Origin of the sequence: Streptococcus oralis ATCC 35037, from assembly GCF_900637025.1 — a bacterium.
GTDB classification, from domain to species: domain Bacteria; phylum Bacillota; class Bacilli; order Lactobacillales; family Streptococcaceae; genus Streptococcus; species Streptococcus oralis.
Map to the genome: position 1 here is coordinate 1,637,844 of NZ_LR134336.1, position 57,671 is coordinate 1,695,514.

Genomic DNA, 57,671 nt, shown 5'->3' on the forward strand with positions numbered 1-57,671 from the left:
TTCGAATGTCACGCTTCTTAGCTTCTGCGATGAGTTGGTCCATGTCCTCCATAGTCCCGAAAATAGCTGCAATTGCTTGATAATCAGCAATATCGTAGCCATTATCATCCATAGGGCTATCATAAACAGGAGAAAGCCAAATCGCTGTGATTCCTAACTTGGCTAGATAGTCCAACTTACTAGTAATTCCTGGCAAATCGCCAATTCCATCTCCGTTGCTATCCATAAAACTCTTGGGATAGACTTGATAGACTACGGCATTGTGCCACCATTTTTCTTGCATCTTCTTACCTCATTATTTTCATAATCTATAGTCTATGATAGCGCTTTTTAAAACTTAGTGCAAGCGTTTGCCTAATCTTTTTGATTTCTTTTTTGACTCCGTAGTTTCCTATCTTCCAATTTTTTATTATAATAGAGATCAGAGGTAAAAAAATGAAAAAACAAGCTTTTAGTTCTGAACAATATTTGAATCTACAGCGCGACCACATTTTGGAGCGCATCAACCAATTTGACGGCAAACTCTATTTGGAGTTTGGTGGCAAAATGTTAGAAGATTTCCACGCTGCTCGTGTCCTTCCTGGTTATGAGCCTGACAATAAAATCAAGCTCTTGCAAGAATTGAAAGAGCAGGTTGAAGTTGTGATTGCCATTAACGCAAGCAACATCGAGCATTCTAAAGCGCGTGGCGACCTAGGCATTTCTTATGACCAAGAAGTTCTTCGTTTGATTGATAAATTCAATGAATTAGGAATTTTTGTTGGTTCCGTTGTCATCACACAATACGCTGGCCAACCCGCTGCAGATGCCTTCCGCAACCAGTTAGATAAAAACGGGATTGATTCCTATCTTCATTATCCAATTAAAGGATACCCGACGGATATGGACCACATCATTTCTTCTGAAGGTATGGGGAAAAACGACTATATCAAAACCAGTCGCAACTTGATCGTCGTGACGGCTCCTGGACCTGGTTCTGGAAAATTAGCAACTTGTATGTCCAATATGTACCACGACCAACTTAATGGCATCAAGTCTGGTTACGCTAAGTTTGAAACCTTCCCAGTTTGGAACCTGCCCCTTCATCATCCAGTCAATTTGGCCTACGAGGCTGCAACCGCAGACCTTGATGATGTCAATATGATTGACCCTTTCCATCTCCAAACCTACGGAGAAACCACTGTCAACTACAACCGTGATATTGAAATCTTCCCAGTACTTAAACGTATGTTGGAACGTATACTTGGTGAATCTCCATACGCTTCACCAACAGACATGGGTGTCAACATGGTTGGTTTCGCTATTACAGATGATGAAGCTGCTATCGAAGCTTCAAAACAAGAAATCATTCGCCGTTACTATCAAACAGTTCTTGACTTCAAGGCTGAAAAAGTTGGCGAATCTGCTGTCAAGAAAATCGAGTTGCTCATGAACGACCTCGGTATCACACCTGCAGACCGTAAGGTTGCTGTCGCTGCACGTCAAAAAGCAGAAGAAACTGGTGGCCCTGCCCTAGCCCTTGAATTACCAAATGGGGAAATCGTAACTGGTAAAAACTCAGAGCTCTTTGGCCCTACAGCCGCTGCCTTGATCAATGCGATTAAGAAATCTGCTGACATTGCTAAGGAAGTGAAATTGATTGAGCCTGAAGTTGTCAAACCAATTCAAGGCCTCAAGATTAACCATCTAGGCAGTCGCAATCCTCGCCTCCACTCAAATGAGATTTTGATTGCACTTGCAATCACGGCTATGGAAAACCCTGATGCTGCGCGTGCCATGGAAGAACTTGGGAATCTCAAAGGAAGCGAAGCTCATTCAACCATCATCCTGACCGATGAAGACAAGAATGTCCTACGAAAATTGGGTATCAACGTAACCTTTGACCCATTCTACCAATACGATCGCTTGTATCGCAAATAAATAAACAAGGCTGGACAAAAACTCAATTCGAGATAAAAATCCAGTAAATCTTTACATAATAAAAAAATCAAACGCATAATATCAAGTCTTTTGGACACTTGGTATTATGCGTTTTTATGATTTTCCATTCTCATTTATTTCAATGAAATTGTCAACTCGACACAGGCTCCTACTTGGTCTGGATTGAGCAGAGTCAGACGACCACCGTGCAAGAGAGCTACTTGCTTAGAAAAGGCTAAGCCGATTCCATGATGGAGATTAGCTGAATTGCGGCTTTGGTCACTCTGATAAAAGAGCCGTTCCGCTCCCAGCAGCATCTCCTCTGAAAATGCAGGGCCATTGTTCCAGATAGCAAAAACCAACTGGTCCTGCTGCACTGATACCATCAGCTTCACTTCCTTTTGATTCTGGCCTGCATGTTCAAGCGCATTCAGTAAAATATTGAGCAAAGCTCGCTTGAGATAGTCCAAATGAATTGACAAAATCAGACTAAGCTCACAATCTTCTTGGAGGTAGAAACGATGGCTTTCCTGTTTGCTGAACAGTGCCCAATCATCCTGTAGATAAGCCAAAAAGTCCCCTAAGGAAAGCTGAATGAACTGATTAGAATCAATCTGAAAAGTCTTAGCGTAATCAATCAAAGAGCCACAATACTCTTCCATCTTGTGACTAGCCTGCAAAATCTCAGCAGCATAGTCTGCCTGTGGATGGCCCAACTGCGCCAATTCCAAGAGCTCAGCGTTCCCTTTAATCACAGTTAGGGGCGTCTTCAAATCGTGCGATGTCGCTGACAGCTGTAAAATCAACTCCTGATTATGCTGCTGCTCTCTTTCTAGAAGACGAGCATTTTCTTGGTGGCTGCTCCGTAAATCGCTATAGACTTCTAGCATTTCCTCAATCCGAAAAAGCTGACTTTGATTTTCTTCTAAAAGCTTCTCGCTCTTTAGCATTTTTATTTCCCTGTCGATTTTTCGGAGCAATTTCAAAATATGATAAAAAGTAATCAGCAGCAAGCTCCCTGCCCAGAAGAACAAGGTGAAAAGAACGTAATCACTTCCTTGCGTAAATTCATAGCCTATAAGCACAAAAATCAAAACATGGAAAAAGACGATTTTTAAACTGGTTGTCCAAACTAGGCTTTTGAAATTTCGGGTTCTAATTGCCATCTATAGCCTACTCCTCTCACTGTTGCGATTGCTTGCAGCCCTTCTTGTTTGCATTTTTGGCGAATCTGATATACGTATTCTGAGATGGAGCGAAGCTGTGTTTCTGAGCTTTCTGGGTAAAGCAAGGTATGCAGGCGTTCAGCTGAAAAGGTCTGCTTGGGATTGCTAGCTAGTAAATGCAGCAACTTAAACTCTCGCTCTGAAAATTTCAAGACTTTACCAAAATAGGCAACTTCATAGCGCTCTGGATAAAATTGACAAGAAGCAATTTCAGAATATCGCTCCTCCCGTCTTTCCTCCCGCCGAAGATGAGCTCTGACACGCGCCAGCAATTCTTTGGTCCCAAAAGGCTTGACAATATAGTCATCTGCTCCGCGAAAGAGCCCTTCCACCTTGTCCGCCTCTAACTCCTTAGCTGTCAGAAAGATAATTGGACACGAAAGATGAGGACGAATGTAGGAACACAGCTCAAAACCATTAACAGGCTCCATCATCACATCTAGCAGAATCAAATCATATCCTACAAAATCCGTCAGCTCGAGCTCTTCTATCCGATCAAGCGTCGTCACGTCATAAGCATCTAGCTCTAGGACGTTTTTCACCAGCTTTAAAATGCTCCGGTCGTCATCAACCACCAAAATACGATACTGTCTCATGATTTCCATTATAGCATACCTCTAGCGAACATCTCGTTTCAAGGTCAAGAATATAGCAGAGCTCCAAATCAAAGCTAGCCAGAACAGCTGTATTCCCAACCCTGATAGATCTATTGAATGCTGAAGCCCTTCATACTCAAAAAGATTTAGCGTAGCCAGATCGGGCAGGTACTTTGCTTCTTTGATAAAAGTTGTCAATAAACGGCTAAGACCAATCAAGAGAGGAAATAGCACCGACACCGGCACAACCCAAGATTGAAAGAGCAAAGCGAGACCAGCAGCTAAAAGAGCCAGAAAAAGATTGCTGAGAAGACCAAAAGAGCTGTAATAGAGGAATTTCCCCAGTAAGGGCCAGCTAAAGTCTAGGTCAAATCGAGCCAGCATAACAAAGAAACAGCTGCCTATCATGACACTGTAGAGAACCAAGAGCAGAACGGCCAGAAAAAGGAATTTCCCAGCCAACCAAGCCTTTCTATTTGATACGGTTAGAAAATTCGTTCGCATCCCAGACTTGACAAACTCCTGGGCAAAATAGAGGGAAGTAAAGATGACGATGACAGGCTGCGCCAGATAGAGAGCATGCAAAGCTTCACTCAGAGCCTTTGTCTGGCCAACTGCTGTCTGACTGTAGTCAAGATTCATCAGAAAAAAAGGAACGACTACCAGAGCCACCAAGGCGACACCAAGAACGAGATAGTAAGAACGAAACTTAATCCATTCACTTTTAAGCAGAGCTTTTATCATCAGTAGCGTCCTCCTAAATCCGTCTTCAAAAAGCGCAGAGAGGCCATGACGCCGATGACTAGCAACCATACGCTTAGTATCAAGAGTCCTTGCAAGGGATTGTTGGCATATTGGGAAGTCGGCGTTGCAACAAATAACTCTCCTGCGGGCTGTGGCAGATAAGCACCCCAACTCGTATGAGCTGCCAGGTAGTTTCCCAGATTATAGAGCTGGGGCACAAGAAAGAGTAAGGGAAGCAACATCGTCCGCCCAAGCAATCCCAATAAAAAGGACAAGAGACCTAGCAATGCAGTAGCTAGTGCCTTCCATAAAAGATGACTCCAGGCAGCTTGATTAAGTAAAATTGGATGTAGCCCTTCTTTTCCTAAAGCCAAGTGCATGACAATATAGCTCAAATAAATGGATAACAAGCTAATGATGAGTGAAAACAAACCAAAGGTCAATATTTTCCCCATAAGTAGCTTCAAGCGGTTATTACAAGCCAATAGACTGGTTCGCAAGCTATGAGACTGAAATTCCGTTGCTCCCAAAATTCCAGATAAGATGACTAAAACCATACCACCCATAGAAGCGCCATTAAGACCTAGATATTCAAGCGGATCAATAGCTTCTGCCAGACCGGGAACCGTCTCAGGGGTCGCATCTAAACCGATAGACAGATACTGACGTCCCTCTAGCCATGACACAACAGGTACCAATAACAGCATAAAGACCACACTTACCCTGAAAGCCTTGGTTGATTGGATTTTCAACCACTCTGAATGCAATAAGGACATCGTTTCTTTCATCTTAAACCTCCTCTGTTAAGTCGAAGAAGAGCTCTTCTAAACTATCTGTTCCTTGTAATACATCTTCTAGCGTTCCCTGTTCGATAATTTGCCCATGATGAATCAAGACTACATCATCTGTTACCATTTGTACCTCAGACAGAATATGAGAGGATAGAAGGACGGTTTTCCCTAAATCAGCCTGCTGGCGAATAAACCTTCTAAACCACTTAATCCCACTTGGATCCAGTCCATTGGTCGGCTCATCTAATATTAAAAACTGGGGATCACCTAGTAAAGCTACTGCCAACCCCAGGCGCTGCCCCTCTCCTAGAGACAGGCTTGATAAGAAATCCTTTTTCTTATGAGCGATCCCAGTCATATCCAATACCTCATCAATCCGAAACTTCGGAATAGCATTACTTGCAGCAATAATATGCAGATGGTCGTAAACCTTTCTATTTGGCAGACCTCCAATACCGTCAAAAGCTGCACCTACTGTTTTGAGAGGATAAATCATTGACTGATAGGTTTGCCCATCAAAAGTCGCAGTTCCTGCTGTCGCCCGATCTAAGCCCAAGAGAATCCTCAAGGTCGAGCTTTTTCCTGCACCATTATGTCCTAGAAAAGCCGTAATGCGACCACTCCTAGCTGTAAAAGAAATATCCTTTAAAATTTGCTTGTCTCCATATTTTTTAGAAACACGATCAATTTTTACAATATGTTCCATACTGAACTCCTTTGTCTTTATTTTCTCCAGTATACCCAATCTAGTTCAGAATTAGTTCAGAGATTAAACAGAAATTTCAGAAAAAGTTGATCCAATTTTCAAAATTCACCTTAGTTCCACTAGAAAAACTAAACTTTTCTTTCACAAGGTATTCTTCTCTCCATTCTTTCTTTATAATTCTGAGGTTTATGTATAGAGACTTTATTATCATTCTAGTACCAAAAAGTCATTTATCAAACTCCATCAACAGCACCCTTTATGTTATAATGAAAGAAGAAAACTGAAAGGAACTACCATGTCAAAAGAAGTTATTGTTGAAAGTTTTGAACTTGACCACACCATTGTTAAAGCCCCCTATGTTCGCTTGATTGGGGAAGAAACCGGACCAAAGGGAGATGTCATCTCCAACTTTGATATTCGCTTGGTACAGCCAAATGAGGACTCTATCCCTACTGCTGGGCTTCACACTATCGAACACCTCTTGGCAAAACTCATCCGTACCCGCATTGACGGCATGATTGACTGTTCGCCATTTGGCTGCCGTACAGGTTTTCACATGATTATGTGGGGACGTCATACCAGTGCTGAAATTGCTGCTGTTATCAAGGATTCACTCAAGGAAATCGCTGAAACCACTACTTGGGAAGATGTTCCTGGAACAACCATCGAATCTTGCGGAAACTACAAGGACCACAGCCTCTTTTCTGCTAAAGAATGGGCGAAACTCATCCTAGAACAAGGAATTTCAGATGATGCCTTTGAGCGCCATGTCATCTAAACACAAAAAGGAACCAGCTTTTTAGCTAGTTCCTTCTTTTTTTATTCTCAAAATCTTGAGTTAGGCTTTTTCACGAATAACCAAAACGCCATCTTCCATATCTGCTTCCAAATGTTTGGCATCTAGATGATCCAAGTGGAAATCTGTTACCTTATCACGAATTTGTTGTTCCACCACGCGACGGAGAGGGCGAACACCCATAACTTCGTCATAACCTTCTTCTGTGATAAAGTCTTTAGCTGCTTGGCTGACTTCCAAATCAATGTCTTTCTTAGCCAAGGTTTGGTTGACTTCCGCCAACATCAAGTCCACAATCTTAGAAAGGTCTTCCTTATTCAAGTGTGAGAATTCGATAACTGCGTTAAAGCGGTTAAGGAACTCTGGGCGGAAGAATGGTTTCAAACGATCCATCAATTCTGGCTTATCCGCATCTTCTGTCAAGTTGGCTTCATAGCCAAATCCAGCATTTGATGTCGCGATAATGACTGTGTTCTTGAAGTTCACTGTATTTCCTTGACCATCAGTCAAACGACCATCATCCAAGACTTGGAGGAGAAGGGTAATGACTTGAGGATCAGCCTTTTCAATTTCGTCCAAGAGAATGATAGAGTATGGATTGCGACGAACACGTTCTGTCAAGGTATTGCTATTGTCATCATAACCCACATAACCTGCTGTTGTACCGATCAATTTAGAAACGGCTGTGCGGTCACTGTATTCAGACATATCCAAGCGGATAATCGCATCCTTGGTACCAAACATATCGAGCGCCAATTGCTTAGCAAGCTCCGTCTTACCAACTCCAGTAGGCCCTACAAAGAGGAAGCTACCGATTGGGCGATTGCCTTCATCAAAACCAGCGCGGTTACGACGGATAGCACGAGCCACTGCTTCTACTGCCTTATCTTGGCCGATTACCTTGTGTTCCAAGCGATGAGCCATATCTTTCAAACGTTCGATGTCTGACGCTCCCATTTGTGACACTGGAATACCTGTCATTCGTTCCACAGACTCAGCCACATCGTTGATGCTTGCAGTCACTTTCATGTCTTCTGTGTGGTTTGCGACTTTTTTCTCTAATTCAGCAATGCGTGTCTTAGCATTAAGAGCTGCTTCAAAGTCTTCTGCCTCAACTGCTTTTTCTTGCTTGTCTTTTTCTGCCTCAATCTCCCGTTCAACAGCATGCACATCTGTTACAGGATGTTGAGCTGCCAAGTGAGCAGCCGTTACGTCCACAAGGTCAATAGCCTTATCTGGCAAGCTACGTTGAGGAATGTATTGGATAGAATAATCCACCGCTGCTTTCAAGACTTCGTCTGGCAAGATGACATTGTGGTGTTGTTGATAGAGGTCACGAATCCCTTGAAGGATTTTAAAGGTATCCTCTGCTGAAGGAGCATTGACCTTAACTTCGTTGAAACGACGAGCAAGTGCTGCATTTTTCAAGATGGTATTACGGTATTCGTCTTGAGTCGTTGCCCCAATAACAGTCAACTCACCACGAGAGAGAGCTGGCTTGAGAATGTCCGCAAGCCCTTTAGATCCACTGTCTCCACCAGTGCTACCAGCACCGAGAATTTGGTGAATTTCATCAAAGAAGAGGATAATATTCCCTGCTTCTTTCACTTCATTGACTAGATTTTGAACGTTTTCTTCAAAGCTGCCACGGTATTGAGTACCAGCTTCAAGACCTGAGATATCAATAGAAATAATTTCCTTATTCTTGATGGCAGCTGGAACATCTCCATTCACAATAGCTTGTGCCAAGCCTTCGACAACGGCTGTCTTACCAACACCTGCATCTCCGACCAGAACAGGATTATTTTTCGTACGACGTGAGAGGATTTCAGATGTTTCTTGAATTTCCTTGTTTCGTCCGATAACAGGATCCAACTTGCCCTCACGAGCTTCCGCTGTCAAGTTACGACCTAGTTTAGCAAGGACACCGTCTTGTTTCATACCTGAAGCCTGTTGTTGCATTTGTCCATCAACTTCTGCATTACCTGGCAATTGACCAGTTGCACGATAGTGAGCAAATTCCTCAGGTGTCACTTCACGTCCATTAATCAGGTAGCGACGATTTTCAGAACTATATCCTCGCATACCACCCATCAATTGGTTAAATAAATCATCCATGTTGTTAAAGTTATTAAAGTTGTTGTTCATATTCTTTACCTCGTTTATTCTTAATTATATGCGATCTCTGATATTGACTATCTTTGACCTTTGTTTTAAAAATTTTAGACTAGCTAACTAGCTACCCTACGTATAATTTCTGGTTTTTCTTTCTTAAATAAGCCTTTTATCATCTTTTTTTCAAAGTCTGTTAGATTTAACATAGGCCTCACCCCTTTCTAGGGTATCTATCGTACATTTTCAAGAAATAGAATCATTGAAAATGAAGTTTTCTAAGGAATTCATTTTCCTTATGTTCCTACTATACCACTTTGGTCAGTAAAAGTCAATAGCATTTTGACCAAATTTGACTATTTTTTAAAAAAATTTTTTGAAGTACAAAAAAGCCCCTAGAAAACGAATTTTCTAGAGACTTTCTCTATCAAGTTTAAGAGAGAAGAAATATTCTCACTTACCAAGTTTCATGTTTCTTCTACAAAAGCTTAAGCTTTGCGTTTTACGAAGAATACCAATCCACTCAATGCCAAGACTACAAATCCAAGCGCAGAAAGGATAGAGGTTGCTTCCCCTGTGTTTGGAAGTTCAGCTTTACCTTTAGTCTCAGTAGCTGGAGGTGCTGGTTTTGGATCCTCTTTTTGTCCTGGATCAGTTGGTTCTGTTCCTGGAGTTGGATTTGTTCCTGGATTATTTGGCGTTGGATCTGGTGTTGGTGCTGGATCTGGCGTTGTTCCTGGATTATTTGGAGCTGGATTTGGATTTGGTTCTGGTATTGGTGTTGGAACAGTGTATTTATTTGTAAATACAACTTCTTTACCATCGGTATACGAAACCTTTGCAGTCAAGAGACCTTGATCATCCGCAACTACAGTGACTGTTACGGTATGCTCAGTCTTATCGTATTCAATACCCTCTTCAGTACCAACTTTTTCAACCAAGGTATAAGTATGAGTACCTGCTTCTTCGAATGAACGAACAAAGGCTACTTTACCTTCGGCAGTATTCTTAGCTTCTGCTACAACTGCGCCTTTCTCTTTCAATTCGAAAGTATAAGCATCAGCCGCAAGTTCTTTACCTTCAAGTTTCTTAGTTGCTTCAATCGTAGCTTCTACCGCTGGTGCTTTGAAGCTATTCTTGAAGACACTACCTGCTGGATATTCAACAGCTGCCTTCAAGGCATTTGTTGCTGCATCTTTGGTTACTGTTACCTTTGCAGTCTTTTCTGTATCGTAAGTAATACCAGTTGCTCCAGCATTCACTTCTTTTACAGTATAAGTATGAACACCTTCTGCATCATAGTTGATTGTATTAAATGTTACTCTTCCACCTTGGTTTGTTTTTGTATCAATTTTTTGTCCATCTTTGTACAATTCAAATTGGAACTCACCATCAACCAAAGTACGACCAGTCAATTCTTTCGTAAACTCAAGTGTTGCTGATGTAGCTGTTGGAGCTGGTGCTGTATAAATATTTGTGAAGACCCGTTCTGTATCCGCATCTTCTACAGTCGCAACCAATTGGCCTTTACCATCATCCGCAACAGTGACGAACACTTCATACGCAGTTTGATCATAAGTGATTGTTTTATCGTCACCAGCTTTTTCAGTAATAGTGTAAGCGTAATCGCCTGCTGCTGAGAAAGTGACGTTGAAGACAACTTCTCCTGAGGCAGTATTCTTAGCCGTAGCTACAAGGTCTGAACCTTCTTTCAGTTCGAAAGTATAAGCATCAGCTTCAAGCGCTTTTCCTTTCAAGACTTTCTTAGCTTTGATTGTAGCCTGCGCAGGTTCCGCTTTATAGTCATTAACGAAAACTGGTGTTTCACTTGTAACTGTCGCGACAAGTTGACCTGAGCCATTATCTTTCACTTCTACAGTTGCTGGATGTTCTGTTTTATCATAAGTTACACCAAGTTTATTGCCAACCTTTTCTGTAATAGTATAGTTATATACTCCTGCTTTTGAATAGCTAATTTCAGAAAAACGAATCAATCCACCAGCAGCATTCTTTGCTGTCGCAACAACCTTATCACCCTCTTTCAGTTCAAACTCAAACTCATCTATCTCTAGCTCTTTACCGTTCAAAACTTTTTTAGCTTCAATAGCAATTTTTGCTGGAGCTGCTTTATAAGTGTTGGTGAAGGTTGGGTTGTTACCTGCAACAGCCGCCTCAAGTTGACCTTGACCGTTATCTGTAACGTTTACTGTCACTTCATGTGTAGCAGTGTCGTATGTCACACCTGCTTCGCTACCTGCTTTTTCTGAGATAGTGTAAGTGTGGTCGCCTGCTTCATTGTATTCGATTTCTTTGAAAGTAACAGTACCGTCTGCAGCGTTTTTAGCTGTCGCAACGACTTTGTCACTTTCTTTTTCTTTAAGTTCAAACTCGTATTTATCAGCTTCAAGTTTTTTACCATCCAAAACTTTAGTAGCTTTGATAATTTCTTTTGCTGGAGCTGCTTTATAGGTATTGGTGAAGGTTGGGTTGTTACCTGTAACAGCTGCAACAAGTTTTCCTTCCCCGTTATCTGTAACTTTTACCTTAACTTCGTGTTTAGCAGTATCGTATGTCACACCTTTTTCACTACCCGCTTTTTCAGTGATAGTGTAAGTGTAATCACCTGCTGTTTCGAACTCAATTTCTTTGAAAGTAACGGTGCCGTCTGCAGCGTTTTTAGCTGTCGCAACGACTTCTTCACCTTTTTTAAGTTCGAATTCGTATTTATCAGCTTCAAGTTCTTTACCGTTCAAGACTTTCTTAGCTGTGATAGTTTCTTTAGCTGGAGTTGCTTTATAAGTGTTAGTGAAAGTTGGTTCTGCAGATGTGACAGTTGCTGTTAAAACTCCACTTTGGAAAGTTGCTGCTACAGTAACTTTCTTGGCTTCTGTATCAAATGTAACGCCTGCAACTGCTGTTGAAGTGTCCTCTTTGATGATGTAGTGATAAGTTCCCGCACCTTTTACTTGGAGATTCTCAAAGGTAATAGTTCCATCAGCTTTTGATTTTGCTGTGGCTACAGGGTCCTTCAAGTTCTCTGCAGAAAATAGGTTAAAGGTAAACTCATCCGCTTTTGGAAGTTTATCTGTACGTCCTTCTACTACTTTCTTAGCCGTCACATTGAATACAGCTGGAACAGGTTCATCTTTAAGATGAATAGTAGAACCCGCAGCACCGAGTTTAACTGTATACTCTTTTTCATCTAGTTTATAACCTGCTGGGGCAGTCTTCTCTTTGATCTTAAACGTTTTACCTTCCCATTTCTGATCATAAGTTTTCGTAAGCGCTACTCCTTTTTCATTCGTAGTCACTTCTGTTGTTTCACTTGCATCATCTGCTGCTGTCACAGTATATACCGCACCCGAAACCGGAGCAAGAGTGAAGGCATCAGTCTTATGAATCTTAATTTGGTAAGCAGTAGATGCTACAATCGTTCCAGAAATCAAAGACGTCGCCTCAGCTGTCATATCAAGTGCTCCCGGACGACTTGTATTCTGTGCTAATTTAGTCCCGTCAGCCAATGACAGAGCAACCCTATTTCCTACTTTACTTCCATCATTAGGAGTTGTTGTGTTATAAGATACTATATAAGAGGTCGTTCCATCTTTAAAAATGATATCGAATGAAGTATAGTTTTCGTTCCACGAAACGGTATAGTCTTGTCCCTCCGTTAACAATACTGCATCATCTGGAACAGCAGAAGTCCCAACAGTGATATTTGCCTTATACACTTTTAGAGTCTCAGGAATATACTGTGCAGGAGTGTAACTAGTATCATCATTTGGTATAGTATCATGTAATACAATATTTTGTCCTAAGTCTTGTTTCTCTGTATTTACACGTACGCGCCAGGTAGACCATGCATCTCCCTTGCTAACCGAACCAATCTCAGCCAGTTTTGGAGAGTTCCAATTTTCAAGGGCAGCACGACCCCCAATTTTAGCATAATTTTCAGTACCAACTTTGGGACCATCGATTGTTTTTGATGAATAAATGTGAGTCACTTCTTGCTTCAATGAGGATGAATTAAAGTTAATACGGGTTTTATTCTGATCCTTTAAGAATCTAAAAGTAACAGAAAAATTCCCTGACACATCCTTTACCTTATCTCCACCAGTTTTCTCTAGATATTTATCCAAGTTTTTTAAGGTGATTTTTGCTTTCCCACCTTGATCAGTACCATTTGAAGTCACTTCTGCTTCTCCAATAGTAACTTTTGTTGTCGGATCAATTAAATCCTGACTCCCTTCATAAACTGCCATAGGAGCAGGTATATCAAAGGTAAAATAATCTCCATTATTCAGATGTTCATTATACTGTTTGAGATCAAAGGTCACGCGAAGCTTATATGCTAAATTCGTACGAAGCGAGAAATCTCCTTCTGAACTCACATTTTGCTTAGTGTCTGAAGCATCTAATAGATCGATGCCTGTAATTACTTGTGTCAATTCTTTTGAAACAGGATTATCTGCTTTAACAATCCCTACCAAAACAGATGCTAGAGCTAAAATAGCAAAAGTTAACGCAGAAAATTTAGAAAGCATGTTTAACGCTTTGCTTTTCGACATTTCTTCTCCTCTTTTCTATATGAAATTTTTATTTCTAATCTCCCTAAGAGATTACATCATACCATTTTGACAACCCCTATCACTAACTAGAGTTTATCTGATATATTATAACATTTCAATACAATCTATTCAAGTATATTAACTTAAAAATACACGTATTTGCACCATTCTATAACCTAGCCATTCAATTTTGAACTATTTATATCGGTAAACTGATATAAATAGCTTAATATATATTATATCTACAATTAGGCCAATCTTTGATATTATAGTAAAAAGCCAGTCATTTTGACTGGCTTTCTTTTCATTCTAATTGAATCTTAGCTCAATGCGTCATCCATTGAAAGAACTTCGTGGAAGACACGTTGTGTCAATTCAGTTTTTTGTTCTGGAGTGAGGTATTTAGTGTTTACACAGTATCCAGAGATACGTACGATAACGTCTTCACCTGACATGATCTTTTCGTAAACATCGTTCAAGTCCATAACGTTCAAGTTAACGTGTTGTCCACCGTTTTCGAAGTAACCATCAAGGATTGTTACCAAGTTATCAACTTGTTCGTCACGAGTCTTACCAAGAGCACGTGGAGAAACTTGAGTTGTCAATGAGATACCGTCAGCTGCGTAACCAAAGTCAAGGCTAGCAAGTGAGTTCAAGTTTTGCAACCATCCACCTTTAGCTTTGTTAGATGGGTTCGCACCTGGTGAGAAGAATTCAAGTTTAGACAAGTTCACAGAACCATCTTCGTTGAGGTATACACCTTTGTGGACTGGTGAGTTACCAGTTTGTTTAGAGTAAGCAACGTTAGATGTGATTGTCAATAGTGATACTGTAGCTTCTGCGTCTTTGTAAAGTTTGTGGCTACGTAGACGAGTTGTATAAGCTTCGATCAACCATTCTGCCAATTCGTTTGAACGTGGGTCATCTTCACCCCAACGTGGGTATTCACCGATTGTTTCGTAATCGTAGATGTATCCATTTTCGTCACGGATTGGTTTAACGGTAGCGTATTTGATAGCTGACAATGTATCAACAGTGTTAGCAAATCCACAGATACCGAATCCCATGTTGGCACGTTGTTTAGTTGGCAAGAAGGCCATTTGAACAGCTTCGTAGTTGTACTTGTCAGTCATGTAGTGGATGATGTTCAAAGCATCTACATAAGTGTCAGTCAACCAGTCAAGAGATTTTTCAAAGTTCGCTTTAACTGATTCGAATTCAAGAACTTCGTCACGGATAGGATCGATGTCAAATACTTTGTAGTCTTTGTGAACATCGTCGTAACCACCGTTCAAACCAGTAAGAAGGGCTTTCAAAACGTTTACACGAGCACCGAAGTACTGGATGTTGTGGCGTTGATCTTCGTTTTCTGGGTCAAGTGGTGACACACAGCATGAGATACAGCTCATTTCTCCGTATCCGTCTTTAGCCATTGTTGTTACACCTTCGTATTGGATAGAAGAGTGTTTGTGGCTCATATGCATACAGTAGCGACGGAAGTTGTATGGCAATTTATCAGTCCAAAGAACTGTCAAGTTTGGCTCTGGAGAGTTACCGATGTTGTCAAGAGTGTTCAAGAAACGGTAGTCCATCTTAGTAACACGGTGACGACCATCGTTACCCATACCAGCCATAGAAGTTGTGATGAAGGTTGGGTCACCTGAGTACAATTGGTCATAAGCTTTTGTACGAGCAAATTTAACTGTACGAAGTTTCATAACGAAATCATCAACGAACTCTTGGATTTCTGATTCAGTAAATGTACCACGAGCAAGGTCACGTTCTGCAAAGATATCCAATACGATTGGCACACGTCCTAGAGATGTAGCAGCACCATTGATAACACGGCAGACAGCCATGAAGGCGATGTTAACCCATTGGATGGCTTCTTTCGTGTTCATCGCTGGTTTGCGGACATCAACTCCGTAAAGATCACCCAAGCGAACAACTTGTTGCAATGCTTGGTACTGAAGGTTTACTTCTTCACGAAGACGGATTGTTTCTTCATCGATTTCTTTGATCGCATTCCAGTCGTTTACTTTTTCTTGCATCAAGTAGTCTGCACCGTAAAGAGCAAGACGTGCGTAAACACCGATGATACGTCCACGTGAGTAGGCATCTGGAAGACCAGTTACAGTGTGAGCGTGACGAGCGCGACGAATGTTTGAAGTGTAGGCACGGAAGATACCGTCGTTAACTGTTGTTACGTATTTAGTGAAGATTTCGTGAACAGCTGGATCTGGTTCGTATCCATTTTCTTTCAAAGTAGTTTCAGCCATACGGATACCACCTTTTGGCATGAAGTTCAATTTGAAGAGTTCATCGTTTTGGATACCGAAGATAACTTCATTTTCTTTGTCGATAAATCCAGCAGGAATATCAGCAATAGATGTTGGACGAGTGTCCATTGGGAAACGAGTTTCTTCGTAGTGTGCTTTTGTTTCTTCTACGATTTTTTTGATGTGAAGTGAACGTTCTGTTGGTCCAGCAAGGAAACTTTCATCTCCATCGTAAGGTGTGTAGTTAGCTTGAACGAAGCGAGAAATACTTGCTTTTTCTTTCCAATCTATGCCTTTGAAGCCTTCCCAAGCTTTATCAAAAATATCTTGTGCTTCAACAACTGTCTTAACAACCATGTTAATGTCCTCTTTTTTCTAGTAACAGTCATCTGTTACATTCTTGAGTCAAGTATACCATACAGTAACCGATTTCAACAAGAGAAAATCGGCATTTTAGACGCTTTCTTTTATAATACAGTCTCTTTTTTATTCTCATCTGTATTATATTTTTGAAAGTAGGGTTGAACTTTCCCATTTTTTCAGAAAAAAGGGTATAATAAATAGAAAATGACACTAGAAAGGGATTGGAATGCTCATATTTCCATTGATAAATGATTTGTCCAGAAAAATCATCCATATCGACATGGATGCCTTTTTTGCTGCGGTGGAAATCAGAGATAATCCTAAGTTAAAGGGCAAACCTGTTATCATTGGAAGCGACCCCAGACAAACAGGTGGGCGTGGTGTCGTTTCTACCTGTAGCTACGAGGCACGAGCTTTTGGTGTTCATTCGGCCATGAGCTCTAAAGAAGCTTATGAGCGCTGTCCCCAAGCTGTCTTTATCTCTGGAAATTATGAAAAGTATAAGGCAGTGGGGCTTGAGATTCGAGCTATTTTTAAACGCTACACTGATTTGATTGAACCTATGAGTATTGACGAGGCATACTTGGATGTGACGGAAAATAAACTCGGTATCAAGTCAGCCGTCAAAATAGCTCGTCTCATCCAACAGGATATCTGGCAGGAGCTACACCTGACTGCTTCTGCAGGCGTCTCTTATAACAAATTCTTAGCTAAAATGGCTAGTGACTATCAAAAACCACATGGTTTAACAGTCATCCTCCCAGATCAGGCTGAGGATTTTCTCAAACAAATGGACATTGCAAAATTTCACGGTGTGGGCAAAAAAACAGTTGAACGCCTTCATGAAATGGGCATTTATACTGGCGCAGACTTATTGGATGTCTCAGAAGTCACTTTAATCGATCGATTTGGCAGACTCGGTTTTGATCTTTATCGAAAGGCTCGTGGTATTCATAACTCACCAGTCAAGTCCGATCGCATTCGTAAGTCCATTGGCAAGGAAAAAACCTATGGAAAGATTCTGCAAGTAGAAGAAGACATCAAAAAAGAGCTGACTCTACTCTCTGAAAAGGTAGCTCTCAATCTCAGCACGCAGGACAAAGCTGGAAAAATCATTATCCTAAAAATACGATATGCTGACTTCTCTACTCTAACTAGACGAAAAAGCCTCCCACAAGCAACACAGGACGCTAGTCAGATTTCTCAAACTGCCCTTCAACTCTACGAAGAACTAGCTGACAAAGAAAAAGGTATCCGTTTACTAGGAATTACAGTGACAGGATTTTAAAAAGCTTGAAGGAAAATTCCCTCAAGCTTTTTTCTTATACAAACAAACGCACAAAACTATAAAGCAACAAAACACTACCAAGTACGATACGGTATTTACCAAAGAGTGTAAAGTCGTGTTTCTTCACATAGCTGGTCAAGAAACGAATGGCAACCATGCTGACTGCGAAGGCAACACCCATAGCAACCAAGAGCAAGAACAGTTGTCCAAAACTCAAGAGTTGACCTGCTTTGATAAATTTGAAAATCTTTAAAGCACTAGCTCCGAACATAACAGGAATTCCGAGATAGAAGGTAAACTCTGTTACGACAGAGCGGCTCGTTCCATTTAACAAACCACCAACGATAGTCGCACCAGAACGGCTCGTTCCTGGGAAGAGAGCGAGGACTTGGAAGAGCCCAATGTAAAGGGCTGTTTTATAAGGCAATTTGTCTAGCTCTGTTACTGTTGGTTCAATAGCTTGGGCCTTATTTCGTTTTTCAAGATAGATAAAGGCAACCCCATAGATAATCAACATGATCGCAACCGAAACCATGTTATGGAAGTTGGCATCAAACCAATCATCCAATTTAAAGACCAATAGTAAAGGCAAGGTCGCAACGAAAACTTTCGACCACAATTGCCAAGTTCTACGAACTTCTACCTTAGTTTTACCATGTTTGAAGGGATTGAGCTTATTAAAGTAAATGACCATAACTGCTAAAATGGCACCAAGCTGAATGACAACATTAAACATAGACATGAAGGCTTCATTCTGGTCCTTGTATTGTACAAATTCTTCAACCAAGATCAAGTGGCCAGTACTTGAAATGGGCAACCATTCAGTAATTCCTTCAACAATCCCAAAAAAGATTGACTTCAAAATTTCAATAAAATACATACATTACTCCTTTTTCTGTCCTCTATTATAACATAATTTCAGATGTTGCGATAGATTTTTTAGAAGGCGCCGATGCTACCACCGCCTCCGCCTCCTGAGAATCCTCCACCTGAAGAACCACTTCCAGAAGATACAGAGTAATTGCTAGCTGTATTTGCGACAGCAGTATATTGCTTGATTTGTGCAGTTGAGGTGTAGAACTGTGAGTGCCAACCATAGGCTACATAAAGATTCAAATCTGGATTTTCAAGCTGAATATGGCGAACTTTCATTAACTTGCTTACCTTCTTGGCATAACCAAAGAGAGTCGCATAGACCAGTAGACGGTTCCAAAGGACGATGCTCTCTAGCTCGGCCTGATCCAGATGAGCGATGTCGCGAAGCATATTTTCAAAACTCGTCCAGAGATAGAAGATCTCCGCTCCTTCCTCTGTTAGAACTCCATCGCGATAGGCTCCTCGCGTGGCAAGGTAAACCCAGAAACTAGTCCCTAATCCTGTCAATCCTAAGAGTAGAAATGGGATTGAAAAGAAGCCATGTGTTTGCCAGCTATAGTAAAAGAATAGCAATCCACCTAGAGCTGTTATGGCTGAACAAACTCGCATCCCGAGAGCAAGGCGGCGTTCCTCGCTTGTCAAGGGACGATAGTAGCTTGGGATACGAAGTACATGGACCTTATCCTTGACACAAGACTGAATGCGTTGAAGTCTTCCTTCAAAGGAGCGTTTGAGACGCGAGCCTGTTTCTCGGATATGTTTTTCATCTGACTCTTTGGCACCACGGTAAAGGGAAGATGAAACTTGGTAATCAGGGAAGAGCTCTGAAATAGCCAATTCTTTCTTATTTGACAAGGTCATGCGCAGACATTCTTTCTCAAAATTGGACAAACCCTTTTCACTGATAATGCGCACATAAGGTTCCTCATCACCTTGGAAAATAGATAAATGGCCTCGATCTACTAAATCCAACAAGGTTGCCTGAATCAAACGTTCAAAAGTAAATTTACCAAACCCTGATTTGTTTAGGGGATTGACTTCCTCTAAGGAAGTTGAATACACTGCTTCTGCTAAAACCATTGGAGGCAAATCCATCGGTGGTTCGTAGAGTCGATGATCTTTTGGAAAGACCTTTTTAATGCTTGTACTCTGACGAAACATCCTATAGAAGATAGGAACTAGAAGTAAGAGGCTCATAAAAATGACGGGAAATACCCATTTCATCAAAATCTCACTTTGCGCTTTTTCTGTCGCTATATTGCTTTCAATCCGGTTAAAATCGGTTAAACGTTCTTCCTCTAATCCTTGATCTGGAGCTCCTGCAAAAGCACTTCTCGGCCAGTAAGCATGTAATTCGATTTGACTCTTTCTAGGAAGGTCTTTCATTTTGACATGATAGAGATTATTTACTTTTTCAACACTAGAGTCCCTTAGGAGTTGGCCTGCATGAAAATAGAGTTTCTCTGCTGGGGTATCAGAGCTAACCTTAAACTCAATCTCTTTGATATCTCCAGTACTATCTGTCAAGGGTTGCCAATTTAGCTCTGCGATATCCTTATATAAGAAGAGAAGGTTTGTTAGTTTCCAGGTAACCGTTACACGAACAGTATCTCCAGCATATCCAGCATTGTAAATTTTTACCTTGTAACCGTCCTCTTCCTCCATAGTATAGAAGGAAGCATTTTGAACAATTCTGCCATTTTTAGAGACCTGAACGGTCGGATCGGGATCAATGTCAAATCCTTCTGGCATTTTCCCAGCTTTCCCGAGTCCAACTAACTGACCATTATAATCATCTCCAAAGCGGTAGGTAATTGTTTCCTTAAAAATTGCAGTATTATCTGCATGAATATTCAAATCACCCTGATAGGATAAGATATCAAAGTCTACTGCAAAAACTAGGCTCGGTATAAATAATAAATAAGCAAATACCAAAGCCAACAGCCATCTTTTTTTCATAATCGGTTCCCTTTCAATCTTTTTACCATTATATCATTTTTTATAAGTAAAGGCTTACTTGTATTGAAAATCTCACTATTTTTAGATACAATAGAGGGAGTCATTTTTAGACTAGAAATAGGAGAAAACATGAAAAAATTATGCTTATCTATCCTTGCTAGCTTAGCCCTTACCTTAGGACTAGTTAGCCAAGTCCAAGCCGACGAATATTTACGCATCGGGATGGAGGCTGCTTACGCCCCCTTCAACTGGACCCAAGACGACGATAGTAACGGCGCCGTCAAAATCGACGGTACCAACCAATATGCCAACGGCTACGATGTTCAAATCGCTAAAAAGATTGCCAAAGACTTAGGCAAGGAACCTTTGGTTGTGAAAACCAAATGGGAAGGACTTGTTCCAGCACTTACTTCTGGCAAAATTGATATGATCATTGCCGGTATGAGCCCAACCGCTGAACGCAAACAAGAAATTGCTTTTTCAAGCAGTTACTATACTAGCGAACCGGTTCTATTAGTCAAAAAGGACTCTGCCTATGCCAATGCCAAATCTTTAGAGGACTTTAGCGGAGCAAAAATCACGTCTCAACAAGGTGTTTACCTTTATGACCTGATTTCCCAAATTCCAGGTGCCAAAAAAGAAACAGCTATGGGTGACTTCGCCCAAATGCGTCAAGCTCTGGAGGCCGGTGTTATTGATGCCTATGTTTCTGAACGACCTGAAGCAATGACCGCTGAGTCTGCTAACGCTAAGTTCAAAATGATCCAACCTCAACCAGGTTTCAAAACTGGAGAAGAAGATACAGCTATTGCCATTGGACTTCGTAAAGATGACAGCCGCATCAGCCAAATCAATGCGAGCATCGAAACCATCTCTAAGGATGAACAAGTAGCCCTCATGGATCGTATGATCAAAGAGCAACCTGTGGAGTCTACAACAACGGAGGAAGAAAGTAGTTTCTTTAGCCAAGTCACTAAGATCCTTTCTGAAAACTGGCAACAACTCTTGCGTGGTGCTGGTATCACACTCCTAATCTCCATTATCGGAACCATCACAGGTCTCCTTATCGGACTTGCAATCGGGGTCTTCCGTACCGCTCCACTATCTGAGAACAAGGCAATGTACGCCCTACAGAAATTAGTCGGTTGGATTCTCAATGTCTATATCGAGATCTTCCGTGGTACACCGATGATTGTTCAATCCATGGTTATCTACTATGGAACTGCCCAAGCTTTTGGTATCAACCTTGACCGCACACTAGCTGCTATCTTCATCGTCTCAATCAATACGGGTGCCTACATGACAGAGATCGTCCGTGGTGGTATCCTAGCAGTAGACAAGGGACAGTTTGAAGCTGCAACTGCTCTCGGTATGACCCACAATCAAACCATGCGTAAGATTGTCCTACCTCAGGTTGTCCGTAATATTCTACCCGCTACTGGTAATGAGTTTGTCATCAACATTAAAGATACCTCTGTATTGAACGTTATTTCAGTTGTTGAGCTTTATTTCTCAGGAAATACTGTAGCAACACAAACTTATCAATACTTCCAGACCTTTACCATCATCGCCGTGATTTACTTTGTCCTCACCTTTACTGTGACCCGTATCCTACGCTTCATCGAACGTCGTATGGACATGGATACTTACACTACAGGTGCTAACCAAATGCAAACGGAGGATTTGAAAAAATGACACAAGCAATCCTTGAAATCAAACACCTCAAAAAATCCTATGGGCAAAACGAAGTGCTAAAAGACATTTCTCTCACCGTCCATAAAGGAGAGGTTATTTCCATCATCGGGAGCTCTGGAAGCGGAAAATCAACCTTCCTTCGTTCAATTAATTTACTCGAAACACCTACAGAGGGAGAGATTCTCTATCGAGGAGAAAATGTCTTAGAAAAAGGCTATAACCTCACCCATTATCGTGAAAAACTCGGTATGGTTTTCCAATCTTTCAATCTCTTTGAAAATCTGAATGTCCTTGAAAATACGATCGTCGCCCAAACGACTGTACTCAAACGCGACCACTCTGAAGCTGAAAAAATTGCCAAAGAGAATCTCGAAAAAGTCGGTATGGGAGAACGTTACTGGCAAGCTAAGCCCAAACAACTCTCAGGGGGACAAAAACAACGCGTGGCTATCGCCCGCGCTCTCTCCATGAATCCTGATGCCATTCTCTTCGACGAACCAACATCTGCCCTTGACCCAGAAATGGTCGGAGAAGTTCTCAAAATTATGCAGGATTTGGCTCAAGAAGGCTTGACCATGATCGTCGTAACCCACGAGATGGAGTTCGCTCGCGATGTCTCTCACCGTGTCATCTTTATGGATAAGGGTGTCATTGCTGAAGAAGGCAAACCAGAAGAACTCTTCACGAACCCTAAAGAAGAACGGACAAAAGAATTTCTTCAACGCTATCTCAGCTAATAAACAAAGACTGCATAAAGAATGCAGTCTTTTTAGTTTGTAATTGTAAAGAAAAGGCAGACTCGAATCAGGAATCTGCCTGTGACCACAGTTTAATCTTCAAATTTTTCATGATTTTTTTCATAGAAATCGATTAAACCAAGAGCTGTTTCAAATGAAATATTTTTAACTTTTGCGCGTCCTTGTGCTAGAGCAATGATAGACATTTCACGCGCATTCGTTTCTTTAGAGATACGGTAGCCTGTGATTTTCTTATCACGAACCCAGCCAACAACTGCTTCTACTTTTTCAAAGTTCGACTTAGCCATGTTCTTCTCCTAAATTATTCTTTACAATACTTAATTGTATACGTTTTTATTTCGTTTGTCAATAAAAAAACATATATTCGTCGTAACTATATTATTCTGCATATTTTTATTTGGCTTTTAAAGCCGATAATATATGAGTTCTTATGTCCTCAACTCCATTAGGATTTGCTGGTAGGAAGATTGTATTATTACCCTCTTTATCTGCAAAATTATTCAACGTATCTAAATACTGGTTCGTTAATAGGATAGACATGATTTGTTCTTCAGTTAGCTCAACATTGGCTCCTTTTAACTCTTGGATAGAATCAGCTAGTCCGTCAACAATTGCTTTACGCTGCTCTGCAATCCCTACACCATGTAGGCGATCTTTTTCTGCTTCAGCTTCTGCTGCGGTCACGATTTTAATCTTATCTGCTTCAGCAAGCTCTTGCGCCGCAACTCTCTTACGTTGAGCCGCGTTAATTTCATTCATTGATTGTTTTACTTCAGCATCAGGTTCAACCTTAGTAATCAGCGTTTTGACAATGATATACCCATACGTAGACATTTCTTCAGCCACCTGTTTTTGAACTTCTAAGGCGATTTCATCCTTCTTCTCAAACAACTCATCTAGGGTTAGCTTTGGTACAGATGAACGCAAAGCATCTTCAATATAGGATTTAATTTGGGCTTCTGGACGCATCAATTTATAATAGGCATCTGTGACATTGTTTTCATTTACTCGATACTGAGTTGCCACATTCATCGTTACAAATACATTATCTTGCGTCTTTGTCTCTACAACAATCTCACTTTGCAACAAGCGTAGTTGAACTCTTGCCGCAATCCTATCAATTCCAAAAGGAGCTCGTAAATGAATACCACTATTGCTCAACTTTTGGTATTTACCAAAGCGTTCTATGATAGCGACAGATTGTTGTCGAACCACATACACAGAACTAACCATAATCACTGATGCAATCACCACTAAAAACAATAAAACAAGTAAAATTTGTAAAACCATGGGAATCTCCCCCTTTCGTCACCCTCATTATAGCACCATCATCATTATTACGCAAATAATATGATAATAATTTTATTTTAGCTTAAACTAACATATTATACAACGTTTCGTTCCCATTCAAATTAATATAAGATGGGTCAAACTTTTCCATTCGATGAATCAATCCAGCATAGTCATGCTTATTGGCAAGAGCTACCCCAATCAAGACAGGGCCTGTCCCCTTGCTTGCTCGTTTGATATATTCAAAACGAGTGATGTCATCATTTGGCCCCAAAATGTCATTTACAAACTCTCGTAGAGCTCCTGGACGTTGTGGGAAATTCACTACAAAGTAATGCTTGATTCCATCGTAAATCAAGGCACGTTCTTCCATCTCTGGCATACGGTTGATATCGTTATTTCCTCCAGAAATGATACAACAAATCGTCTTGCCTTTGATATAGTCTGATAAAACTTCCAAGGCTGCAACGCTGGCAGCTCCGGCTGGTTCTGCTACAATACCTTGCTTAGAATAAAGATCAATCAAGGTTTCAGAAATCAATCCCTCGTCCACCCCAATCAGCGTTTCAACATTCTTTCGGGTTGCTTCATAGGTTAATTGCCCAACCTTCTGTACGGCTATCCCATCAGCAAACTTATCAATTTCTTTGAGCTTAACTGGTCCCCCAGCTTCAAAGGCTGCCTTCATAGAGCGAGCTCCATTGGCTTCTACCCCGATCACTTCAATAGTCGGGTTGGTTTCCTTAATATAAGTAGAAACACCGGCAATCAATCCGCCACCACCTACTGGTACAAGTACTGTATCAAAATCAATAGACTCTTTACGGGCTTCTTCAAGAATTTCATAGGCTACAGTCCCTTGACCAGCCTGAACATGCGCATCATCAAAAGGATCGATGAAGGTGCGGTTTTCTGTTAATGTAAATTCTTGTGCTGCCTTAGCAGAAGCATCAAAGGTATCCCCAACCAACTTGATCGTCACAAACTCTCCACCGAAAAAGCGAACCTGCCCAATCTTTTGTTGCGGTGTTGTGATGGGCATAAAGATCGTTGCAGGAATCTTCATCTCATTACAAGTATAGGCGACACCTTGGGCATGATTTCCCGCAGAGGCACAGACTACACCACGCTCGCGTTCTTCTTTTGATAGTTGAGAAATGGCATAATAGGCTCCACGAATTTTAAAAGAGCGAACTCGTTGCGCATTCTCCTTTTTGAGATAAATCTTTGCTTGGTATTTTTCTGATAAATAATGATCATATTCTAGTGGTGTATCAACTACTACACCACTCAAAACTTTGTGGGCTTTCACCACATCTTTTGCACTTAGCATTGTCTCCTCCTCAAGTACTTTTCAAGATAAAAAACGAGTTAGGTACCCCCAACTCGCCTTCTGTCTCTCTTTACAAGAATTAATTGTAGATTTTGAATGCGTCGTCGTCGTTTTTACCAACGAAAGGCATTGCTTTACGCAATTCTGCACCAACTTTTTCAATTTCAAGGTTAGCTGCTTGTTCACGGTAAGCAGTTAATTTTGGACGACCAGCCTTGTAGTCATTCACAAAGTCATTTGCAAATTTACCATTTTGGATATCTGCCAAAACAGCTTTCATGTTTTCTTTAACTTGCTCAGTAATCACACGTGGACCTGATACATAGTCACCGTATTCAGCAGTGTTTGAAATAGATTGACGCATTTTCTTGAATCCACCTTCATAGATCAAGTCAACGATCAATTTCATTTCGTGAAGAACTTCAAAGTAAGCCAATTCTGGGGCATAGCCTGCTTCTGTCAAGACTTCAAAACCTGCTTCGATAAGGGCGGTCAAACCACCACAAAGTACAGCTTGTTCACCAAAGAGATCTTCTTCAGTTTCTTCTTTGTAAGTTGTTTCAAGCAAACCAACACGAGCTGCCCCAACACCTTTACACCAGTCCATAGCAATGTTTTTAGCATTTCCTGTTGCATCTTGGTAAACTGCGTAAAGAGCTGGAACACCAAATCCTTCTTCGTAAGTACGACGTACCAAGTGTCCTGGTCCTTTAGGAGCACACATGAAGACATCTACATCTGCAGGAACTTTGATAAATTCAAAGTGGATATTGAAACCATGAGCAAATCCAACTGCATTTCCAGCTTCCAAGTTTGGAGCGATTTCTGCTTCGTACAATTCTTGTTGGATTTCGTCTGGTGCCAAGATCATGATAACGTCAGCCAATTTAGTTGCTTCTGCTACTGTGTAAGTGTCAAAACCATCTTCTTTTGCTTTGTCAAAAGATTTACCTGGACGCACACCGATGATGACATCACGACCTGAATCACGCAAGTTTTGCGCATGCGCATGTCCTTGTGAACCATAACCGATTACGGCGATTTTTTTACCGTCAAGCGCTGCTACTTTAACATCTTTTTCGTATTCCATTTGAACTGCCATAGTTTTTCTCTCTTTTCTATTTTTTATTGCCTTATAGGCTGGTTTAACAAATTTATGCTGGATTTTATACTCAATGAAAATCAAAGAGTATTAGTCGCGGGTAAATCCAGTTGCACCCGTACGAGCGATATTTTTAATACCATATGGTCGAATCACTCGCAATAAAGCTTCACTCTTTTCAGCATTTCCCGTCATCTGGATGGTGATTGAGCTTGGAGCCACATCTACTACCGTTGCTCGGAAAGGTTGGATAATGGCCAAGATTTCTGCACGCTTCTCAGCAGGAGCAGATACTTTTACCAAGATAACTTCTCTTTCCAAGTGTGGTTTATCTGTGATATCACGAATGCGAATTACATCAATCTGACGATTGAGTTGTTTAATGATTTGCTCTACTTCATCATGAGAAGCTACATCAATAATAATGGTGATGCGAGATACATTGGGATTCTCTGTCGCACCAACTGAGATACTCTCAATATTGACTTGACGACGAGAAAGGACACCTGTAAAACGATTCAAAACTCCTGAACGGTTTTGCAATCTAGCTGTTAACATTCTACGCATGGAACTTCACCCCCAACATCTCATGATTGCTCTTACCAGCTGGTACCATCGGTAAGACCTGTTCCTTACGAGAAATATCCACCTCGATAAACATGGGCACATCCTCCAGAATGACTTCTAGATCCTTCTCTATCGTCTCTGGATTATCAAATTTATAGTTTTTGATGCCATAAGCCTGTGCCATCAACTGGAAGTCAGGAAGTGTATCAAAGACTGACTCGGAAGTTCTACCCTCATAGAAGGATTCCTGCCACTGACGAACCATTCCTAGTGAGTGGTTATTCAACATGACAACCTTAATCGGCACCTTGTAGATGTTTAGGATTGCTAGCTCTTGGTTGGTCATTTGGAAACCACCATCACCGACAAAAAGGATGACCTCTTTTTCTGGATTGGCAATCTTGGCTCCAATAGCTGCAGGAACTCCGAAGCCCATGGTACCCAAACCACCTGAAGTGACTAACTGACGCTCATTTTGGTAAGGATAATACTGAGCTGTCCACATTTGGTGTTGCCCGACGTCTGTGACAACAATGGCATCCCCATTCGTCAACTCACCGATGCGTTCAATAACGGCCTGCGGTTGAACCACACGTTCTTTCTTATCATAAGAACGAACTCGATTCTTGTCCTTGGTGACTTTTTCAATCCACTTTTCAGTATTGTTATGAACAGTTGGTTCTGCCAGTAGCATCTGCAAGGCTTTCTTAGCATCCCCCACTACAGGAATATCTGCACTGATAATCTTACCAATCTCAGCTGGGTCAACATCGATATGGGCAACCTTAGCATTCTTCGCGAAGGTCTTAGGGTTCCCAGTCAAGCGGTCATCGAAACGGCAACCAATACTAATCATAAAGTCCGCTTCCGTCATTGCAATGTTGGCTGCGAAAGAACCGTGCATGCCTCCCATCCCTAGGAAGAGCGGATGACTCGTTGCAATGGTACCTTGCCCCAGAAGACTAGTGACTACTGGAATCTGGTAACGTTCAGCAAATTCATTCAGTTCTTTAGAAGCTTCCGCATAGCTGATACCACCGCCTGCTAACAAAACAGGTTTCTTGGCTTTTGACAATTGCTTCAAGATTTTCTTGATTTGCATGTCATTCGGATCAAGCGTCGGTTGGTAACTTGGTAAATTCACCTCTGGTGAATAAATGAAATCTGTCTCTAGAGCTGATACATCCTTTGGCAAGTCAATCACAACAGGACCTGGACGACCTGTCGTTGCAATATGAACAGCTTCCGTAATGATACGAGGAATGTCTGCTGTCTCACGAACTTGGTAATTGTACTTGGTAATGGGCATGGTAATACCCACGATGTCTGCTTCCTGAAAGGCATCTTTCCCAATCCCAGCTCGCGCAACCTGACCTGTAAAGACCAAAAGGGGAACGCTATCGCTCATGGCATCTGCAATCCCTGTAATGGCATTTGTTGCTCCCGGCCCACTCGTGACGACGGCAACGCCCAACTTTCCAGTTGATTTGGCATATCCTTCAGCTTCGTGCAAACAACCTTGCTCATGGCGTCCTAAGATGTGGCGAATACCTTTAAAATTGTATATCGCATCATACAAAGGTAAGACTGCACCACCAGGATAACCAAAAATGGTATCAATCCCTAAGTCCCGAAGTGTTTCCAAAACTAGGTCCGACCCCGTCTTAGGAGATTCTAAACTGATTTTCTCCATTGTTCCCCTTTCTCTTCTCTTAAAAAAATAGCTTGTTACTATCATACCATTTTTTCAAAAATTTTCAAGGCAAAAGAGTCAATTTTCTGAATTTTCTATCTAAAAGTGTATTTATGAATCTTTTCCTCATTTTTATTAACTTTTCTACGGAATTAGGAACCTTTATTTACTTTAATTTATCAAATTAGATTATTTTCTTTCTGGATAGAATTAGTATTTTTCTCACTTAACGACCAAATTTGTATACTATATTCAGCAAAAATGAATAGTTAAAGACAAAAAAGGAAGCCACTAAGTGACTTCCTTCTAGAGTGAGGACTGATTAGTCTTCACCTTTGTTTTTCTTAATGATTTCTTCTTGTACTGACTTAGGTACATCTTCGTAGTGGTCAAATACCATCATGAATGTACCACGTCCTTGAGATGCAGAACGAAGAACTGTTGCGTAACCGAACATTTCAGCAAGCGGAACGTAAGCACGAACGATTTGGCTGTTACCGTGTGCTTCCATACCATCTACACGTCCACGACGAGCAGTTACGTGACCCATAACATCACCAAGGTTTTCTTCTGGAACAGTGATGGTTACAAGCATCATTGGCTCAAGGATAGCTGGTTGTGCTGACTTAGCAGCTTCTTTAAGGGCAAGTGAAGCCGCGATCTTGAAGGCAGTTTCAGATGAGTCGACATCGTGGTATGAACCATCGTAAAGCTTAGCTTTAACGTCAACCATTGGGTAACCTGCAAGAACACCGTTAGCCATAGATTCTACCAAACCTTTTTCAACCGCTGGGATAAATTCACGAGGAACCACACCACCGACGATTGCGTTTTCGAATTCGAATCCTTTACCTTCTTCGTTTGGAGTAAATTCAATCCATACATCACCGAATTGACCTTTACCACCAGACTGACGTTTGAAGAATCCACGTGCTTGAGTAGAAGCGCGGAATGTTTCACGGTAAGATACTTGAGGAGCACCTACGTTCGCTTCCACTTTGAACTCACGACGCATACGGTCAACAAGGACGTCCAAGTGAAGCTCACCCATACCTGAGATAACTGTTTCACCAGTTTCAACGTTTGTTTCAACGCGGAATGTTGGATCTTCTTCAGCCAATTTTTGAAGGGCGATACCCATCTTATCTTGGTCAGCTTTAGATTTTGGCTCAACCATCAATTGGATAACTGGTTCTGGAACGTTGATTGACTCAAGGATGATTTTAGCTTTTTCATCTGTCAATGAGTCACCAGTTGTAGTATCTTTCAAACCAACGGCAGCAGCGATATCACCTGAGTAAACAGTGTCAATTTCTTGACGGCTGTTAGCGTGCATTTGAAGGATACGTCCGATACGTTCACGTTTACCTTTAGATGTGTTCAATACGTAAGAACCTGATTGGAGAACACCTGAGTATACACGGAAGAATGTCAAACGACCTACAAATGGGTCCGTCATGATCTTGAAGGCAAGAGCTGCGAATGGCTCTTCGTCAGATGCTGGACGAGTTTCTTCTTCATCTGTATCTGGGTTGATACCTTTGATCGCTGGGATATCAAGTGGGCTTGGAAGGTAGTCGATAACCGCATCAAGCATCAATTGAACACCCTTGTTCTTGAAGGCAGAACCACACAATACTGGGAAGAATTCAACGTTGATAGTTGCTTTACGGATAGCAGCTTTCAATTCTTCGTTAGTGATTTCTTCACCTTCAAGGTATTTCATCATCAAGTCTTCATCAGTTTCAGCGACTGCTTCAACCAATTTTTCACGGTATTCTTGAGCTTGGTCAAGGTATTCAGCTGGAATATCTTCTTCAAGGATATCTGTACCAAGGTCGTTAGTATAGATTTCAGCTTTCATCTTGATCAAGTCGATGATACCACGGAAGTCATCTTCAGCACCGATTGGCAATTGGATTGGGTGTGCGTTTGCTTGAAGACGGTCGTGAAGTGTGCTTACTGAGTAAAGGAAGTCAGCACCGATTTTGTCCATTTTGTTAGCAAATACGATACGTGGAACTCCGTACTCAGTTGCTTGACGCCAAACTGTTTCAGTTTGAGGCTCAACACCTGATTGTGAGTCAAGAACAGTAACCGCACCGTCCAATACACGAAGAGAACGTTGTACTTCGATTGTGAAGTCCACGTGTCCTGGTGTGTCGATGATGTTTACGCGGTGGTTGTTCCATTGAGCTGTTGTCGCAGCAGATGTGATTGTGATACCACGTTCTTGCTCTTGCTCCATCCAGTCCATTTGTGACGCACCTTCGTGAGTTTCACCGATTTTGTGGATTTTACCAGTGTAGTAAAGAATACGCTCAGTAGTTGTTGTTTTACCGGCATCGACGTGAGCCATGATACCGATATTACGAGTTTTTTCAAGTGAAAATTCGCGTGCCATGAGGTTTGTTTCTCCTATTTATTTTTAATTTCTATTCTATTATAACACGATTTTAATAAAAACGGATAGGCAGGACCTACCCGTTCTCAATGTTTATCTTGTTTTTGTTGGTTTCAACTTGTAGACAAGTTGAATTGAACTCGGGCTAAAAGCTCAAGTTAACTGATTTGAACCCGAGCGAGGCCCGGTGCAAAAAAGATAAACTGCTTTGTGTTCACGGAACACTGCACCAGTTTCCTATTTTTGCCTTGGGCCTTTGCCGCTCTTAGTATCATTTTATTACCAACGGAAGTGTGCGAAGGCACGGTTAGCTTCAGCCATACGGTGAGTGTCTTCACGTTTCTTAACAGCTGCACCAGTGTTGTTCGCAGCATCCAAGATTTCTTTTGCAAGACGGTCTTGCATTGTGTGTTCACCACGAAGGCGAGCGATGGTTACCAACCAACGAAGTCCAAGTGTTGTACGACGTTCTGGACGAACTTCAACTGGGACTTGGTAGTTAGATCCACCAACACGACGTGCACGTACTTCAAGTACAGGCATGATGTTTTCCATAGCTGTTTCAAATACTTCAAGTGCATCGTTACCAGTAGCTTCTTTGATTTGCTCAAAAGCACCGTAAACGATTGAAGCAGCTGTACCACGTTTACCATCAAGCATAACGCGGTTGATAAGACGAGTAACTAGTTGTGAATTGTAAAGCGGATCTGGCAATACGTCACGTTTTGGAGCTCTATTTTTACGACTCATTTCTCTTTATCCCCTTTCCTTATGCTTTTGGACGTTTAGTACCGTATTTAGAACGGCCTTGTTTACGATCGTTAACACCTGCAGTATCAAGTGCACCACGGACGATATGGTAACGTACCCCTGGAAGGTCTTTTACACGTCCACCACGAAGAAGCACCACGCTGTGCTCTTGCAAGTTGTGTCCGATACCTGGGATGTAGGCAGTAACTTCGATAAGGTTGCTCAAACGTACACGAGCGAATTTACGAAGGGCAGAGTTAGGTTTTTTAGGTGTCATTGTTCCCACACGAGTTGCAACACCACGTTTTTGTGGTGAAGAAACGTTTGTTTGAACTTTTTTATGACTGTTGTAACCAACGTTCAAAGCTGGTGATTTAGATTTTTCTACTTTTGATTTACGCGGTTTGCGAACCAATTGGTTAATTGTAGGCATCTACATTCTCCTGTGTTTTTTTATTTTTGGTGATGATACACTTGGTGACAGCTACCATCTGTGTGTACTTTTGCAACATTTGTCAGCACGTCCCTGTACACTTTTGAGAGACCAAAAGTAAAAAGTACCGTCTATTATTGTAACACAATTTTTCCTTCATTGTCAAGATATTTTTCATTTTTATTCTGACCTTTTAACTCTTTGACACTAGCTTTCACCGCTTTTCTAAACCAGAAAAGGAGGCAATTTGCCTCCTCCTTTCTAGTATGGTTTTCCTTTGATTCAAGTTGTCATTTCGGAATTTTTTAACCCTTCTTATCAAAGCCAACCAGATTCTTTTGCAATGTTGGCTGCCTCTGTTCGATTACCAGCATCTAGTTTCGAAAGAATATTGGTGACATAGTTTCGGACGGTTCCATTTGATAGATAAAGCTGATCTGCGATTTCTTGATTAGACAAGCCCTGAGCGATTCCCTTTAAAACAGCGATTTCTTGCTCTGTTAACGGATTGGGGTGTGTCATCACCACTTCCATCAATTCAGGCGAGTATTCCTTACGTCCTTCAAGAACAGTGTGCAAGGTTTGCATGAGGTCTGCAATGCTTCTTTCTTTCAAGACATAAGCATCCACTCCAGCCTTGACCGCACGTTCAAAATAGCCGGGGCGTTTGAAGGTCGTTACTACAACTACCTTTGTTTCTAGCTTTTCTGCTCGTATCCACTCCAAGACTTCGAGGCCTGTCTTAACAGGCATTTCTACGTCAAGAATGGCGATATCTACGGGCTCCTTTTCTAAAAGTTGGATTGCTTCTTGGCCATCCTTGGCTTGTAGTACAGACTCTACATCTGTTTGAAAGGTAAGCAACTGGCACATAGCATCTCGCAACATACTTTGATCTTCTGCAACAAGTAGTTTCATCTTAGTTTCTCTCCTTGTAAGGTAGTCGAACCTGCACTTCAGTCGGATGTTTCTGACTGATCACTTTTACTTCTCCTGAAAAAGGAAGGACACGGTCTCGAACGGTATGGAGCTCATCCCCTTTTAGAGAAGCAAAGCCACAGCCATCGTCTCTCACTGTTAGAATGAGCTCTTTCTCTGTGCGTTCTAATTTCAAGTAAGCTTTCGATGCTTTGGCATGTTTGATGATGTTGGTCACCAATTCAAGCAAAATCATGGAGGCCGTTGATTCTAATTCCTGAGTTAGGCTAGCTGTATCTAGTTGGTGATTGATTTCCGTTTCAATTCCTGCAATTTCCAGCATTTTTTTAACAGTCGCAAATTCGGAAGCAAGGGTTCTTGTTTTAAGATTTTCGATAATTGTACGAACTTCATTCATGGATTCTTTACTGATCTGATGAATTTCTTTTAATTCTTTTTCCACTTGAGGATAGGCCTGCATTTGAAGAAGCTGGAGGGCAAGATCTGTCTTCACACTCAACATGGCAAAGGTATGGCCTAGACTGTCATGAAGATCCTGACCGATACGACTGCGTTCGTTTTCAGCCAAGAAAAGATTAAGCTTAGCATTTTGCTTTCTCTTTTCTTCTTTTATGTCCTCCGACAATCGAATTCGATAAAGACCAAAGGTCATTGCATCGGAAAAGATAAAGGTCACCAAGAAAAAGAGTAGCTGCCAGGGACTAACATGATTGACCATATAGATTCCGGTCAGAATAAATGGTTGCAGGACAATAAAACTGACAAAACGCCAAGAGTGAAAAGAAATCTCATCCAGCTCATAAATAAGGAGATTGGATAAATAAAAGATAAACCATGTGAAACCTGAACTTAGCCAAACAGATGTATAAAAAATGTAGACAAGCATGGACCACCATGCTAGCCACTGCACGGTGCGATTCTGACTGATTAAAACCGAATAGAAGGCAAGTACAAATAGTAGGGTCCATAGCAAGGTTAAAAGCGGGTAATCTCCAACGATGACACCCGCTATAGGAAAGATGATAAACACAATTGAAATATGAAACATATAATGAATGTTTTTAAATTTTTCCAACATAGATTTATTTTACCTCAATCCTTTTTTTCAGCTGGATTACCAGTACACCAAAGAAAACTGTATAGCCTAGCACAACCAAGGCAGAAAGAATATTAAATTCATGGTGTTCCAAATAAGTAGAGACGACCTGCATCAGTTGATAGGTTGGAGTCAGCTTTCCAATAGATTGGAGCCATTCTGGGAAGGAATCCAAGGGGAACCACAGTCCACCTAGAACAGCCAAAGCAATATAGGCAATATTTCCAACAACCGTCATCAGTTGAGCACTGGGTAGCAAGCTCACCAAGACCCCCATGCTGATAAAGACCACGCTTCCGATCAGCAAAATAGCACCAATTACCATCCAGTCAAGCCAAGGCAGAGTCACTCCACGGACAAAATGACCAACTGAAAAGACAACTGTAATTGATAACAAGAAAGTCAGTAGGGTACTGAACAGTTTTGATACATAATATTCTACCATAGATACGGGAGAATGTTGAATCAATTTTTGCCAGTTGTTTGTCTTATCAGACTCGAGTGTGCTTGGGATACTGAAAAAAGCACTTGACATGATACTAAAGAGCGTCATGGCAAAAAGATAGGCTTGAAGAGCAATTTCTGGAATATCTGACCCTGACATCATACCAGAAAAGATAAGGTAAAACACACTTGGAAGTCCGATGGATAGCAAGTAGTAGACTGCTTGCCGTTTCATCAGAATGATTTCCACTTTCATGAGACTTGTCATATTTTTCATCGTCAATCTCCTTTAGTCTTGAGTCGTTTCGAAGATACTGTCTAAGAGAGTTCGATTGCGAACTTCAATTTCTTCGATCATGCAGCCCTGTTCTTGCAAGACTTTCCATACCTGGCTGGCTTCTTTGGTTGTGAAGGAAAGAGCATTTTGCTTGATTTCAAGCCCTTGAATCTGGTCCAAAGTGCTGATAACTTCCTGATAAGTTAGTGGTACCGTAAAATGTTTTTCTTGTTCTTCACCACGCATGGCATAAGGTGTCGTATCCCGGATCAATTCACCCTTGTGGAGGACCAAAATGCGGTCAGCCGTATGTTCTACCTCTTCGATATAGTGAGAAGAGTAGACAATGGTGATACCATTTTTCTTTAACTGATTGACAATTTCCCAAAAATGCTGACGTGTCGAGGTATCCATGGCAGCAGTTGGTTCGTCCAAAAATAGAATTTTCGGACGACCTATTAGTGCCAACACGAAAGAGAACAAACGTTTTTGCCCACCAGACAACTTGCCCGCTAGCTGATTTTTCTGTTTGTCCGAAAATCTCAGCAAGTCATCAATTTCTTGATTCGAGAGACAGTTTGGATAGATTGATTGAAAGAAGGATAAGAGTTCTTTCACTTTCAAGTCTTGAACCACCGTATTTTCTTGAGGTAAGATAGAAATAAGCTGCTTTAATCGAGGATCTGTTGGTGCAAAGCCTTGAATAGCTATCTGACCTGAGCTCACGAACTTGTCGCCCAAGAGGCAATCAATCAAGGTCGTCTTACCTGCTCCGTTAGGTCCGATCAAGGCGACACATTCACCATCGTTGATTTCAAAGGAGATGTTCCGCAAGATCTCCTTGTCTTTTATTTTCTTACTCAATTTCTCAACTTTAATCACAGTCATGAGATTCTCCTTTCAACCACTTCATTCCCATAGGGAAAACGACGAAAATCATAAACCCAAAACCCCAAGCACCACGAATAAATTGGCGAAGCACGGTTTGGTCAAACCAACCAGTAAACATTTCCACTAACCATACCAAGAGTGACAGGCCGATAAAGAAATAGATGATTGCTTTTTTCATTCCTCAAACTCCTTTTTTACATCTCTGACTAATTTCAAACCTTCTCTGACAAGCCAAGACATCATTCCAAAGCCAGCAAAGAGCTCCCAAGGAAAATGATAGAAACCCTCGTCCAATCCTGAAAACATGAGATAGGTCATAACTCCTGCTGCTACTAAACTCACTGCGACAATCATTTTATTTTTCATTTTTTCTTCCTCCATTTCATACTTCAATTATAGTCCTTTGAAGTTAACTGAGCTAGATGCTTCTGTCACTAGGAAATATGACAAATGTCATAAAAAAGAACCGATTTCTCGGTTCTTAAAAATGATTAGTCTGATTCATCGTTTCGTTTCTTTTTACCTAGCAATCCAAGTGTCATGGCACCTGCTAGGGCTGTCAGAATTCCTAGATTTTTCAAACCATCTTCTTGACTTCCTGTATTTGGAAGTTGATTTTTTTCTACAGAGATGTTTTGGGTCAATTGATCTGGTTTCGAATCAGGTACTGAAAGTTCTTTTTTATCAGACGGCTTCACTTGCTCTGGAAGTTCTACTACTGTTGGAGTATAGAATCCTGAAATGATATTTCCATTACGGTCTTTACGGATCACTTTCACACCTTTGGCTTGTCCTACAAAGTCTGCCTCAGGGGTAAAGGTGACGGTGCCATCTGGTGAGATTACATAAGTTCCTTCACCTGGAACGACTTTTTCAGTTGTTCCATCTTCAAAGGTTGGCGGAACTGTCAGATCGACATCACCTGTAAAGTTTGGTTTACCAGTCTGAGTTTGACCTTTAAGACCTTCTGATGTCGCATCACTCACTTGTGTTTGTCCAAGGACAGTTGGTGTGTAGCGAGCAGTAACTACATTTCCATACACATCCAAACGTTTCACAACCAATCCTTTAGCTGTACCAACAAAGTCTGGTTCTGGAGTAAAGGTAATCTTACCATCTTTATCAATTGTATAGCTTCCTTCACCCGGAACAACCATAGTCGTGCTACCATCCTCAAATGTTGGTGGTACAGTCGAATCGATATGTCCTTCAAACACTGGTATTGCCACTTGTGGTTGGCCTTTTGCTCCTGTAGAAGCCGTGTCATGACCAGTAGATGGATCTACAACTGTTGGACGATAGCTTGCAGTAACTGGAGTACCATTCTTATCCTTGCGGACAATCGTTACGCCTGTTCCTTTTCCTACAAAATTAGCTTCTGGAGTGAAGGTGACGATGCCATCTAGTGAGATTGCATAAGTTCCTTCACCTGGAATCACTTTTTCAGTTGTTCCATCTTCAAATGTCGCCGCCACAGTTTCATCGATTGGAACAAGCGGATTACCACCTTCAAATGTTGGCGTACCTGTTTGAACAAGACCCTTAATGTTAACTGAAGAAGTATCTTTACCAGTTGGAGTCACCTTAGTAAACTCTGGGCTGTAAGTCGCAGTAACTGGGGTGCCATTCTTATCCACACGTTTGACTGTGACTGGAGTTGGGTTTCCAACAAACTGTTTGTCTGGCGTGAAAGTTACAGTTCCGTCTGGGGCAATCGTGTAAGTTCCTTGGCCTGGAATAGTCTTCTCTTTGCTTCCATCTTCGAAGGTTGGTTCAACTGTTTCATCGATTGGAACCAGTGGATCACCACCTTGGAAGCTTGGAGTGCCTGTTTGTGGAACACCCTGAGGACCCGTGCTAGTTGCGCTAGTTCCTGTTGGTGTTACTTTCGTAAACTCTGGACTATAAGTTGCAGTAACTGGGGTGCCGTTCTTATCCACACGTTTGACTGTAACTGGAGTTGGGTTTCCGACAAACTGTTTGTCTGGGGTGAAGGTCACTGTGCCGTCTGGTGCAATCGTGTAAGTTCCTTGACCTGGAATAGTCTTCTCTTTGCTTCCATCTTCGAAGGTTGGCTCAACTGTTTCATCGATTGGAACCAGTGGATCGCCACCTTGGAAGCTTGGAGTGCCTGTTTGTGGAACACCCTGAGGACCTGTGCTGGTTGCGTTAGTGCTGGTTGGGGTTACTTCTTTCACCACCGCTTGGTACTTGACAGTAACAGGAGTTCCGTTGGCATCCACACGAGTCAATTCAAGTTCTGGTGTTTCACCCTTGAACTGTTTATCAGGAGTGAAGGTCACCTTACCATCTGCGTCCACTTCGAACTTACCAACATTTGGCACTTCTTTCACAGTTGCACCATTGTCAAATAGTGGAGTTGAATCAGCTGGGAATGGAACAGAATCATGGCCTGGAGTGAAGGTCACTTTACCTTCTTGTACCTGACCTTGCAAACCTTCTGTCTTATCACCTGAACCAGTTGGCGTTACTTTCGTAAACTCTGGACTATAAGTCGCAGTAACTGGGGTACCATTCTTATCTACGCGTTTGACTGTGACTGGATCTGGTTTGCCTACAAACTGCTTGTCTGGAGTGAAGGTTACTGTTCCGTCTGGAGCAATCGTATAGGTTCCTTGACCTGGAATGGTCTTCTCTTTGCTTCCATCTTCGAAGGTTGGCTCGACTGTTTCATCAATTGGAACCAGTGGATCACCACCTTGGAAGATTGGAGTACCAGTTTGTGGAAGTCCTTGAGGACCTGTACTTGTTGCACCGGTTCCAGTTGGAGTTACCTTAGTAAACTCTGGGCTGTATGTCGCAGTAACTGGGGTGCCATTCTTATCCACACGTTTCACTGTAACTGGATCTGGGTTTCCAACAAACTGCTTGTCTGGAGTGAAGGTTACAGTTCCGTCTGGTGCAATCGTGTAGGTTCCTTGGCCTGGAATAGATTTCTCTTTGCTTCCATCTGCGAAGGTTGGCTCTACTGTTTCATCGATTGGAACTAATGGGTCACCACCTTTAAACGTTGGAGTTCCTATTTGCAGAAGTCCTTGAGGGCCTGTGCTGGTTGCGCCGGTTCCTGTTGGTGTTACCTTGGTCACTGTTGGGGTATATGTCGCAGTAACTAGGGTGCCATTCTTATCGACTCGTTTAACCGTTACTGGAGCTGGGTTTCCAACAAACTGTTTGTCTGGAGTGAAAGTTACAGTTCCGTCTGGCGCAATTGTGTAAGTCCCTTGACCTGGAATAGACTTCTCTTTGCTGCCATCTGCGAAGGTTGGCTCAACTGTTTCATCAATTGGAACCAGTGGATCACCACCTTGGAAAGTTGGAGTACCAGTTTGTGGAACACCCTGAGGACCTGTGCTGGTTGCGTTAGTTCCTGTAGGTGTCACTTTAGTCACTGTTGGGGTATAAGTCGCAGTTACTGGGGTACCGTTCTTATCCACACGTTTGACTGTGACTGGAGCTGGGTTTCCGACAAACTGTTTGTCTGGGGTTAAGGTCACTGTACCGTCTGGTACAATCGTGTAAGTTCCTTGACCTGGAATAGTCTTCTCTTTGCTACCATCTTCGAAGGTTGGCTCGACTGTTTCATCGATTGGAACCAGTGGGTCACCACCTTGGAAGCTTGGAGTACCTGTTTGCGGAACACCTTGAGGGCCTGTGCTGGTTGCGCCAGTTCCTGTTGGTGTTACCTTGGTCACTGTTGGAGTATAAGTCGCAGTGACTGGAGTTCCATTCTTATCTACCCGTCTAACCGTTACTGGAGCTGGAGTTCCAACATACTTCTTATCCGGCGTAAAGGTGATAGAACCATCTGGATTGATGCTGTATTCACCCACACCTGGAACTGTTTTCGTTGACTGTCCATCTTCGAAAGTCATTGGTTTCGTATCATCAATTGGAACCAATGGATTACCTTCTGTGAAGGTTGGGGTACCTTTTTGCGGTTGACCTTGGATACCATTTGAAGTGGCATCCGTTGAAGTTGGAACTACTTCTTTTACCACCGCTTGGTACTTGACAGTAACTGGAGTGCCGTTGACATCCACTCGAGTCAATTCAAGTTCTGGTGTTTCACCCTTGAACTGTTTGTCAGGGGTGAAAGTTACCTTGCCATCTGCGTCCACTTCGAACTTACCAACATTTGGCACTTCTTTCACAGCTGTACCATTGTCAAATAGTGGTGTCGAATCAGCTGGGAATGGAACAGAGTCATGGCCTGGTGTGAAGGTCACTTTACCTTCTTGGACCTGACCTTGCAGACCTTCTGTCTTATCACCTGTACCAGTTGGCGTTACTTTCTCAACAACTGGGGTATAGGTCGTTACAGCCGACTCTCCATTTTTATCCACCACTCCAACTTGAACTGGAGTTGCTGGACCATAGAAGGCTTTCAGAGGAGTAAAAACAATTGTTTTATTTACAAGATCTAAATCGTACGTCCCTTGGTCGGCAATGGTTAGCGAAGTTACCTTTTGTCCATTCTCATCATAAAGAAAGACACTACTTTGGACTAGTTCAACGGATTTCTTTGCTCCATTAATGGTTGTTGTCCCTTTTGTAAAGTGGACCTCGCTCTCGCTTGCTCTATCCTCATCAAATTGAATCGTCGCTGCCTGCTTCTGCCCTTGAAAGCCTTTAGATTTCGCTGCACTTGCTGATGGAACAACTGGAAGCGGAACATAATACACCACCCGATACCAGGTAAATTCTTTTTCCAACTCTTCATCTCTAGGATCATCCGCGGTCAATAAATATTCATCGAGAGCTCCTTCTCCCGACATTGTGTTTGCATCAATATCCTCTCTTGGATAATAGCCAGGAATTTCAGGAGAAATCACTTGAGACCAAGTTTGGTCTGCAGACCAGGCTGAGTATGTCACACCAGCTGTCGCATCATTTGGTTGCCGTTTCGCCAAAACCTGGTCAATTCTCTTCGTGCGAGTAAACGAATGAGTCTCAACATGTTTTGGAGGAAGGAGTGATAAATCAGAATGGTTTGTTTTTTTGAGATATTCATAATCAATTTCGCGAGTTCCACGAACAGTTTCGGTTAGTTCTGTAATCTTGTGTCTAAACTGAAACTTGAATTGTTTTGGACTAGCCGAATCACCAAAGGTATGATCTGTAAAATCGTTACTGATCAGTTCATATCCTGCATCTTCCAATTCCTTAATTCGACGAGCAGGATCATAAGAAATTGGTCCATTAGGTTTGCCTACAACTGTGTCTACCTGTCCTAGTTGCACTTCCTTAGACGGATCGTTTACATCCACAAAGGTGAAACTTGCAGATGACAGTTTGGTGGACATTTGGATAGAAACATTATTAGATTCTGTATACTTAGAATTGCCATTTGCCATGGCCGAAGAAAGATAAGCTCTCGCACCTGAGGTTGTATTTTGCTCGATAACTGCTCCATCGATAGGAAATTGAACCCTACTTCCAGCAGCAACCGGAGCAGTCGAATGCCAACGAACTGCACGAATCTCTGACCAATCCGACACTTGGTCTGCTGTGAGCCATTGTGAAGCATTAATTTCTGCAGCAGTGCCCGCAGTACGACTATATTGAACTTCCCAGCCTGAAGGTGGTGTTAGAGCTTTTGTCAAACTCACTGTAAATTCAGAGCCACGATTTCTGGATTCCAGCTGTTTATCACCTTTCATCGGCAAAGAAGATAAGACATAGACATCTGAAACTGACTGTTTAGCTGCGTTTTTATAGGTCACTCTGAAATCAATCTCATCACCAGGATAGTGCTCTTGGGTATTGTAGGCAAAGTGCTGATTTGTAGCTCTCTTCACTTCAGAGTAGACACCGCTCGCTTCCGACGCCTGTACGACCACATTGAAGTCATGAGAGGTCGAATTTTTCGAAGTAACGGTAATACCATCCAATTCACCTAGATCATAACCATTTTGAGCTTGAACATCTGGAAGTTCTTCGTCCCAGAAAGCAATTGCTTTATAGGTATAGGTCCCATTCGGAATCGTCTTGTTTTCCAACTTCAAAAGCGTTGGGGGCATAGGGGAGTCTGGGGTTCCCTTCACTTGGGCATAGTAGAGAGTTTTCCCAGTATCTTTGTAATTATAATAGACCTTAAAATTAAGGTTTCCACTAAAGTTTAATTGTGGATCAGCCAAATAGGCTAAATGGTAAACTCCCGTCAAGTTTGCGAAGTTCTGAGTAGGGGTGTCTTTACCCGCAGTCCTTGTGATAAAATCTTCCTTAAAACCAGAAGCATCTGTATGTCGGTTGAAAACATCTGTCCGACGACGTCCAACCATCGAAATTTGCTGGATAACACGCGTCAATTCGGCTGAAGCCGTTTGAGAGAAGGAAACAGTGTTGCTAGTATTCTTAAAAGTGAAATCCGTTCTAGAATCCAACTTACTAATCGTCGAATCTTTATAGAGACTTTCCCAATTATTAAAACGTGTTTTGGTCTGGAAAAAAAATGCCGAAGTATCATTTGTCGAGGACTTCCTCATCTTGATATTTTTAAACTTGTACTCCAGTTCCTTCACATCTTGCTCTTCCGTCAATCGTAGACTGCGAGTGTTACTATTAAAAGTCCCTAACAACTCACCTGTAGCTTTATTGTATACTTCTACAGATGCATCCGGCGAAGAGAAAAATTCATTCCAATAACGCTCCTCAATCGCATTGACTTCCCGATAAGACTCTCGTGGGTCCTGTATTTTATGAGTGACAGTATAGTCATTGATAAGATAATCTTTTTCAACCTCAGCGACCGAAGAGAGCCGAACATAAGAACGGTATTCTGTTTCACCATAAGAACGAATTATCTCCGAATCTGACTGATTATAGTGTCTAAACTCAAAGAGAGAAGATTCTGGCTGATCAGTTTTTTGAACAAAGAGAGTATAGGGGAGAACAGCCGTATTTTGATAACTAGTCCCATCTGCTTTTGTATAGATCCCCGTCACAGTTAGGTTTTGTGCTTTTCTATTGATATCTGCTACTTTGGCATTCTTTAACTTGAAAGAAATTGGAATGAGCTTATTTTTATTGTTATTAATATCTTGAAGCGGATTGTTAGCTCTGTTAATCGTCAGATGGTAACCCGTCGCATCGGCAGTCCATCCTAGAGCTTTAGCTTCATCTGTCAATTCATAACCTTCTTTTAACTCTATATTATAGGTATAAGAAGTGACAGGATCAATGATATGCCCTCCGACATCACTAATCCCCATACCATTGATCATACGACCATCAAAGACACCATTTCCATAGTTGAAGTAATCATTTCTTGCCGTATTATTCTTAGGATCTTTCGCACCGTTAAATAGATAGTAGGACACGACCGATGAATCATCGTCGACAATACCATCGTTATTTCGATCGTAGCCAATGACCTGATTGCCAGACATTGGAGTCAGGCCACCCACCCCGTTTTCTAAGACTTTCCATGTGTGTTCAATGCTTCCAAGTTCTTTGAGGACATTGCCATTTTTGTCATAGAGCTTAGCAGTTGCGGTCACCTTATGGTCTGGCCCAATGGCTTGGACAGCACCTCCCCAGTTCTGAGTCAAAGGATCTATCTGAAAAGTATAGACGAAGTTATAGTTTGCTCCACCTCTCAGATTTGCAGGTTCTATCTTTAAATCAAGGTCCCCATTCGTTTTTTCTTGGCTGAACTTTACACCACCAACTGGAGAAGGGGTCAATTTAATAGCCTTCCCATTTTGGAAATGAATTTTGATATACCCACCAGAATAATCTGCTTCGTGTCCAGTAATACTAAAAGTCAAGGACTCACGAACACTATCTACAGCATGGATATCTTTGATTGGCGAATGAGTTTTAAATTCTGCATTGACTTCATCTAGCGATCTCTTGCGCCTAGAAGAAGTTTTCCCGCTAGAGCCACTTTCTTCCTTGCTTTTCTGCTCAGTTTGAGTTGATTCTAGAGACTGCTTTTTATCCTCATCTAAAGAAGGCTGACTCGCTTCCTTCGTATTGTCAACTTGAGAAACTGGTTGGCTCTGAGAGACTGGTGCAGATACTTCTGTTTTGGACGGTTCAGCTTTATCCTCCAGCTCCTTAACCGCTTCGTTCTGTATTACCACTTTTTGAGGCTCAGAAATGACTTCCTGTCCATTCTCAGCACTTTTTTCCTTCTGTTGAATTTCCGCCTGCGTTTGTTGTTCCTTATTGTTGACTTGAGCTTCATCCGCTTGCACTGGAGAAGTAGCCATGACCATAAAGGTTCCTAACAATACCGAGCAAGTCCCAACACTTAACTTTCTAATTGAAAAGCGGGAAAAAGATTGATTAAAAAATTTTTTCTTCATCATTTCTCCTTTATATTCATACTTAATCTAACATAACAGCTTTATCATTATAACTTATAGTAAATAGAATTTCCAATAGAATGTTCATTTCTACATAAATTTCTTTATAACTCCAATTGCATAGAAAAAAGAAGCTGAAAAACCAGCTTCCTTCTGTTGTTTTTATTCAATTTTCACGATTATTCCACACTGAAAAGATATGGATATACGGGTTGTTGACCTTGGTGGATTTCGACTTCAACATCTTCAAATTCTTCTGCGATTTCTTGGGCAATTTCATTGGCAAGTTCTTCGCTTCCGTCTTCACCGACATAGAAAGTCACGATTTCACTGTCTTCGTCCAACATATGTTTCAATGTTTCTGTCAAGGTTTGGTGCATGTCAGGGTTTGACACGAGGATTTTCCCATCAACCATACCAAGATTATCATTTTCATGAATTGCTAATCCATCGATAGTTGTATCACGAACGGCTGTTGTTACACTACCGCTGATGACATCACCAAGGGCTGCAGTCATACGTTCTTTGTTTTCTTCGATTGATTTGCTTGGATCAAAGGCAAGAAGACTGGTCAACCCTTGAGGAATTGTACGTGCTTCTACAACAACAGCAGGTTGTTCAAGCACTTCAGCCGCAGACTGAGCTGCCATAAAGATATTTTTGTTGTTTGGCAAGAAGATGATGTTGCGAGCATTGACCTGTTCAACAGCCTTGATAAAGTCTTCTGTTGAAGGGTTCATCGTCTGACCACCTTCGATGACATAATCCACACCTTGGGCACGGAAGATATCTGCTAAACCTTGACCAGCTACTACTGCGATAAGGGCATACTCTTTTGTTTCAACAGGCTTGTTGCCTTGAGTTGCTTCTTTTTCAACTTGCGCTTCGTGTTGGTTACGCATGTTGTCCACTTTTACTTTGATCAAGCTACCATATTTGAGACCTTCTTGCATGACAAGACCTGGATCTTCTGTATGGACGTGAACTTTGACGATCTCATCATCGTTGACAACAAGGAGCGAGTCCCCGAGTTCATTCAAGTAGTTGCGGAATTCATCGTAGTCAAAGTCCTTAGAATAAGTTGGACCTTGTTTGAGGGCTACCATGATCTCTGTACAGTAACCGAAGGTAATATCCTCAGTTGCCACATGCCCTGCTACAGACTTGTGGTGCTCCGCATTGATCATTTCACTCATGTTGGCAGGAGTCGCTACAAAGTCTTCAGAAGCACTGTATTCACCAGTAAGAGCTGAAAGGAATCCTTCGTAGATGAAGACCAAACCTTGACCACCTGAGTCTACCACACCAACTTCCTTAAGGACTGGAAGCATTTCTGGTGTCTTAGCAAGGGCTGCTTTAGCTCCTTCCAAGGCTGCACGCATGACCTCAACAGCATCATCTGTCTGCTCTGCTTTTTTCTTAGCACCGATGGCAGCACCACGTGATACAGTCAAAATTGTTCCTTCAACTGGTTTCATAACCGCTTTATAAGCTACTTCGACACCGGATTGGAAGGCAAGAGCCAAGTCTTGACCTGTTAATTCATCTTTTTCCTTGATAGCCTGAGAGAAGCCACGGAAGAGCTGAGAAGTGATAACCCCTGAGTTCCCACGCGCACCCATCAAGAGCCCTTTAGCAAGAATGCTCGCCACTTCTCCAACTGTAGAAGCCGGCTTGTCTGCTACTTCTTTGGCACCATTTTCGATGGTCATTCCCATGTTTGTCCCAGTATCTCCATCTGGAACTGGAAAGACGTTTAATGAATTGACATATTCTGCTTGCTTATTCAAACGAGTTGATGCAGCCTGCACCATCTCTTGAAATAAGCTGGTAGTAATTTTTGACACGATTATTCTCCTACAACTTTGATATTTTGAATGTAGACATTCACAGTCTGAGCAGTAATTCCTAGTTGATTTTCTAAACTAAAACGAACACGCTCTTGAATGTTTTTTGACACTTCGCTTATCTTTACTCCGTAGCTCAATACGGTATAAACATCAACTGCAATGCTACCATCTTCGGCTGCTTTTATAACAACACCCTTAGAATAATTTTCCTTACCAAGAAGGGCTTGGAAATTGTCTTTGAGGGCATTTTTACTAGCCATACCGACCACACCAAAAATCTCAGTTGCGGCACCACCTACTACGGTTGCAATCACTTCATCTGTCAGTTCGATTTGACCATCTTTTGTATTAATTTTTACAGTCATTTTTTTTACCTCAACTAGTTGATACTCTATTTTATCATATTTCAGCCCAAGTGTAAAAGCAGAATGCTGTATCGGCGGATATTTACTCTATTTTTCAAATGATTTTATCTCTAGAGCAAAAGAAAAAGACCAGTTAGGTCTTTTCATTTTTATTAAACGCGTTCAACTTTACCTGATTTCAAAGCACGAGCTGAAGCCCAAACTTTTTTAGGTTTACCATCGATAAGAACAGTAACTTTTTGAAGGTTTGGTTTTACGGCACGTTTTGTTTGGTTCATCGCGTGTGAACGGTTGTTTCCTGATACAGTCTTACGACCTGTAAAGTAACATACTTTAGCCATTTTGTTTTCCTCCTATTAGATCTAATATAGCGGATGTGCTAGCACCACATACCGTACTATGTTATCACACTTTCTCGAATTTATCAAGGGCCTAAACTATTTTTTTATTTAACGTAAACAACTCCAAGTTTACCAAAAGCGACTTCCCCACGGATAATCAAGGTTTTGTTTGTTGGCGCTACAGGAGCATCTGCCTTAGCTGCACCAAAGGAGGTTTCTACTTTCAAATCGACACGCCAGTGTTGTGGAACATAGACAGTTGCATTCCCGAAGGCCACTTCAATATTTAAAGTTGCAAAATCACCTAACATCTCTGCATTATCATAGTAGATTTTAGCATCCCCAAAAGCGACTTCCACTTGGTCATCTACGAGATCTTGATCTTGCTTATAGAAGGTCCCGCTACCAAAAGCGACTTCCTTATCCGTGACGACTGTTTTTTTCCCATCGTACCACCATTTTTTTTCATTCCAGAACTTACTTGAGTGAGTAAGATAACCAACACCGAGTACCACCAAGATGCTAGCCCAGATGAGAGAATGATTGGTAACTGGTAACAAGTCATAAGCGTAATTTGCAATGATGAGCGCTAGTAACCCTGTAAAAACTGCCGAAGTGAGATGGCGTCTAAGGATGGACTCAATGGACTTATAAGCAAAAAAAACAATACCTAGTAAAGGCCATATCTTACCATCCAAAGAAGGAATGCCAAAATTCCCTTGCAGCAAGATCCAAGCTGCTAAAACCAATAAAACAATACCAAATGCTTTCTTTTTCATGCTTTTTACCTCATGTTTCTTAGATTTTCTTTTAGGAGGGATTGGTAATGCCGTGAGACATGAACCTCCTTGTGCGTCTGATAAAAGGAAATGGTGCCCGTTCCTGAAAAGGACTTGTCCACTGAGTAAATCTGACGGATGTTTGCTATCGTTGACTTGGAAACTCGACTAAAATAGCGAGGTAAGATGGACTCCAACTCATAAAGTTTGAGACGAACTTCATAGGCTTCCTTCTGGTTATGAGCATAAATCTTGCTCCCTTCTGTTTCAAAGAAGAGAATTTCTGACAGATCTAGATAATATTCACCTGTCCCCTTGTAAAAAGTCAACCTCGGAGCCTTTGACTCTTGCAAAAGTCGTTGCAAGTCTGCAATTTCATCTGTCAAAGTGGGGGTCTTGATGACAATTTCAGTCTCCTCTAAATTGTCGTCAATCTCAATTCGTAACTTCATCACATCTCCTTTCTGACTCTACTATATCAAAGCTAAGTTAGGAATACAAGGGCAAAAAAGCAAGTGGTCAATTTGAAGCAGTAAGTGGTTGTAGGACTAGCTTAACTTACATATCAGAATAGGAAGAAAAGGAATCCCCACACCAGACCACAAGCATAGCCAGCGATGACATCCTTGGGATAATGAACACCCCCTAAAACCCTCACCAGTCCCAGTAAAGCTGAAAAGACCAAGCATGCTAAGCCAACAGGTAGACTAGCATGCAGACAGATCATGGAGATGATAGTTGCCGAAAAGACATGGCGACTGGGCATCGACTGTCCCGAACTATCCTTTTCAAGCAGAGGACTGATGTCCCAAGTTTCATAAGGTCGCGGGTGGTTGATTTTCTTACGAAAAAGAGACAAAATCACAAAACCTGATGCAGGGATAAGCACATAAACCCCAACTTGCTGACCCAGTCCTAGTTTCAGATAAGTAGTGACTAGCAAGGTCAGATAGACCAGGGGCATGGTGACCGTCATCAAACGATTGAAATTAAGCAATAGAAATAAAAGGGTGGGATGGCTAGTTAGTTTAGAGCTAAGGTTGCTATACCATTCTTGATAATTTTTCATGTATTCTTCTCATTATCACTTTATTTTTACCTCTAGGTGAGGCGCTTGTCTTCTAGTATAGTGCAGAAAAAGAAGGCCGTCAAGCCTTCTTTTGATTTATTCTTCTGCTTCGTCTTCTGTAAACTGACTATTGTACAAGTCAGCGTAGAAGCCACCTTGCGCCATTAGTTCCTCATGATTGCCTTGTTCGATGATATTCCCATCTTTCATGACAAGAATCAAGTCAGCATTACGGATAGTTGACAAGCGGTGGGCGATGACAAAGGAAGTTCGACCCTCCATCAAACGATCCATGGCTTTTTGAATCAACTCCTCTGTACGTGTGTCGACTGAAGATGTCGCTTCATCCAAAATCAAGAGTGGTGCATCCTTAAGAAGTGCACGAGCAATGGTCAAGAGTTGTTTTTGCCCAACAGACAAGGTCACAGTGTCATCCAAAACCGTATCGTAGCCGTCTGGCAAGGTCATGATAAAGTGGTGGATTCCCACTGCCTTGCTGGCTTCAATCATTCGTTCATCACTAATCCCTGTTTGGTTGTAGATGAGATTATCACGAATGGTTCCTTCAAAGAGCCAAGTATCCTGCAAGACCATTGAAAAGGCATCGTGCACTTCAGAGCGCTTCATGTCCTTGGTATCCACACCATCAATGCGGATACTTCCCTTATCTAGCTCATAGAACTTCATCAAAAGATTGACAATGGTTGTCTTCCCAGCCCCAGTCGGTCCAACGATTGCGACCTTTTGACCTGCATGAGCTGTCGCAGAAAAATCATGGATGATGGTGCGCTCTGGTGTATAGCCAAAGGACACGTGATCAAAGACTACTTCCCCTTTCATGTCGCTCAATTGTCTCTCCTTATGAGATTCATCCTGCATCTCAGCTTCAGCTAGAAATTCTAATACACGAGTCATGGCTGCACTCGCTTGTTGCAGGCTCGTAATCCCTTGGGCAATCTGTGACAGAGGTTGGGAGAAGGTCCGTACGTAAACCATAAAGGCTACGATAATCCCTATAGTGATATGCCCTTCTAACGCCAGCGCGGCCCCAACGATGATGACTAAGACATAACTAAAGTTCCCAACAAAGAACATGGCTGGCATCATGATACCAGAGATAAATTGAGATTTCCAGATACTGTCATGCAAGTCTTGGTTTAACCCTGCAAATCTCGCTTTGGAGGTGTCCACTGCGTTGTAGCTGGTCACTACATTATGGCCAGAGTACATCTCTTCCACATAACCATTGACGGCTGCTAGATTATTTTGTTGGGCTTTAAAATAACCCTGTGACTTGGCCATGATTACGGAAACCGCCGCAAAACCAACAAGCGTAGAGACCACTGTTACGAGAGCTAAAATCCAGTTCATCCCAAACATGGTCACCAAGACAGCAATCAACAAGAAACTAGCTGAAAGAACTGTCCCTAGACTTTGGTTGAGAGATTGCGCTGCTGTATCCACATCATTGGTCACGCGCGAAAGGGTGTCTCCTTGTGAATGACGGTCAAAATAGCCAAGTGGCAAACGATTGATTTTTTCAGCGATAGCCGTCCGCAAGCGTTTTGAAAAATGTTGGATACTCGTTGAAAATATATAGGCCTGTGTATAATTAAGGATAGCTCCAAACACATATAGGACAACCAAAAATCCAGCAATGTTTGACACAGCTACCAAGTCGATTTCTGTAGCCAAGCCATCTGAAATCAAGTTAGTAATTTCTTTAATCTTAGTTGGACCATAAACGGTAATGATGCTTGAAATGACTGCAGCCACAACTGCTATTAGGAGAGGAAGTTGGAGGCCTGCCATATAAGGTTTGCACTGTTTCCAGACCGAAACTTTTTTATTTTCCATGTTCCAATTCCTCCTTCGATAGTTGTGAGTAGGCAATTTCTTGGTAGACTTCGTTGGTTGCAAGAAGTTCCTTGTGGGTGCCTTGTCCCACGACTTTACCTTGATCCAAAACTAAGATCAGGTCGGCGTCCATAATGGTAGAAATCCGTTGCGCTACGATGAGCTTGGTCATGGATTTTGTTTTCTCAGCTAGCTCTTGGCGAAGGACACGATCTGTCTTGTAGTCCAAGGCTGAGAAGGAATCATCAAAGATGAGAATCTCTGGTTTACGAGCCAAGGCACGCGCAATGGCTAAACGCTGTCTTTGACCTCCTGAGAAGTTGGTTCCGCCTTGAGCCACTTCTGATGCAAGACCTGCTTCCTTGTCTTCGATGAAGCTTTTAGACTGGGCCAATTCCAAGGATTGCCACATAGCAGCTTCGCTTAGAGGAGTTTCTTTGCTCTTACCAAAGTCCAAGTTCCCCTTGACATCTCCTGAGAAGAGGACTGCTTTTTGAGGGATATAGCCGACCTTATTGCGCAAATCTTCCAAATCGTAATCTTGCACATTAACTCCGTCCACTAGGATTTGTCCATCTGAAACGTCGTAAAAACGTGGCAAGAGGTTGACAAGCGTAGACTTACCTGATCCAGTCGATCCGATGAAGGCTACGGTTTGACCCGCTTCTGCTTTGAAAGTGACATGTTCCACGACTGCTTCTGAGTTTTTAGAGTAGCGGAAGGTTACATCGCGGAATTCCACTTGTCCTTGAACTGAAGGATCCGCTGTCTGTGTATGACTAGGATTTTCAATAGAAGAATGCAGATCCAATACTTGATTGATACGTCCTGCCGAAACCAAGGTACGAGGAAGAACAATAAAGAGTGCTCCCATGAGAAGGAATCCCATCACGACCTGCATAGCATAGGACATGAAGACCACCATATCACTAAAGAGTGGCAGACGTTCTGCCAAACTTGCATCGTTGATAATGTAGGCACCAATCCAGTAAATAGCTAAACTTAGTCCACTGGAAATCGCCATCATAATCGGGTTCATAATGGCCATCAATCGATTGACAAAGAGATTGAGACGTGTTACCTCATCGTTGGCTGCTTCGAATTTTTCATCTTGGTAATCTTCGGCATTGTATGCGCGAACAACTCGAATCCCAGTCAAGCTTTCACGAGTGATGCTATTGAGTTTATCTGTCAATTTTTGGATAACAGATTGTTTTGGAAAGGCCAGAGTCATAAGAACAGTGGTCATCAAGACATTGACAATAACAGCCACAACGACCGCCCAGAGCCAGTATTCCGATTTCCCAAGGATTTTTCCAATGGCCCAGATAGCCATAATCGGCCCACGAGTAACCACTTGCAAGCCCATGGTAAAGAGCATCTGTACCTGGGTAATATCATTGGTCGTCCGAGTCAAAAGACTTGGGATTGAAAAGCGCTTGATCTCTGTCTGTGAAAAATCTAAAACGCGATGAAATACGTCTCTACGTAGATGGGTTGTATAGGATGCTGCAACACGAGCAGCAAAGAAACCCACCATAACAGATGAAAAGAAAGCCAATAAAGACAAACCAATCATCTTCGCAGCTGGTGACCAGAGTTCACCCAACTGCGTTCCAGACGTTCCCAGTAATTCTGTAATTTGCGAAATATAAGTCGGCACCTCTAACTCGAGATAGACCGAGAAACAAGTGAACAGAATCGTAAGGACAATCATTCCCCACTCTTTTCCTGTAATACGTTTAGCGAGTTTCTTCATTCTCTCCTCCTATCTTCTCAACATTTTCTTGCAACTGACCGAGAACCTTTTCAAAGATTGCCAAGTCTGACTTTGAAACCCCCTCTAGCAGACTCTGATCGATCCGATCAAAAAAAGCCTTAACTTTTTGCATCTGCGAACGCGATTTCTCCGTCAGGCGAACAAATTTTGCCCGCTTATCGCTCGGGCTGGCCTCTAGCTCAACCAAACCATTTTGCACCATACGCTTGACTAGATTACTCGCCACAGATTTGGTAATATTGAGTTCCTGCTCGATATCCTTAATCAAGACCAATTCCTCTTTTTGTTCACAATGATCTAAAAAACGCAGAACCTGCCCTTGCGGTCCACCCATAAATTCAATGCCACATCGCTTAGCTTCTTTCTGTACCATCAGATGAAGCTGGTGTCCAAAACGTTTGAACATTAACATCGGCTTGTCCATGATTGCTCCTTTCTTACGATAAATATAGTTCTCACAAGAACTATTTAAGTTCCCATGAGAACTATTTTATCGTTTTCAGAAAAGATGTCAAGAAAAAAAGTTTCCAAGAGAACTATTTTAGTTTAAATTGACATTAGGCAATATTTTTTCTATAATAAGCACTAACTACTGTGGATAGAAATCCATTCACTCGATGAAGGGAGAAAACTTTCAAATGAAACCAGAAGAACAAAGAGTTTTAGGAATCTTAGCAACCATTTTTGGAGCCATCGCACTTTTAGGATCTTGGATCCCATTTATTAACTATCTATCGTTTTTCATCGCCATTGTTGCATTTATCTTGGGGATTATCGGTCTTATCGTCAACCTCAAAAAACGGAAAACAATGGCCATTATCGGAACATCCCTTGCAGTTGCTTCAGTTGTACTTTTCTTTACGACCCAGGTACTGTACGCTAATGTCTACAAAGAGTTTGTCAGGGAGTTTAACCGTTCCTATAGAGAGGCAAGTTCCTCAATGGAACGCGAAGAAGAAAGCGACTTGACAGATGATAGCGCCTATCCCATCCCAGAGGAGGAAGAAGACGATAACTTCACTTGGACCCAAGAACAGTTCGACGCCTTAATCGAAGGTGACCTTGACAACAAAGGAAAAGGTGGTACCAACTACAAGGATATTATCAAAAAACACGGACTACCAGACTCCGAATTTGACTCCACTATCGGAGGTTATAATACGAGAAAAATCACCTATATCTCCATTGGAGACAAGATCAAGACCGTTACCTTAACTTTTGCAAAACAGGACAATGGACAGCTCTTGCTCGTCCAAAAACATGCAGTCGGTCTAGGTCTAGAAAAAAGCAAGAAACAAAACGATTCTGAAACCAGAGTTTAAGTTCAAATATCAAAAAAAACGAACAGCTAGTAAAACTGTTCGTTTTTCTATTAGAATCCATCTACGTTTGTGTAGATCTTTTGTACGTCTTCGTCGTCCTCAAGAACGCTGTAAAGTTTTTCAAAGGTTTCAAGGTCTTCGCCTGACAATTCCACTTCAGACTGAGGAATCATTTCCAATTCAGTCACTTGGAATTCTTCGATGCCAGACTCACGAAGGGCAACGATAGCCTTGTGGAGATCTGTTGGAGCAGTGTAAACAGTAATTGTTCCTTCTTCTGCTTCTACATCGTCCACATCCACATCTGCTTCGAGCAAGAGTTCAAAGATGGCATCCGCATCTTCACCAGCAAATACGATCACACCCTTGTTGTCAAAGAGGTAAGAAACCGAACCTGAAGCACCCATGTTTCCGCCGTTTTTACCAAAAGCTGCACGGACATTAGCTGCGGTACGGTTGACGTTTGAAGTCAAGGTATCCACAATCAACATAGAACCATTTGGTCCAAATCCTTCGTAACGTCCTTCTGTAAAGGTTTCGTCTGTGTTTCCTTTTGCTTTATCAATCGCTTTATCGATAACGTGTTTCGGCACTTGGGCTTGTTTCGCACGGTCGATAACGAATTTCAAAGCAGTGTTTGATTCTGGGTCTGGATCCCCTTTTTTAGCTGCTACATAGATTTCTACACCAAATTTTGCATATACTTTAGAGTTAGCTCCATCTTTAGCCGTTTTCTTGGCTACGATATTGGCCCATTTACGTCCCATTAGGAATCTCCTTTTTTCACATTTTAATCTTTCTTATTATAACACAAGTTTTTTCGATTTTCACTAGAGGAAATGGATTTTGTTCAGCAAACCCAGCTAGTATTGTCCTTTGGCTGCCAAGATTGCCTTGCCTTCTTTTATCAGGGGATGGCGGAAAAGTGAAAAGTACAGTTGTGTAGTCATGGCAACCCAGATAAGGGGTTCACAAAGGATAACCCCCCTATAGCCTGCCCAAGGGATAATCAAAACCACAAAAACGATTTTCCCGATGAGTTCTATAAAGCTGGAAACTAGAGGAAGGACTTTCTGCCCCAAGCCCTGCAAGCAATTGCGATAAATCAGCAAGAGGCTCAAAATCGGATAAAAGACTGAACTGATTTGCAGGTAGAGGCTACCATTTTCTACCAAGTAAGTATCTGTCGAACTGGCCAAGAAAGAAACCAAACTAGGACTGGCAAAAAAGAGGAAGATACAAACAAAACCTGCCCAGGACATGCTCAGGCGACTCCCAATACCAAGTCCTTGAACAATGCGGTCTGGTCGCTTCGCACCGAGATTCTGAGAGGCAAAGGTCGTCATGGCAGAAGAAATAGCCGTCATTGGAAGGAGCGCAAAAGCCATGATGCGTCGCGCCGCTGTTTGGGCACTTATAATTACTGCTCCAAAAGTATTGACAGAAGACTGTAAAATCACGCTACCAATGGACACAATCGAACTCATCAGACCCATAGCCAAACCTTGCTCCAAGAGATCCGCATACAAGGCCTTGTTCCATTTAAAATGCTTGAGTTGAGGAAGCAGTTCTGGAACACTCTTACGGATATAGAAAAAGCAAAGAACCGCTGACAAGCCTTGTGAAATAATAGTAGCAAGCCCCGCAGATTGAACTCCCAGATGCAGTTGCGTAATAAAATACAAATCCAGAACCACATTGACCAAGGCAGAAAAAATCAGGAATCCAAGGGCTGCTAGACTGTCACCAATAGACCGCAACAAGCCTGCAAAAAGATTATAGGCAAAGCTGACACTGACACAAGTCACAATCATAGAAATATATTGATAGGATTGAGGAAGGATTTCTGCCGGGGTATCTAAATATTGCAGGAGTGGATACAGACCGACAAAGCCCATCAGCATGACCACAATGCTCAAAAGAGCACCTAAAATCCAAGTTGCTGCTACTGCTTCTTTAATTTTAGTGAAATTACGAGCCCCATAATAGCGGGCAATGACAATCCCCATGCCATTTCCAACACCAAGCGTAAAGCCTATAATCAAGTCAAAAATGGCAGTTGTCGCCCCTACTGCTGCCAAGGAATCTTGACCAAGAAATCGTCCAACAATCAAGACGTCAGCTGTATTATAAAGCTGTTGAAAGATATTAGACAGCAAGATTGGAAAGGCAAAGCTTAACAGCGCAGGAAGAATAGGACCATGTATCAAGTCCACGGATCGTTTCTTATTCATAAAGCTATTATATCAGCTTTCTAAAGGAGCGACAAGGCTCTGTCACTAAGTTTGCAATCAATTGCTTACAGAGAGACAATTTGCTATAATCAAGAAAAGGAGGTCATTTATGAGTTTGACCAGTCAATTAATTACCGATGTATTTCCCGATCTGGATAAGGTTGAGAAGCTAAACAAGGAAGCATTCCCCGAGGAAGAACGAGTTCCTCTGTCAGAGTTTTTACGCTATCAGGACCGAGAAGACGCCCACTTTTTTGCTTTTTATAACCAAGAAGAATTCGTCGGCTTTGCTTTTGCCATCTCCAACCCAAAGGCCTTCTATATCAGCTTTTTTGCCATCATGCCCCACCTGAGAAGCCACGGGTACGGAAAGGAAATTATCGAGAAGCTGACTGAGTTTTACCAGCGAACCATGTTGCTTGAAGTCGAGCGATTAGATGAAGAATGCGATAACTTGGAGCAAAGAAAGTCCCGCATGGATTTCTATCGCCAAAATGGTTTCAGAACAGCCAACGCTTTTCTAGAGTACGAGGGTTTGAGTTTTGAAATTCTCTACCGTGGCGACCATTTTGACGAAGAAGCCTATCGCGATATCTTCCAAAAGTTACAGAATGAACATTATTTTGACTTTCATATAGAGTATCGTCGTTTTAGTGACCATTAAACAGGACTTGTCCATCTGGTGAAGAACATCTCTTTTTCGATAGAAGCTACATATAAAAATGCATGTAACCACGATTACATGCATTTTTTATTTTCAACTGATCAGAATAAACTTTTATTCTCTCTATGGCTTAAGCTTCTGCATTGCCTTCTGGAAGAAGGAAGTAGAGAACAGCATAAGCTAAGATTCCAGAACCACCAAGTAGGGTGAAGATGATCCAAAGTGCACGAACAAGTGTGTGGTCCATGTTAAAGTAGTCACCGATACCTGCACAAACACCAGCAATCTTTTTGTCTTGTACGTTACGAACAAGGCGTTTTTCCATTATAGTAGTCTCCTTTTTATAGAATGATTTAATTTTATCATCAAATTAAAAAAATTGCAACAGTTTTTTTAATTTTTTTGATTAAATACTCTTTTATTACGCTTTTGAAGCTTATGGAGAGTTAATAATTAAACATAAAAAGCAGAGAAAGACTTCTCCGCTTTTATTTTTATTCTTCAATTTCGATTCCAAGATCATCGCCAAGGTCAAGTGTTACTTCTTGATTAGAAGTCGCCTCCGCTACTGGACTATGATCAGAAGCTTCTTCATCTTCAATCAACCCATATTGAACACGAACTTGATGGTCAATAGCATCAAAAATCTCTGGGTGATCCGCCAAGTATTTCTTAGCATTTTCAGATCCTTGTCCGATTTTTTCACCCTTGTAAGAGTACCATGCTCCCGCTTTTTGGATGATATCGAGATCACTTGCGATCTTCAAGAGCTCACCAGTTTTAGAAATCCCTTCTCCGTACATGATTTCAACAAAGGCTTCCTTAAATGGTGGAGCTACCTTGTTTTTCACGACCTTGATCTTGGTTTCCTTACCGACATTGGTATCTTTTTGGTCACCAGTTCCTTTGATTTGTGTGCTTCCACGAACATCCAAACGGACTGAAGCGTAGAATTTCAAAGCACGTCCACCAGGTGTTGTTTCTGGATTTCCAAACATGACCCCAACTTTTTCACGCAATTGGTTGATAAAGATGGCAATTGTTTTGGTTTTATTGATAGAAGCTCCGAGTTTACGCATGGCCTGGCTCATCATTCGAGCCTGCAAACCAACGTGACTGTCTCCAATATCCCCATCAATTTCCGCACGAGGTACAAGGGCCGCAACTGAGTCGATAACGAC

At 41.8% G+C, this 57,671-nt stretch carries 47 protein-coding genes (2 of these 47 cut by a window edge); 7 read left to right on the forward strand and 40 right to left on the reverse strand.

The features are described 5' to 3' along the window. Positions 1-283, reverse strand: the beginning of a protein-coding gene (locus tag EL140_RS08170; RefSeq protein WP_001156795.1) for a glycoside hydrolase family 13 protein. Its footprint begins 1,328 nt before the window's first position; 283 of the gene's 1,611 nt are visible here — the first part of the coding sequence; its start codon is at positions 281-283; its stop codon lies beyond the left edge, outside the window. Positions 284-435: 152 nt separating this feature from the next. Between EL140_RS08170 and EL140_RS08175 the strand changes: the two genes are divergently transcribed. Beyond that, on the forward strand, positions 436-1,920 hold the full coding sequence (locus tag EL140_RS08175) for a DUF1846 domain-containing protein (protein ID WP_000743595.1): 1,485 nt from the start codon (positions 436-438) through the stop codon (positions 1,918-1,920). 134 nt (positions 1,921-2,054) lie between these two features. On the opposite strand, the gene EL140_RS08180 is transcribed toward EL140_RS08175, so the two are convergent. The 5 genes from EL140_RS08180 to EL140_RS08200 are packed head-to-tail and all read right to left on the reverse strand — an operon-like array spanning position 2,055 to position 5,983. Continuing rightward, positions 2,055-3,086 (reverse strand): sensor histidine kinase, encoded by a 1,032-nt coding sequence (locus EL140_RS08180; protein ID WP_001007878.1) that lies wholly within the window; start codon positions 3,084-3,086, stop codon positions 2,055-2,057. Continuing rightward, on the reverse strand, positions 3,053-3,751 hold the full coding sequence (locus EL140_RS08185; RefSeq protein ID WP_000404920.1) for a response regulator transcription factor: 699 nt from the start codon (positions 3,749-3,751) through the stop codon (positions 3,053-3,055). Before EL140_RS08185 ends, EL140_RS08180 begins: the two co-directional genes overlap by 34 nt. A 12-nt stretch (positions 3,752-3,763) precedes the next feature. Further along, on the reverse strand, positions 3,764-4,486 hold the full coding sequence (locus tag EL140_RS08190; RefSeq protein ID WP_000588279.1) for a hypothetical protein: 723 nt from the start codon (positions 4,484-4,486) through the stop codon (positions 3,764-3,766). Continuing rightward, the gene (locus tag EL140_RS08195; protein ID WP_000665373.1) at positions 4,486-5,274 is read right to left on the reverse strand and encodes a lantibiotic ABC transporter permease; all 789 of its coding nucleotides are present in this window, start codon (positions 5,272-5,274) and stop codon (positions 4,486-4,488) included. Before EL140_RS08195 ends, EL140_RS08190 begins: the two co-directional genes overlap by 1 nt. Before the next feature lies 1 nt (position 5,275). Then, on the reverse strand, positions 5,276-5,983 hold the full coding sequence (locus EL140_RS08200) for an ABC transporter ATP-binding protein (RefSeq protein WP_000400162.1): 708 nt from the start codon (positions 5,981-5,983) through the stop codon (positions 5,276-5,278). 295 nt (positions 5,984-6,278) lie between these two features. Here EL140_RS08200 and EL140_RS08205 point away from each other — a divergent pair, with 295 nt between their 5' ends. Further along, on the forward strand, positions 6,279-6,761 hold the full coding sequence (locus EL140_RS08205; RefSeq protein WP_000032557.1) for an S-ribosylhomocysteine lyase: 483 nt from the start codon (positions 6,279-6,281) through the stop codon (positions 6,759-6,761). 60 nt (positions 6,762-6,821) lie between these two features. Here EL140_RS08205 and EL140_RS08210 read toward each other — a convergent pair whose 3' ends face one another. The 3 genes from EL140_RS08210 to pflB all read right to left on the reverse strand — a co-directional run bounded on the left by EL140_RS08210 (position 6,822) and on the right by pflB (position 16,095). Further along, positions 6,822-8,927 (reverse strand): ATP-dependent Clp protease ATP-binding subunit, encoded by a 2,106-nt coding sequence (locus tag EL140_RS08210; RefSeq protein WP_001063422.1) that lies wholly within the window; start codon positions 8,925-8,927, stop codon positions 6,822-6,824. A gap of 452 nt (positions 8,928-9,379) precedes the next feature. Next, positions 9,380-13,459, reverse strand: coding sequence for a Spy0128 family protein (locus EL140_RS08215; RefSeq protein ID WP_000045550.1), 4,080 nt, complete (start codon positions 13,457-13,459; stop codon positions 9,380-9,382). Positions 13,460-13,779: 320 nt separating this feature from the next. Next, complete coding sequence (gene pflB / locus EL140_RS08220; protein WP_000260610.1) at positions 13,780-16,095, reverse strand: formate C-acetyltransferase; 2,316 nt, start codon at positions 16,093-16,095, stop codon at positions 13,780-13,782. 232 nt (positions 16,096-16,327) lie between these two features. Between pflB and dinB the strand changes: the two genes are divergently transcribed. Next, positions 16,328-17,389, forward strand: a complete 1,062-nt coding sequence (dinB, locus tag EL140_RS08225) for a DNA polymerase IV (protein ID WP_000904546.1) — start codon at positions 16,328-16,330, stop codon at positions 17,387-17,389. A gap of 34 nt (positions 17,390-17,423) precedes the next feature. On the opposite strand, the gene EL140_RS08230 is transcribed toward dinB, so the two are convergent. Next, positions 17,424-18,269: an undecaprenyl-diphosphate phosphatase gene (locus tag EL140_RS08230; RefSeq protein WP_000273564.1), complete on the reverse strand. Its 846-nt coding sequence runs from the start codon at positions 18,267-18,269 to the stop codon at positions 17,424-17,426. 59 nt (positions 18,270-18,328) lie between these two features. Further along, on the reverse strand, positions 18,329-20,224 hold the full coding sequence (locus EL140_RS08235; protein ID WP_000747705.1) for a DUF2207 domain-containing protein: 1,896 nt from the start codon (positions 20,222-20,224) through the stop codon (positions 18,329-18,331). Positions 20,225-20,353: 129 nt separating this feature from the next. On the opposite strand from EL140_RS08235, the gene EL140_RS08240 reads away from it, so the two are divergent. Then, positions 20,354-21,919, forward strand: a complete 1,566-nt coding sequence (locus EL140_RS08240; RefSeq protein ID WP_000732047.1) for an ABC transporter substrate-binding protein/permease — start codon at positions 20,354-20,356, stop codon at positions 21,917-21,919. Continuing rightward, positions 21,916-22,656 (forward strand): amino acid ABC transporter ATP-binding protein, encoded by a 741-nt coding sequence (locus EL140_RS08245; protein ID WP_000189490.1) that lies wholly within the window; start codon positions 21,916-21,918, stop codon positions 22,654-22,656. Before EL140_RS08240 ends, EL140_RS08245 begins: the two co-directional genes overlap by 4 nt. 92 nt (positions 22,657-22,748) lie before the next feature. Here EL140_RS08245 and EL140_RS08250 read toward each other — a convergent pair whose 3' ends face one another. From EL140_RS08250 to EL140_RS08375, 25 genes are all read right to left on the reverse strand, one after another. Then, on the reverse strand, positions 22,749-22,964 hold the full coding sequence (locus EL140_RS08250) for a capsule biosynthesis transcriptional regulator (protein ID WP_001130031.1): 216 nt from the start codon (positions 22,962-22,964) through the stop codon (positions 22,749-22,751). A 106-nt stretch (positions 22,965-23,070) separates the two neighbouring features. Further along, positions 23,071-23,967 (reverse strand): SPFH domain-containing protein, encoded by an 897-nt coding sequence (locus EL140_RS08255; protein ID WP_000244062.1) that lies wholly within the window; start codon positions 23,965-23,967, stop codon positions 23,071-23,073. 82 nt (positions 23,968-24,049) lie between these two features. Beyond that, the gene (gene ilvA, locus EL140_RS08260) at positions 24,050-25,300 is read right to left on the reverse strand and encodes a threonine ammonia-lyase IlvA (RefSeq protein WP_000947300.1); all 1,251 of its coding nucleotides are present in this window, start codon (positions 25,298-25,300) and stop codon (positions 24,050-24,052) included. A 79-nt stretch (positions 25,301-25,379) separates the two neighbouring features. Continuing rightward, the gene (ilvC, locus tag EL140_RS08265) at positions 25,380-26,402 is read right to left on the reverse strand and encodes a ketol-acid reductoisomerase (RefSeq protein ID WP_000290683.1); all 1,023 of its coding nucleotides are present in this window, start codon (positions 26,400-26,402) and stop codon (positions 25,380-25,382) included. A gap of 90 nt (positions 26,403-26,492) precedes the next feature. Then, positions 26,493-26,969, reverse strand: a complete 477-nt coding sequence (ilvN, locus tag EL140_RS08270) for an acetolactate synthase small subunit (protein ID WP_001253813.1) — start codon at positions 26,967-26,969, stop codon at positions 26,493-26,495. Next, positions 26,962-28,662: an acetolactate synthase large subunit gene (locus EL140_RS08275; RefSeq protein WP_000411745.1), complete on the reverse strand. Its 1,701-nt coding sequence runs from the start codon at positions 28,660-28,662 to the stop codon at positions 26,962-26,964. The genes ilvN and EL140_RS08275 overlap by 8 nt, the downstream gene beginning before the upstream one ends. 322 nt (positions 28,663-28,984) lie before the next feature. Continuing rightward, on the reverse strand, positions 28,985-31,066 hold the full coding sequence (gene fusA, locus EL140_RS08280) for an elongation factor G (RefSeq protein WP_000090339.1): 2,082 nt from the start codon (positions 31,064-31,066) through the stop codon (positions 28,985-28,987). Positions 31,067-31,345: 279 nt separating this feature from the next. Continuing rightward, entirely contained in the window at positions 31,346-31,816 is a 471-nt protein-coding gene (gene rpsG / locus EL140_RS08285) for a 30S ribosomal protein S7 (RefSeq protein WP_000087873.1), read from the reverse strand. A 19-nt stretch (positions 31,817-31,835) separates the two neighbouring features. After that, positions 31,836-32,249, reverse strand: coding sequence for a 30S ribosomal protein S12 (gene rpsL, locus EL140_RS08290; RefSeq protein WP_001142332.1), 414 nt, complete (start codon positions 32,247-32,249; stop codon positions 31,836-31,838). A gap of 318 nt (positions 32,250-32,567) precedes the next feature. After that, on the reverse strand, positions 32,568-33,167 hold the full coding sequence (locus EL140_RS08300; protein ID WP_000772071.1) for a response regulator transcription factor: 600 nt from the start codon (positions 33,165-33,167) through the stop codon (positions 32,568-32,570). Position 33,168: 1 nt separating this feature from the next. After that, a complete protein-coding gene (locus EL140_RS08305; RefSeq protein WP_002874851.1) occupies positions 33,169-34,266 on the reverse strand; it encodes a sensor histidine kinase in 1,098 nt (365 codons plus the stop codon). A gap of 4 nt (positions 34,267-34,270) precedes the next feature. Beyond that, the gene (locus EL140_RS08310; RefSeq protein WP_000794227.1) at positions 34,271-35,005 is read right to left on the reverse strand and encodes an ABC transporter permease; all 735 of its coding nucleotides are present in this window, start codon (positions 35,003-35,005) and stop codon (positions 34,271-34,273) included. Between the two features lie 12 nt (positions 35,006-35,017). Next, positions 35,018-35,893, reverse strand: coding sequence for an ABC transporter ATP-binding protein (locus EL140_RS08315; protein ID WP_000216045.1), 876 nt, complete (start codon positions 35,891-35,893; stop codon positions 35,018-35,020). Next, the gene (locus tag EL140_RS08320; protein WP_000709167.1) at positions 35,880-36,074 is read right to left on the reverse strand and encodes a hypothetical protein; all 195 of its coding nucleotides are present in this window, start codon (positions 36,072-36,074) and stop codon (positions 35,880-35,882) included. Before EL140_RS08320 ends, EL140_RS08315 begins: the two co-directional genes overlap by 14 nt. Continuing rightward, complete coding sequence (locus EL140_RS08325; protein WP_000390738.1) at positions 36,071-36,277, reverse strand: hypothetical protein; 207 nt, start codon at positions 36,275-36,277, stop codon at positions 36,071-36,073. The genes EL140_RS08320 and EL140_RS08325 overlap by 4 nt, the downstream gene beginning before the upstream one ends. A 110-nt stretch (positions 36,278-36,387) precedes the next feature. Further along, complete coding sequence (locus EL140_RS08330) at positions 36,388-44,232, reverse strand: YSIRK-type signal peptide-containing protein (protein ID WP_002874853.1); 7,845 nt, start codon at positions 44,230-44,232, stop codon at positions 36,388-36,390. Between the two features lie 176 nt (positions 44,233-44,408). Then, positions 44,409-46,076, reverse strand: coding sequence for a DAK2 domain-containing protein (locus tag EL140_RS08335; protein ID WP_000036690.1), 1,668 nt, complete (start codon positions 46,074-46,076; stop codon positions 44,409-44,411). Positions 46,077-46,078: 2 nt separating this feature from the next. Next, a complete protein-coding gene (locus tag EL140_RS08340) occupies positions 46,079-46,444 on the reverse strand; it encodes an Asp23/Gls24 family envelope stress response protein (protein ID WP_000216434.1) in 366 nt (121 codons plus the stop codon). A gap of 152 nt (positions 46,445-46,596) precedes the next feature. Then, positions 46,597-46,785, reverse strand: a complete 189-nt coding sequence (rpmB, locus tag EL140_RS08345; protein WP_001140948.1) for a 50S ribosomal protein L28 — start codon at positions 46,783-46,785, stop codon at positions 46,597-46,599. A 104-nt stretch (positions 46,786-46,889) separates the two neighbouring features. After that, complete coding sequence (locus EL140_RS08350) at positions 46,890-47,564, reverse strand: LiaF transmembrane domain-containing protein (protein ID WP_000725743.1); 675 nt, start codon at positions 47,562-47,564, stop codon at positions 46,890-46,892. 5 nt (positions 47,565-47,569) lie between these two features. After that, positions 47,570-48,016: a LytTR family DNA-binding domain-containing protein gene (locus tag EL140_RS08355; protein WP_000776577.1), complete on the reverse strand. Its 447-nt coding sequence runs from the start codon at positions 48,014-48,016 to the stop codon at positions 47,570-47,572. A gap of 113 nt (positions 48,017-48,129) precedes the next feature. Next, on the reverse strand, positions 48,130-48,633 hold the full coding sequence (locus EL140_RS08360; protein WP_000800954.1) for a phosphatase PAP2 family protein: 504 nt from the start codon (positions 48,631-48,633) through the stop codon (positions 48,130-48,132). A gap of 96 nt (positions 48,634-48,729) precedes the next feature. Further along, the gene (locus tag EL140_RS08365; RefSeq protein WP_000428385.1) at positions 48,730-50,490 is read right to left on the reverse strand and encodes an ABC transporter ATP-binding protein; all 1,761 of its coding nucleotides are present in this window, start codon (positions 50,488-50,490) and stop codon (positions 48,730-48,732) included. Continuing rightward, complete coding sequence (locus EL140_RS08370) at positions 50,480-52,249, reverse strand: ABC transporter ATP-binding protein (protein WP_000731803.1); 1,770 nt, start codon at positions 52,247-52,249, stop codon at positions 50,480-50,482. The genes EL140_RS08365 and EL140_RS08370 overlap by 11 nt, the downstream gene beginning before the upstream one ends. Further along, on the reverse strand, positions 52,233-52,694 hold the full coding sequence (locus EL140_RS08375) for a MarR family winged helix-turn-helix transcriptional regulator (RefSeq protein ID WP_000360517.1): 462 nt from the start codon (positions 52,692-52,694) through the stop codon (positions 52,233-52,235). The genes EL140_RS08370 and EL140_RS08375 overlap by 17 nt, the downstream gene beginning before the upstream one ends. Before the next feature lie 193 nt (positions 52,695-52,887). Here EL140_RS08375 and EL140_RS08380 point away from each other — a divergent pair, with 193 nt between their 5' ends. Continuing rightward, the gene (locus EL140_RS08380; protein ID WP_000675584.1) at positions 52,888-53,592 is read left to right on the forward strand and encodes a CD20-like domain-containing protein; all 705 of its coding nucleotides are present in this window, start codon (positions 52,888-52,890) and stop codon (positions 53,590-53,592) included. A gap of 50 nt (positions 53,593-53,642) precedes the next feature. Here EL140_RS08380 and EL140_RS08385 read toward each other — a convergent pair whose 3' ends face one another. Further along, entirely contained in the window at positions 53,643-54,359 is a 717-nt protein-coding gene (locus EL140_RS08385) for a YebC/PmpR family DNA-binding transcriptional regulator (RefSeq protein WP_000532891.1), read from the reverse strand. A 96-nt stretch (positions 54,360-54,455) separates the two neighbouring features. After that, entirely contained in the window at positions 54,456-55,826 is a 1,371-nt protein-coding gene (locus EL140_RS08390) for an MATE family efflux transporter (protein ID WP_002874864.1), read from the reverse strand. A gap of 109 nt (positions 55,827-55,935) precedes the next feature. Between EL140_RS08390 and EL140_RS08395 the strand changes: the two genes are divergently transcribed. After that, positions 55,936-56,490, forward strand: a complete 555-nt coding sequence (locus tag EL140_RS08395; RefSeq protein WP_000060285.1) for a GNAT family N-acetyltransferase — start codon at positions 55,936-55,938, stop codon at positions 56,488-56,490. Between the two features lie 130 nt (positions 56,491-56,620). On the opposite strand, the gene EL140_RS08400 is transcribed toward EL140_RS08395, so the two are convergent. Both EL140_RS08400 and recA read right to left on the reverse strand, forming a co-directional pair. After that, positions 56,621-56,815, reverse strand: coding sequence for a PspC domain-containing protein (locus EL140_RS08400; protein WP_000415528.1), 195 nt, complete (start codon positions 56,813-56,815; stop codon positions 56,621-56,623). Positions 56,816-56,984: 169 nt separating this feature from the next. Beyond that, on the reverse strand, positions 56,985-57,671 hold the 3' portion of the coding sequence (gene recA / locus EL140_RS08405; RefSeq protein WP_001085515.1) for a recombinase RecA. 462 nt of this gene lie beyond the right edge of the window; 687 of the gene's 1,149 nt are visible here — the last part of the coding sequence; the start codon falls outside the window, past its right edge — the gene reads right to left on this strand; its stop codon occupies positions 56,985-56,987.

Excerpts from the sequence above, each read along its gene's own strand:
- EL140_RS08175 (WP_000743595.1), top strand. The coding sequence starts at position 436 with ATGAAAAAACAAGCTTTTAGTTCTGAACAATATTTGAATCTACAGCGC.
- EL140_RS08180 (WP_001007878.1), bottom strand. The coding sequence starts at position 3,086 with ATGGCAATTAGAACCCGAAATTTCAAAAGCCTAGTTTGGACAACCAGT.
- EL140_RS08185 (WP_000404920.1), bottom strand. The coding sequence starts at position 3,751 with ATGGAAATCATGAGACAGTATCGTATTTTGGTGGTTGATGACGACCGG.
- EL140_RS08190 (WP_000588279.1), bottom strand. The coding sequence starts at position 4,486 with ATGATAAAAGCTCTGCTTAAAAGTGAATGGATTAAGTTTCGTTCTTAC.
- EL140_RS08195 (WP_000665373.1), bottom strand. The coding sequence starts at position 5,274 with ATGAAAGAAACGATGTCCTTATTGCATTCAGAGTGGTTGAAAATCCAA.
- EL140_RS08200 (WP_000400162.1), bottom strand. The coding sequence starts at position 5,983 with ATGGAACATATTGTAAAAATTGATCGTGTTTCTAAAAAATATGGAGAC.
- EL140_RS08205 (WP_000032557.1), top strand. The coding sequence starts at position 6,279 with ATGTCAAAAGAAGTTATTGTTGAAAGTTTTGAACTTGACCACACCATT.
- EL140_RS08210 (WP_001063422.1), bottom strand. The coding sequence starts at position 8,927 with ATGAACAACAACTTTAATAACTTTAACAACATGGATGATTTATTTAAC.
- EL140_RS08215 (WP_000045550.1), bottom strand. The coding sequence starts at position 13,459 with ATGTCGAAAAGCAAAGCGTTAAACATGCTTTCTAAATTTTCTGCGTTA.
- pflB (WP_000260610.1), bottom strand. The coding sequence starts at position 16,095 with ATGGTTGTTAAGACAGTTGTTGAAGCACAAGATATTTTTGATAAAGCT.
- dinB (WP_000904546.1), top strand. The coding sequence starts at position 16,328 with ATGCTCATATTTCCATTGATAAATGATTTGTCCAGAAAAATCATCCAT.
- EL140_RS08230 (WP_000273564.1), bottom strand. The coding sequence starts at position 18,269 with ATGTATTTTATTGAAATTTTGAAGTCAATCTTTTTTGGGATTGTTGAA.
- EL140_RS08235 (WP_000747705.1), bottom strand. The coding sequence starts at position 20,224 with ATGAAAAAAAGATGGCTGTTGGCTTTGGTATTTGCTTATTTATTATTT.
- EL140_RS08240 (WP_000732047.1), top strand. The coding sequence starts at position 20,354 with ATGAAAAAATTATGCTTATCTATCCTTGCTAGCTTAGCCCTTACCTTA.
- EL140_RS08245 (WP_000189490.1), top strand. The coding sequence starts at position 21,916 with ATGACACAAGCAATCCTTGAAATCAAACACCTCAAAAAATCCTATGGG.
- EL140_RS08250 (WP_001130031.1), bottom strand. The coding sequence starts at position 22,964 with ATGGCTAAGTCGAACTTTGAAAAAGTAGAAGCAGTTGTTGGCTGGGTT.
- EL140_RS08255 (WP_000244062.1), bottom strand. The coding sequence starts at position 23,967 with ATGGTTTTACAAATTTTACTTGTTTTATTGTTTTTAGTGGTGATTGCA.
- ilvA (WP_000947300.1), bottom strand. The coding sequence starts at position 25,300 with ATGCTAAGTGCAAAAGATGTGGTGAAAGCCCACAAAGTTTTGAGTGGT.
- ilvC (WP_000290683.1), bottom strand. The coding sequence starts at position 26,402 with ATGGCAGTTCAAATGGAATACGAAAAAGATGTTAAAGTAGCAGCGCTT.
- ilvN (WP_001253813.1), bottom strand. The coding sequence starts at position 26,969 with ATGCGTAGAATGTTAACAGCTAGATTGCAAAACCGTTCAGGAGTTTTG.
- EL140_RS08275 (WP_000411745.1), bottom strand. The coding sequence starts at position 28,662 with ATGGAGAAAATCAGTTTAGAATCTCCTAAGACGGGGTCGGACCTAGTT.
- fusA (WP_000090339.1), bottom strand. The coding sequence starts at position 31,066 with ATGGCACGCGAATTTTCACTTGAAAAAACTCGTAATATCGGTATCATG.
- rpsG (WP_000087873.1), bottom strand. The coding sequence starts at position 31,816 with ATGAGTCGTAAAAATAGAGCTCCAAAACGTGACGTATTGCCAGATCCG.
- rpsL (WP_001142332.1), bottom strand. The coding sequence starts at position 32,249 with ATGCCTACAATTAACCAATTGGTTCGCAAACCGCGTAAATCAAAAGTA.
- EL140_RS08300 (WP_000772071.1), bottom strand. The coding sequence starts at position 33,167 with ATGAAACTACTTGTTGCAGAAGATCAAAGTATGTTGCGAGATGCTATG.
- EL140_RS08305 (WP_002874851.1), bottom strand. The coding sequence starts at position 34,266 with ATGTTGGAAAAATTTAAAAACATTCATTATATGTTTCATATTTCAATT.
- EL140_RS08310 (WP_000794227.1), bottom strand. The coding sequence starts at position 35,005 with ATGAAAAATATGACAAGTCTCATGAAAGTGGAAATCATTCTGATGAAA.
- EL140_RS08315 (WP_000216045.1), bottom strand. The coding sequence starts at position 35,893 with ATGACTGTGATTAAAGTTGAGAAATTGAGTAAGAAAATAAAAGACAAG.
- EL140_RS08320 (WP_000709167.1), bottom strand. The coding sequence starts at position 36,074 with ATGAAAAAAGCAATCATCTATTTCTTTATCGGCCTGTCACTCTTGGTA.
- EL140_RS08325 (WP_000390738.1), bottom strand. The coding sequence starts at position 36,277 with ATGGAGGAAGAAAAAATGAAAAATAAAATGATTGTCGCAGTGAGTTTA.
- EL140_RS08330 (WP_002874853.1), bottom strand. The coding sequence starts at position 44,232 with ATGATGAAGAAAAAATTTTTTAATCAATCTTTTTCCCGCTTTTCAATT.
- EL140_RS08340 (WP_000216434.1), bottom strand. The coding sequence starts at position 46,444 with ATGACTGTAAAAATTAATACAAAAGATGGTCAAATCGAACTGACAGAT.
- rpmB (WP_001140948.1), bottom strand. The coding sequence starts at position 46,785 with ATGGCTAAAGTATGTTACTTTACAGGTCGTAAGACTGTATCAGGAAAC.
- EL140_RS08350 (WP_000725743.1), bottom strand. The coding sequence starts at position 47,564 with ATGAAAAAGAAAGCATTTGGTATTGTTTTATTGGTTTTAGCAGCTTGG.
- EL140_RS08355 (WP_000776577.1), bottom strand. The coding sequence starts at position 48,016 with ATGAAGTTACGAATTGAGATTGACGACAATTTAGAGGAGACTGAAATT.
- EL140_RS08360 (WP_000800954.1), bottom strand. The coding sequence starts at position 48,633 with ATGAAAAATTATCAAGAATGGTATAGCAACCTTAGCTCTAAACTAACT.
- EL140_RS08365 (WP_000428385.1), bottom strand. The coding sequence starts at position 50,490 with ATGGAAAATAAAAAAGTTTCGGTCTGGAAACAGTGCAAACCTTATATG.
- EL140_RS08370 (WP_000731803.1), bottom strand. The coding sequence starts at position 52,249 with ATGAAGAAACTCGCTAAACGTATTACAGGAAAAGAGTGGGGAATGATT.
- EL140_RS08375 (WP_000360517.1), bottom strand. The coding sequence starts at position 52,694 with ATGGACAAGCCGATGTTAATGTTCAAACGTTTTGGACACCAGCTTCAT.
- EL140_RS08380 (WP_000675584.1), top strand. The coding sequence starts at position 52,888 with ATGAAGGGAGAAAACTTTCAAATGAAACCAGAAGAACAAAGAGTTTTA.
- EL140_RS08385 (WP_000532891.1), bottom strand. The coding sequence starts at position 54,359 with ATGGGACGTAAATGGGCCAATATCGTAGCCAAGAAAACGGCTAAAGAT.
- EL140_RS08390 (WP_002874864.1), bottom strand. The coding sequence starts at position 55,826 with ATGAATAAGAAACGATCCGTGGACTTGATACATGGTCCTATTCTTCCT.
- EL140_RS08395 (WP_000060285.1), top strand. The coding sequence starts at position 55,936 with ATGAGTTTGACCAGTCAATTAATTACCGATGTATTTCCCGATCTGGAT.
- EL140_RS08400 (WP_000415528.1), bottom strand. The coding sequence starts at position 56,815 with ATGGAAAAACGCCTTGTTCGTAACGTACAAGACAAAAAGATTGCTGGT.